This is a genomic window from Pseudomonas sp. NFACC42-2, assembly GCF_900116055.1.
GTDB classification, from domain to species: domain Bacteria; phylum Pseudomonadota; class Gammaproteobacteria; order Pseudomonadales; family Pseudomonadaceae; genus Aquipseudomonas; species Aquipseudomonas marginalis.
In genome coordinates, this window is sequence record NZ_FOZO01000004.1 from 56667 (window position 1) to 112843 (window position 56177).

Consider the following 56177-nt stretch of genomic DNA (forward strand, 5'->3'; position numbering starts at 1 on the left):
GTACATCGCCGCTTCGGCGGGGGAAATGCTCGGCACCGCCTGGGCGGTCATCGGCTTGTCAGTGGGGTTGTAGGCCACGAACAGCATCTCGGTGACGGCGCCGGGGTTGACCACCACCTCATCAGCCTTGGAATGAAACTCCCAGACCATGTCGATGGCATTGGTGGACAGGAACTGCACCCGTACCTGACGCGTGAGGTCGACGACCTGCTCGCCTTCGTACTGCCCGGCCGTCTTGCCGTTGATGCCGAATGCCCTGCACATCACGTCGTAGATCGGCACCAGGGCAAAGCCGAAGGCGAACATCGCCACCACCAGGATCAGCAGGCGGGTAACCAGGCGCTTGAGGGGCACGGAGTCAGCCATGACCACCTCCGCTCACCCTGTTCATTTGACCTCCGGTGGCGTGGTGAAGGTGTGGTACGGCGCGGGCGAGGGCACGCTCCACTCCAGGCCTTCGGCGCCATCCCATGGCTTGGCCGGCGCGGGCGGGCCGCCACGGATGCACTTGATCACGATAAACAGGAAGAAGATCTGCGTGGCGCCAAACATGAACGCGCCAATCGACGAGACCATATTGAAGTCGGCGAACTGCAGGTTGTAGTCCGGCACCCGACGCGGCATGCCGGCCAGCCCCACGAAGTGCATCGGGAAGAACGCCATGTTCATGCCCACGAAAGACAGCCAGAAATGCAGCTTGCCCAGGGTTTCGTCGTACATGTGGCCGGTCCATTTCGGCAGCCAGTAGTAGGCCGAGGCGAAGATGCCGAAGATCGCACCAGGCACCAGTACGTAATGGAAGTGCGCCACCACAAAATAGGTGTCGTGGTACTGGAAGTCCGCCGGGGCAATCGCCAGCATCAATCCGGAGAAGCCGCCGATGGTGAACAGGATCACGAAGGCCACGGCAAACAGCATCGGCGTCTCGAAGGTCAGCGAGCCTTGCCACATGGTACTGACCCAGTTGAACACCTTCACGCCGGTGGGCACCGCAATCAGCAACGTGGCGTACATGAAGAACAACTCGCCGACCAACGGAATGCCCACCACGAACATATGGTGCGCCCACACGATAAACGAGAGGAACGCGATGCTCGCCGTGGCGTAGACCATCGACGTATAGCCGAACAACGGCTTGCGCGAGAAGGTCGGGATAATCGAACTGACGGCGCCAAACGCCGGCAGGATCATGATGTACACCTCGGGGTGGCCGAAGAACCAGAACACATGCTGGAACAGCACCGGATCACCCCCACCGGCCGCGCTGAAGAAGCTGGTACCGAAGTGGATGTCCATCAACATCATGGTCACGCAGCCGGCCAGCACCGGCATCACCGCGATCAGCAGGAATGCGGTGATCAGCCAGGTCCAGACGAACAGCGGCATTTTCATCAAGGTCATGCCGGGCGCGCGCAGGTTGAGGATGGTGGCAACCACGTTGATCGCGCCCATGATCGAGCTGATGCCCATCAAGTGGATGGCGAAGATGAAGAACGTCACGCTTTCCGGCGCGTAGGTGGTGGAGAGCGGGGCGTAGAACGTCCAGCCGAAATTCGGCCCGCCACCGGGCGTGAACAGGGTCGAGACCAGCAGCAGGAACGCCGCCGGCAGCAGCCAGAAGCTGAAGTTGTTCATGCGCGGCAAGGCCATGTCCGGCGCGCCGATCATCAGCGGAATCATCCAGTTGGCCAGGCCGACAAACGCCGGCATTACCGCACCGAACACCATGATCAGGCCGTGCATGGTGGTCATCTGGTTGAAAAACGCCGGCTCGACGATCTGCAGGCCAGGCTGGAACAGCTCGGCTCGGATCACCATGGCGAACGAGCCGCCAAGCAGGAACATGGTGAACGCGAACCACAGGTACATCGTGCCGATGTCCTTATGGTTGGTGGTCAGCACCCAGCGCATCAAGCCTTTGGCGGGGCCGTGGGCATGGTCACCGGCGTGGCCATGGTCATCGATCACAGCGCTCATGGCCGTTCTCCTGCAAGCGAATGGGCGGGGCGGTTCGGGGTATACGCAATGAATGAAGTCATTTGCTTTCCGCCTGCTTGATGGCCAGCACGTCTTTAGGCGTGACCATGTCGCCTTTGTTGTTACCCCAGGCGTTGCGCTCGTAGGTCACCACGGCGGCGATATCCACTTCCGAGAGCTGCTTGCCGAATGCGGCCATCGCCGTACCGGGCTTGCCGTGGTAGACGAGGCTCAGGTGACCTTCCTTGGGCCCGGTGGCGATTTTCGAACCCTTGAGGGCCGGGAACATCGGTGGCAAGCCCTGGCCTTCGGCCTGGTGACAGGCCACGCAGGTGGTGTGATAGACCTTGTCACCACGGGCCACCAGCTCTTCAAGTGTCCACTCCTTGGAGGTCAGTTCCTTGAGCTTGGCGGCCTCTGCCTTACGCTCGCCGAGCCAGGTGTCGTAGTCGGCCTTGGACTTGACCTCGACCACGATGGGCATGAAACCGTGGTCCTTGCCGCACAGTTCGGCGCACTGGCCACGGTAGATGCCGGGCTTCTCGACGCGGGTCCAGGCTTCGTTGACGAACCCCGGGATGGCGTCACGCTTGACCGCAAAGGCCGGCACCCACCAGGAGTGGATCACGTCGGCGGCGGTCACCAGGAAGCGCACCTTGGCGCCCACCGGGAGCACCAGCGGCTGGTCGACTTCCAGCAGGTAATGTTCGCCCTTGGTGGCCTGGTTATGGATCTGCTCGGCGGGCGTGGCCAGGTTGCTGAAGAACTCCACGTCCTGGCCCAGGTATTTGTAGTGCCACTTCCACTGATAGCCGGTGACCTGGATATCGATATCCGACTCGGTGCTGTCGTAGATATTGATCAGGGTCTTGGTCGCCGGAATGGCCATCGCGACCAGGATCAGCAAGGGCACCACGGTCCAGAGGATTTCCACGGTGGTGCTTTCGTGGAATTTGGCCGCCACCTGGCCCGTAGAGCGGCGATGAAGGATCATCGACCAGAACATCGCGCCAAAAACGACAATGCCGATCACTACACAGATCCAGAAAATGGTCATGTGCAGGTCGAACACAGCGTGACTGACTTCAGTTGCCCCTGGTGCCATATTCGTTGTCCAGGCGGCGTGCGCCTGGCCGAATACCGACCACAACAGGAGGCCCATCCAAACATGTGGATGTCGCGTCATTGCGGGTTCCCCTTATCGTTCTTGTTATCCCGCCGGTTTGCACCTGCGTCGAAGGGAGCGGCTTCCATACTGCTTACAACCGCTTAGCCTTACCTGCTTATGCAGTCTGGCGTCATCAGCTAATCGCGTACAAACCCGAGTATAGACACGCTCTGCAACCCCGCAATGTGTAGGGGCAAATGAGCAAAAATGAGTGGCCAGGCCTAATAAAACCGGGGGGCGGAATCGTTTATCCGACCAACGATGGCAATTCGATATAACGCCTGTGCATAACCATGAAATAATTATGACAAATGCGTCTTAGGCGCTCGTATAAACGAGCTACCTTATGCTGTCCCTATTCCTACGCCTGCTTCACTGGAGCCTTCATGAACACCGCCGCATTGCGCGAGCAGATTTCCCGTGCCCATCAACACGAATCCAGCACTGGCCAGTTGGCCAAGCAGTTGGAAGAGCAATTGCCGCACCTGCATTCGGCCATTTCCCTGGCTGATGGCGATCGCAACATTGTCATGACCCGCTTCGTCACGGCCTACATCGATCTCGTGCCGGACCTGCTGGACGCCGCCAACGACGTGGCCCGCGAGGCCGGCATCGAAAGCCAGATCAAGCCAGTGCTGAAAATCGCCGAGCATTTCTTCCTGCAGCCCCCCGCCATCCTGGCCGGCCATGAAGGGCTCGACGGCCTGCTGGACGAGGCTTACCTGGCCCATCGCCTGGTGGAAGAGGTCAACGATTTGTATATCAAACACTTTGGCCAGCCACTGATTCCGGCAGATACCACCGTGGCCAACGTGATTGCCCATCAGTTGATCGGCGAAGCATTCGCCAACCAGCTGGATGAAGCCGTTCATCATGCGGTGGATGAAATGCTCAACGAAGACAGCTTTGCACTGGAGTCTGTCGAAGCATATCGCGAACAGCTGAAAAGCCCGGCAACGGAAGCCGCGTGGAAGCGCTGGCCGTGCCTGTCCCGCCAGCTGGGGGTTGAATTGGCGCTGGACCAGCCGGCTTAAATCCTGAATTAGACAGAGAAACGAATGTGGGTGGGGACTTGCCCCCTCCCACATGTTGATCCGGTTCCGTCAGCCGACTGAGGGCGCCGAGCCGATCCCTGTCGTCGTCCTGACCCGGCCTTCGAGCCTGCGCTTCAACCCACGCGCTTCGATCACCAGCTTCGAGCCCTTGGCCGCATTCGCCCGGCCCCATTCTTCCAGCAACTCCAGGCAGGAATGGTCGATATAACTCAGGTTACTCAGCGGTACGTGCACCGTCGTGCCCGGCGGCACCGTCGCCAGCACCTGGGTCAACGCCGGCACTTTCAGGAAAGTCGCCGCACCGGTCAAACGCAGCTCCATTTCCCCCTCCGGGGGCAGGTCGATCAGACTGACTTTCAGGCGCGAGGCCTTGAGCGCCAGCTTGACCAGTGTGAGCCCGAAGCCCACCAGCACACCGGTCAGCAGGTCGGTGAAAATGATCGCCAACGCCGTGGCCGCATAGGTAAACATCGGCATGCGCCCATAACGACCGAGGGCCTTGAAGGCCTTGATGTCCACCAGCTTGATCCCGGTGTACACCAACACACCCGCCAGACTCGCCACAGGAATGCTTTGGAGCACGCTCGACAGCAACAGTACGAACCCCAACAGCCATACGCCATGGAACATCGCTGACAACCGCGTGGTGGCACCGGCCTGCACGTTGGCCGAGCTGCGCACGATCACACCGGTCATCGGCAGGGCACCGACCAGGCCGCACAACATGTTGCCCACGCCTTGGGCGGACAATTCCTTATCGAAATCGGAACGCTGGCCGCTGTGCATGCGGTCGACCGCTGCCGCAGAGAGCAGGGTTTCGGCACTGGCGATAAACGCCACCGCAAACGCGGCGATCAGCAACTGAGGGTCGGCCAGGTTCAGCAGGTCGCTGGGACGCAGCCAATCGATGGCGTCGGCGAGGTTCTCCGGGACTTCCACACGCTTGACCTGCAACGCCAGCACCAGGCTGGCCACCGTTGCCAGGCCCACGCCCAACAGGGCTCCGGGCACGAAACGCAGGGTTTGCGGACGGAATTTATCCCACAGGTACATCACCAGCATCGTCGACAAACCGAGCAAGCCGGCCTGCCAACCCAGGCCGCCGCCCAAGGTAGGAATCGCCTCCGCCAGCGCGGCGGGGAAGCCCGTCAGGTTATCCAGCCCTGAGGGCTTGGGCGCACCGTCGAGCATCACATGGATCTGCGATAGCACAATCAATACGCCGATCCCCGCCAGCATCCCGTACACCACCGCCGGCGCCGTGACGCGGAACCAGCAACCCAGGCGCAGGCGCCCGGCCACCAGCTGCAGGAAGCCGGCCAGCAGCAGGATCGGCCCGAGCATCAGCATCCCATGCTGGCGCACCAGCTCGAACACCAAGACCGCCAGACCCGCTGCCGGGCCGCTGACCTGCAGCGGCGAGCCCGCCAACCAGCCCACCACCAGGCCACCGATAATCCCGGTGATCAGGCCCTTGGCCGGCGGCATGCCGGACGCGATGGCGATCCCCATGCACAGGGGCAGGGCGACCAGAAACACAACCACGGAGGCGAGCAGCTCCCGTGGCAATACAGCTTTCAATTGAGCAGCACGCATGATGGCTCTCCCGAGGTATTCGCCGGGCGCGGCAAAGCCTGGCTGCATCCATGGCAGCCACCGCTTTACCCGGCAGGGAAGTGTTTAGAAGCGCGCTTTAGGCGTCGCGGAAGGAATTGGCCCTTCGCCGCTTAACGGTCGGAATGCCGACTGATCAGCATCGTAGGCTCGAATTTCACTGGTCTCGATGTTGTAGATCCAGCCGTGAATAAACAGCTGACCGTTGGCCATGCGCGACGCCACCGAAGGATGGGTACGCAAATGCTGCAGTTGGGCGATGACGTTTTCTTCGGTGAGCACTTTCATGCTCTCGCCTTCGTTGGCACAGTCGCAATTGTCCTCGACCATGGACTTGGCGACTTCGGCGTGCCGCAGCCAGGCCCTCACCGTTGGCATCTTCTCCAGGCTGGCGGGGTTGAGGACCGCGCGCATGGCGCCACAATCGGAGTGCCCGCACACGATGATGTGCTGCACGCCCAAGGCCAGTACCGCGTATTCGATGGCAGTGGAGACACCGCCGTTCATCTGCCCATAAGGCGGCACGACGTTACCGACGTTGCGGGTCACGAACAGGTCGCCGGGAGAGCTTTGGGTAATCAGCTCAGGCACGATGCGCGAGTCGGCGCAGGTAATGAACATCGCCCGCGGGCTCTGGGCCGTGGCGAGTTTCTTGAAGAGTTCTTCCTGCTGAGGGAAGACGTCGTGATGGAAATGCAAAAAGCCGTCAACGATATGTTTTAGCGCTGCATCGGCAGACTCTGCCACCTGAGGGGCTGAAGCCGACGCAGCCAACGGCTGTTTATCCTTGTCACTCATGATTCATCCTCTTGATTAATGCAGGGGAGTTTTCAGGTCAGTTCGACGCCAGGCCAGTGAAATAGTTGTAAAAGCCACAAACCAGGCTGCCGACTCATCAGTCACTCGCTGAACAAGGTAACCACCGAAACTTAACTCAAACTGAATGAACCGCTCTAGATCGCGGGTTTCAGTGATGTCAAAACGCGACTATTCCTACAGGAATGGTGCATTCTGCCTTTTCAGTCTACAACAATGCCATCTGTCTGCCCGGTGGGCAGAACGCCGTGCAATCCAGATTGAAGCCTTCTCTGCGATCGAGCCCCAGGCGTTTGATCGCCTTGCTGAAGCGCTGGGCCAGCAGGTCGGCAAACGGCCCCTCGCCCCGCATGCGGACGCCGAACCGACTGTCGTAGACCTCACCACCGCGCACCTGGCGCACCAGGCTCATGACATGGGCCGCACGCTGCGGGTAATGCGCCGCCAGCCACTCCTCGAACAGCGGCGCCACCTCCAGCGGCAGGCGCAACATCATGTACGCCGCACTCTGCGCACCGGCAGCATGGGCTTCGGTGAGCAGGCTTTCCAACTCGCTGTCGTTGATCATCGGGATCATCGGCGAGCACAGCACGCCCACCGGGATGCCCGCCTCGCGCATCACCCGTATGGCCCGCAACCGTGCCTTGGGCGCGGCGGTGCGCGGCTCCAGGATGCGCTTGAGCTCATCATCCAGGCTGGTGAGGCTGATCATCACCGCCACAAGGCGTTGCCTGGCCAGCTCAGCCAGCAGGTCCAGGTCGCGCAGGATCAACGAGCCCTTGGTAATGATGGTGACCGGGTGCCGATAACGCAGCAGCACCTCGAGGGTTTGCCGGGTGATCCTGTACTCGCGCTCGATAGGCTGGTACGGGTCGGTGTTGGAACCCAGGTTGATCGGCGCACACACATAGCCCGGCTTCGACAGCTGCTGCTCCAGCACGTCGGCCGCGTTGCTCTTGGCGATCAGCCTGGTTTCGAAATCCAGCCCCGGCGACATGTCCCAATAGGCGTGGCTGGGCCGTGCATAGCAGTAAATGCAGCCATGTTCGCAGCCACGATAGGGATTGATGGAGCGGTCGAACGGCAGGTCAGGCGAGTTGTTGCGGGTGATGATGGTCTTGGCCGTTTCGATGCGCACTTCGGTGCCCTGGGTCGGCGGCACTTCCTGGTACCAGCCGTCGTCCTCGGCCACGCTGACGGTGGGCGCAAAGCGGTTGTGCAGGTTGGTGGCCGTGCCCCGACCACGGGGCGGCAGCGGAGTAGACATGAAAGCGCCTCGATACTGTTTTTATATACAGTATCGAGGCGCGAGGTTCCTGACCAGTGCCGTCTGGCGGTCAGTGCTTTTGTGTGACCTGCCCCAGGTCATCGCCCGAGGTGGTGCGCATGTCGTTCTTGCGCAGGTCGGCCACATCACTGGCTTTCACCGCGGCCCCCTGGTTACCCCAACTGCCACGGATGAAGCTGACCACATCCGCCACTTCCTGGTCCGACAGGCGCCAGGCGAACGCCGGCATGGTAAAGGTCGACGGTGCCGTGTGAGTGGCCGGCAATGTGCCGCCGTTCAACACGATGTTGATCAACGACGTGGCGTCCGCAGTCTGCACCACCGGGTTGCCCGCCAACGCCGGGAACACCCGTGTGTAACCATGGCCATCGGTACGGTGGCAGGCCGCACAGTTGTCGATGTACACCGAGGCGCCGGGCTTGCTGTCATCGCCCTTCCACAGCGCCTCGGCCACCTGCTTGTCATACTGGTGCGGCTGGTCCTGCGGGTCCACCGCCGGCAGGCTCTTGAGGTAACGGGCGATAGCGGTCAGGTCGTCCTGGGACATGTACTGCATGCTATGCACGACCACGTCGCTCATACCGCCAAACACCGCACTGCGATCACTGCGACCGGTCTTGAGGAATTGCACCAGCTGCGCCTCGCTCCAACTGCCGAGGCCGTCCTTGTGGTCACCGCGCAGGCTCTTGGCGATCCAGCCTTCCAGTGGCGCGCTGCCGGACAGGAAGGCCTTGCCGTCAGTCGCGCTCAGGGCTTTTTCCTGCATGGTCAGGGCGCGTGGTGTATGGCACGCGCCACAGTGGCCAAGGCCTTCCACCAGATAGGCGCCACGGCTGATCACCGGGTCTGCGTCGGCCACGACAGGCTTATCCACCACCTCAGGGGCAAACATCCAGCGCCACGCCGCCAGCGGCCAACGCATGCTCAACGGCCACGGAATGTCGCTGTCCTTGTTCACCTGGGCGACCGGTTCCACGCCCTTCATGAAGTACGCATACAACGCCTGCATATCGCTTTCGCTGACACGTGCATAGGACGGGTAGGGCATCGCCGGGTAAAGCGTACTACCACTCTTGGCGACACCGTGACGCACGGCCTTGTCGAAGTCCTCGAAGCTGTAGTCGCCCAGGCCGGTCTTGTCCGGGGTGATGTTGGTGGAATAGATCACACCGATGGGGGTTTCCATCGGCAGGCCACCAGCGAACGGTTTGCCGCCCTTGGCGGTGTGGCAGGCCACGCAGTCACCGGCGCGGGCCAGGTATTCGCCCTGCTTGATCAGGTCGGTTTCGGCGGCACTGATCGAGCAGCTGCTGAGCAGGGCAAACGTCGCGATAACAAATGCTTTCATGGTCATCGCTCCTTATGCCTGAACCAGCGGGCCGGGGTTTTTCAGGTACTGCTCGCGGATCGCCCGGGCCGACCAGTAGGTCAATGCCGCCACCAGGCCGGTAGGGTTGTAGCCCAAGCCCTGTGGGAAAGCGGATGCGCCGGGGACAAACACGTTGTGCACATCCCAGCACTGCAAGTAGCGGTTCAGCGCACTGGTCTTCGGGTCGGTCCCCATGATCGCGCCACCGTTGAGGTGGGTGGTCTGGTAGGACGCGGTGTTGAAGTGCTCACCGACTTTTTTGCCCAGCACGGCTATCGCCTTGGGGTTCATCGCTTCGGCGACCTTGCCCATTTTCTCGACCATGAAGCGGTTCATCTTGATGTCGTTTTCCTGCCAGTCGAACGTCATGCGCAGCAACGGCAGGCCGTAGGCATCACGGTAGACAGGGTCCAGATCCAGGTAGTTACCCCGGTAGGATTGATGGGCACCGTGTGCATCCATCGACACCTGGTGGGTGTAGTAATCGGCGGTGGCGCGCTTCCAGGCACTGCCCCAGGCCGGAGTGCCGGGCGGGTTGGACGTACCGGCAATCGGCCGGCTGCCGGCCTGGTTGACCCACATCGGCGAACCGCCCACAAAGCCATGGGGCCCGTGATCGAAGTTGTCGGCGTTGAAGTCATCGATGGCCACGCCATTGCCGCCGGCACCGATAAAGTTGTTGGTATGGGTGTCCTTGTCGAAGAACGCCTTGATGGTGGCCATGTTCTGGTAGGCAAAGTTCCTGCCCACCACACCCTCATTGGTTATCGGGTCGTAAGGCTTGCCGATGCCCGACAGCAGCATCAGCCGCACGTTGTGGAACTGGAATGCGCCGAGGATCACCAGGTCTGCCGGTTGTTCGCACTCTCGACCCTGGGCGTCGATGTAGGTCACGCCGGTGGCCTTGCTCTTGGTGCTGTCCAGATTGACCTTGAGCACGTGGGAGTTGGGCCGCAGCTCGAAATTCGGCACTTGGCGCAGCGCCGGCAGGATGTTCACGTTCGGCGAGGCCTTGGAGTACATGTAGCACACGTAGCCGCTGCAAAAACCGCAGAAGTTGCACGGGCCCATCTGCGCGCCGTAGGGGTTGGTGTAAGGCCCCGAGGTATTGGCTGAGGGCAGGTTGTAGGGCTTGTACCCGACGCTGGCGGCGGCTTTCTGAAACAGCTGTGCGGAGACTGTGTTCTTTTGCGCTTCCAACGGAAACGGGTTGGAACGGTCCGGCGCATAGGGGTTGCCGCCACGACCTTCGCCCACCACCTGGCCTTTCACGGTCCAGGCCTGGCCTGAGGTGCCGAAGACTTTTTCCGCATAGTCGAAAAACGGCTCCAGCTCTTCGTAGCTCACGCCGAAGTCCTGGATGGTCATGTCCTTGGGAATGAAATGCTTGCCGTAGCGCTCTTCGTAATGGCTGCGCATGCGCAGTTCAATCGGATCGACACGGAAATGCACGCCCGACCAGTGCAAGCCCGCACCGCCCACGCCGTTACCCGGCAAAAACGCGCCGAGCTGACGGTTAGGCAAGGCAACGTCATTCACGCTATGGCGAATCGTCACCGTCTCCTTGGAGATGTCCTGGAAGAGTTTTTTACGCACGCTGTAGGTCAGTTCGTCGATGACCTGGGGATAGTTGCCGTCCGGGTAAGTGTCCTGCATCGGGCCGCGCTCCAGCGCTACCACGTTCAGTCCGGCTTCCGTCAGCTCCTTGGCCATGATCGCGCCGGTCCAGCCGAAGCCGACAATCACCGCATCCACTTTCTTCATGATGGTCGCCACGTTTATGCCCTCTCGCCGCGGATGGATACTGCCGGGAAGGGGTACTGCTCGTTGCGTTCCACCCAGTCCATGAAATCGGCGCGGGCGCCGGGGAAGCCAATCATGGTCCAGCCAACCATGCCTTTGTTGCCACCATGGATCGGGTCGCAGAAGAAGCCTTCCTTGGTGTTTTGCAGCAGCAGGTTGAAGAACATCTTCGGCGGCACCGCGTCAAAATGTGCCGTAACCTCACTGCCGCCCGCCTCCAGGCGCCGCAACATATCGTCTCGGGTAGCGCTGTCTTGCGCAGCAAAAACTTTGCCGTTGAACGCCTTCGACCAGGCATCCGTCGCGGCAATACCCAGGCGATAGATGTCCTTGGGCACCAATTTGCTCTGCCAACCCATCTCCGGCGGCGCATCGGCATTAAACGGGCCTTGCATGAACCACAGGGCACCGCTGGCGTAAGGCGTGTTCATCTGCCGGTCGATGTACTCCGGCGCGCCAGCTTCCAGGGCGCCGGGGCCTTGGGCATCGGCCGGGATCAGACGCTCGACGGCAGCGTTGATAAACGCCCATTCCTCCGCAGTGAAATAGCTTGGCTCGTAGGCTTTTTCGCTGACCACAGGCTTGGCTGGCGCAGCCTCGACCGGCGCAGGCGTCGCCATCAGCATCGAACCGCCAAGGCCGGTGCTGGCAACCGTGACCACCGGGATCAAGGTCAAGGATTTGCGTAGAAAGTCACGCCGGGGGTTGTCTTGATCTTGATCAGACATGGTGGCACCTCATCATGTGGTCACGGGGTTATCAGCCGCTTCTAGGGAGTGGCTTGGCGTTGTCGGGCGGCGAACTGGATCCAGGTGATCCAGGGAGATAGAGCGCAGCGCGCAAACAATAGTTACAAATGATAGCAGCCTAAGCATCGAGAGAATCGCTTCAGCGACTAAAGATTGAGGATTCACGATTCTTTGACGCACACCTCACACCTCCTTGATCCGCCGTGACCGACTCTGGGCGCCATCAACCACTCCCTGTACGGTGACGTCGCCCATGTACAAGCATCATTGGTTGCCGGCCCTGGGCCTGGCGTTCATGGCACTGTTCACCACAGCTTTTGCGCGGGCCGATGACGCTACGTCCCTTCGTTCTCCAGAATGGGCCCAGCCAGTGGGCGACCGCTACAACCTGCATCAAATGACGCCCACGCTCTATCGCAGCGCATTGCCGGATAGCAAGGCAGCGCCGTTGCTGGAACAGCTCAAGATCGGCACCGTGATCAACTTCCTGCCCGAGTCCGATAGCAACTGGCTGAAGGCGCCAGGCATCCGTCAGGTTCAGTTGAGTTATCGCACCAACCATGTGGATGACTCTGACGTGCTGGCGGCACTCAGGGCGATCAAGGAAGCGGAAGCTGACGGCCCGGTGCTGATGCACTGCAAGCACGGCTCTGACCGCACCGGCCTGATGGCGGCGATGTATCGCGTGGTGATCCAGGGATGGAGCAAGGAGGATGCGCTGAACGAGATGACCCTGGGCGGTTTCGGCACCAGTAACGGCTTCAAGGACGGCGTTCGCTACATGATGAGGGCCGATATCGACAAGTTGCGCACAGCCTTGGCGAATGGCGACTGCAGCACCAGCGCGTTTGCCTTGTGCTCAATGAACAGCTGGCTGAACCCGGCGAGCAAGGATCACGACCCCGCCGAGGAAAAAACCGCACTGCTGGTTACCCCCTGAGACGCACTCCCAGGGGGTAGACGAGTCAGTCTTTCTTCAGCTTCGGGTTAGGGAAAAACTGCACCGCCTGCACCTTCGGGTCCGGCGCTTTCAACGCCGATGTATTGACCCGCGTGCCCAATTCCTTGGGCACCGACAGACCTTGATCATTCAGCGTATCGGTATACCCGCAGGCCACGCACTCGCGATGCGGCACGCTGTCCTCGGTCCACATCTTCAACTTGTCCGGTTCGCTGCACGCCGGGCAGACCGCCCCGGCGATAAATTGCTTTTTGGTAATCACAGGCCCTTCACTCATGCTGCTGCGTCCTCACTCAGGCCGCTGTGGCGCAAGAGTGCGTCAATCGACGGGGCACGTCCGCGGAAGTCGACGAACAGCACCATCGGCGCCTGGGAACCGCCGCGCGCGAGGATCGCCTCGCGGAAGGCACGGCCGGTCTCGGCATTGAGCACGCCGTCTTCTTCGAATTTGGAGAAGGCATCCGCCGACAGCACTTCGGCCCATTTGTAGCTGTAGTAGCCCGCGGCATAACCGCCGGCGAAGATGTGCGCAAAGCTGTTGGGGAAGCGGTTGTAGGCTGGCGGACGCATCACCGACACCTCATCGCGCACACCTTCGAGCACCTGCGCCACGCTGCGGCCATCGCCATGGGTGGCATGCAACTCGAAGTCGAACAGCGAGAACTCCAACTGGCGCACCATCATCAGGCCGGACTGGAAGTTCTTCGCCGCGAGCATTTTTTCCAGCAGGTCCTGGGGCAGTGGCTCGCCGCTTTCATAGTGGCCGGAGATCAGCGCCAGGCCTTCCGGCTCCCAGCACCAGTTCTCCATGAACTGGCTTGGCAATTCCACCGCATCCCACGCCACGCCATTGATACCGGACACGCCGGCATGCTCGACGCGGGTCAGCAGGTGATGCAGGCCATGGCCGAATTCGTGGAACAGGGTGGTCACTTCATCGTGGGTCAGCAGGGCAGGTTTGCCGCTGTCGGCCGGGGTGAAGTTGCACACCAGGTTCGCCACCGGGCTTTGCAGCACACCGTCGATGGTACGACGACGGTCGCGCGCGCCGTCCATCCAGGCACCGCCACGCTTGTTGGCGCGGGCGTACAGGTCGAAGAAGAAGCGCCCGACGTGCTGGCCGTTTTCCTTGATTTCAAACAGGCGAACATCCGGGTGCCAGGTGTCGAAGCCTTTTTGCTCGGCAATCTCGATGCCGTACAAACGCTGCACAATGGCGAACAGGCCGCCCAGCACCTTGTCGATCGGGAAGTAGGCGCGCAGGGCTTCCTGGGACACGCTGTAGCGCTGCTCACGCAGCTTTTCGCCGTAGAAACCGCTGTCCCAGCTTTGCAGGTCGGCGCAGCCTTGTTCGGCGGCGTAGGCCTTGAGCTGTTGCAGGTCCTGGGCAGCGAACGGCTTGCTGCGCTTGGCCAGGTCCCGCAGGAAGCTCAGCACCTGGTCGCTGGACTCGGCCATCTTGGTGGCCAGGCTCAGCTCGGAGAACGAGGCGTAACCCAAAAGCTTGGCCAGTTCCTGACGCAGGTCGAGGATCTGTTCCATCACCGGGCCGTTATCGTTCTGACCGGCATTCGGGCCCTGGTCTGACGCACGGGTGCAGTAGGCCGCGTAGATTTCTTCGCGCAGGGCGCGGTCCTGGGCGTAGGTCATGACCGCGTAGTAGCTTGGAAACTCCAGGGTGATCAGCCAACCGTCGAGGCCTTTGGCCTGCGCGGCAGCAGCCATCTGCGCCTTGGCCGAATCGGTCAGGCCGGCGAGGGTGGCTTCCTCGGTGACGTGCTTGGTCCACGCCTGGGTGGCGTCCAGCAGCTGGTTGGAGAATTTGCTGCCCAGCTCGGAAAGCTTGCTCTGCACTTCGGCGTAACGTTTTTGCTGCTCAGGCGGCAAGTCGATACCCGAGAGGCGGAAGTCGCGCAGGGAGTGTTCAAGAATAGTTTTTTGCGCCACGTCGAAACCGGCGGCTTCCGGGCTGTTGGCCAGGGCTTCGAAGGCTTGGAACAGCGCGCGGTTCTGGCCCATCTCGGTGGAGTAGGCACTCAACGCCGGCAGGCACGCCTCGTAGGCTTCGCGCAGCTCGGCGCTGTTGCACACGGCGTTGAGGTGGCTGACCGGGCTCCAGGCGGCGCCCAGGCGATCATTCAATTCGTCCATGGCCAGCACCAGGCCGGCCCACGTCGGATTTTTACCCTGGCTTTGCAGGATGCCTTCGATGGCAACACGGTTGTCGGCGAGGATCTGTTCGATGGCCGGTTGCACGTGCTCGGCACGGATCGCCGAGAACGGCGGCAGGTCGTAGGACTGCAGAAGAGGGTTGTTCGCGCTCACGGTTGGCACCTTGGCTGAAGAAACATGTAAGAACAAAGATGGGGCCATCTTAATTACAATCAACGCCCACCGCAGCTATCAGCACATAAGAGAGAGGCTATCGTGACCCTTCGCACCTATCAGAATCACACGCCAACCCTGGGCGCCGGGGCTTTTGTCGATATTTCGGCGGTGGTGATCGGCGATGTCGAAATCGGCACCGACAGCTCGGTCTGGCCGCTGACCGTGATTCGCGGCGACATGCACCGCATCCGTATCGGCGCGCGCACCAGCGTGCAGGACGGCTGCGTGCTGCACATTACCCATGCCGGACCGTTCAATCCTGACGGTTTCCCGCTGCTGATCGGCGATGACGTGACCATCGCCCACAAGGTCATGCTGCATGGCTGCACGGTGGGCAACCGGATTTTGATCGGCATGGGCAGCATCGTGATGGACGGCGCCGTGGTGGAAGACGACGTCATCATCGGCGCCGGCAGCCTGGTGCCACCGGGCAAGAAACTCGACAGTGGTTTTTTGTATGTGGGCAGCCCGGTTAAACAAATCCGCCCGCTGACTGACAAGGAACGCGCCTTTTTCACCTACAGCGCCGCCAACTACGTGAAGCTCAAAGACCTGCACCTGGCTGAAGGATTCGACCAATGACCCTGCCTTACCAAACCGTCCTGTTCGACCTGGATGGCACCCTCACCGATCCACGCGAGGGCATCACCCGCTCGATCCAGTACGCCCTTGGCAAACTGGGCATCGACGAACCCGACCTGACCCAACTCGAACACTTCATCGGCCCGCCGTTGCTGCAAGCCTTCATGCAGTTCTACGACTTCGATGAGGCCAAGGCCTGGGAGGCGGTGAATTTCTACCGCGAGCGCTTCAAGGTCACCGGGCTGTATGAAAACCGCGTATTTGACGGCGTGATGCCGCTGCTCGAAGACCTGGGCAAACAGGGCCGCCAGTTGTACGTCGCCACGTCCAAGCCCTGGGTGTTTGCCCGCGAGATCGCGCGGCATTTCGATTTTGCCAGGCACTTCAAGGTGATCTACGGCAGTGAACTGGACGGGACACGCACCAACAAGGTCGAGTTGATTGCGCATTTGATCAGCGAAGAAGGCCTGGACCCGGCGACCACCTTGATGATCGGTGATCGTAAGCACGACCTGATCGGGGCGCGCAGCAATGGCGTGGATTCGGCGGCCGTCGGTTATGGGTTTGGTAGTTTCGAAGAGTTGAACGCCGAGGCGCCGACCTGGCACTTTGAGACATTGGCGCAGATGCATCAGGCGTTTTTGCAACGACCCTGAGGCCGCCATCGGGGGCAAGCCTCCTCCCACATTGGGAGCGGCTTGCCCCCGATGAGGCTCTACCGATCAGTACCTTCCAACCGCCTCAACGCAGCCTTGCGCTGCGCCACCGGCAACTCGCCCATCTTCTCCACTGCGGCGTAAAACTTGCGCCAATCCCCGCCTTCCTGCCTGAACAACGCCGCAAACGCCGGCACCCACCGGTCATACAGCCCGAACGGCAACAACCGCGCATTGTTCATCGGCAGGTTCATCCAGGCGTCATAACGCTTGTCCCCACCCCATTGGCTATCGCGCATCTGCCGGTACTCACGGCGCAACGCCTCGAATTCGGCCGCCTTGGCCTGGCGCATCGCCTCGACGGACAGCGGTTGCACGTAGAGTTTTTCCAGGCGCCTACGTGTATCGAGAATCAGCTGGGTAAATTGGTCCCGCTGCTGCCGCGTCGAGCTGCCAAGCGGGGCCAGGCCCTGGGCCGCGCGCCACTGGCGGGTGCCTTCCTGCTCGACGAAGCTGGCAAACGACTCGTTGAATTCGGTGTCATCCTTCACGTAGAACCGCTGGTGCGCCAGCTCATGGAAGATCAGCGTGGCCAGGCGTTCGTCGCCCCAGTTCATCATCGAATTCATGATCGGGTCGTTGAACCAACCCAGGGTGGAATAGGCTTCGACGCCACCTATCGATACGTCCATGCCTTGCTGGCGCAACAACGCCGCCTCACCTCGCGCCGCGCCCTGGCGGTAATAGCCGCGATAGGCCACGCAACCGGCAATGGGGAAGCAATGGGTTTGAGGCGCCAGGGAAAATTCCTGCGTGGCGAAGACATTCCAGACCACATAGGGTCGACCAATATCCGCATACAACCGGTAACTTTGGTTGTCCGGCAGATGCAGGTGTTCGCTGGCGAAGGTCCGGGCTTTCTGTGCTTGTGCAAGGTGATCACGCAGCCCCTGCGGCCGCGACGGATCGGCGATGACCTCGGCAACCGGTTCCCGGGCTCGCAACAGCTGCCACTGACCACCTGCCAATTGGCTGTAGTAACTGACGCTGGAACAGCCACTGAGCAGCACGACTATCAACCCTGGAAGAAAACGCCTGACCATGCCCCGACCACTCCTGGGTGATGTGTTCGCCAGACTATCGCGCCTGAAGGGGATTTTTCCACGGCGTGGCGTGTTTATACTCAAACCTCTCCTTGCGTTGAGTACCTGCCATGCGCCAGCTCCTGCTTCCCGTCGTCGCCCTGTTGCTCAGCGCCTGCGCTTCGCCCCCCCTGCCGCCGGTCGACCCGCATCAGGCCTGGGTCGATTTCGCTACGCCGACGCCGGGAGCCAAGCTGGTGATGGCGCAACGCCTGGATGGTAAGAACCTGCCGGACGGACGCTACTTCCAGGTGCCACCGGGCAGTCACGAGTTGATGGTGCGCTTCGATTTCGAGGTGCCGACCGGTGGCAGCCTCAATGGCTTTGGGCAAACGGCCGACCGCACCTGTTTCATCACCTTGCAGTACGACCATTTCGAGGCAGGCCAACGCTATCGCCTGGAAGGACGCTCATTGGCCTTCACGCCGAATATCCGGCTGTATAACGCCGCTCGCCAATTGCTGGCGGAAGAGCGCAGCGTCAACTGTCTCTGATCAATCGTTGTTCTTCTGATAGATGATGGCTTTGGTACCGTTCTCACAGCTGCCGACGACCATGGCGACGTCGTGCTTGTCAGCCTCTTCCTTGCTGACAATTTCCAAGGTGTAGGACGGAACCGCGTTCGCCTGGATCTTGACCTCAATCTCTTTCCTGAGCTCTTCGCAGTCTTTTGGTGCGGCCACAGCCGATGTGGCCAACACACCGCAAATGATCGCCAAAGCAAAACGTTTCATGTGTGAAGCTCCCTGAATGCATGCGCACGGGTGTGCGCCTAAGGCTGCATAGGCTATAGGACCACATTCGGGAAACACGAGTTCTGATTTAACGCAGAACAAAATGTGGGAGGGGGCTGGCCCCCTCCCACAGTGGACCGGCAATGTCAGCTGACCAGCGTGGCATCCAGGCTGATCTTCGCATTCAGCACCTTGGACACCGGGCACCCTTCCTTGGCCTTCTTGCTCAATTCATCGAACTGCGCCTGGCTGGCACCCGGGATCTTGGCCTTGAGCACCAAGTGCACGGCGGTGATCGCGAAGCCGCCATCGACCTGGTCCAGGGTCACTTCGGCCTGGGTGTCGATGCTGTCAGCCTTGAGCCCGGCGTCGCCGAGAATCATGGAAAAAGCCATGGAGAAACAACCGGCGTGGGCCGCGCCAATCAGTTCTTCGGGGTTGGTACCCTTGCCGCCTTCGAAACGGGCCTTGAAGCCGTAGGGCGCTTCGCGCAGCACGCCGGTTTCGGTGGAAATGGAGCCCAGGCCAGTCTTCAGATCACCTTCCCAATGCGCGGATGCCTTTTTAACGATACTCATAGCTTTCTCCTCGAACGGTGGTTTTGCGTCGGTAAGGTTCTGAGGATAGACGCGCCGGCAAAGTTCAGTTGTAAGAGAAACCTAGCGATTAAGTAGGAAATTTAACCTTCCCTATTGAATCTCGGGTATATGCCCTCATTGCATAGGACATGCACATTGAAGCGGCAGGTTCTGGTTCGTCTAAGAAGCCTGCGCCCCCATTGGAGAAGCAGGCTTATGAAATCGCTGTCCGACGTAAAGTTCTCGACCCTCGACCTGGTGCCGGTGCGCGCCAACGGCAGCCCGGCGCAGTCGCTGCGCAATTCCCTGGATTTGGCCCAGCATGTGGAAAAGTTCGGCTACAACCGTTTCTGGGTGGCGGAACACCACAATATGGATGGCATCGCCAGCTCGGCCACCTCGGTATTGCTGGGCTACCTGGCCGGCGGTACCTCGACGATTCGCGTCGGCTCCGGCGGCGTGATGCTACCCAACCATGCACCGCTGGTGATCGCCGAGCAGTTCGGCACCCTGGAAAGCCTCTACCCCGGGCGTATCGACCTGGGCCTGGGCCGCGCACCCGGCTCCGACCAGATGACCGCCCGCGCCCTGCGCCGTGAACGCTCCGGCAGCGCGGATGACTTCCCGGAAGATGTGGCCGAACTGATGGCCTACCTCGGCCCACGCACGCCGGACCAACGGGTGATTGCGGTGCCCGGCACCGGCACCAACGTACCGGTATGGTTGCTGGGTTCCAGCCTGTTCAGCGCGCAACTGGCGGGCGAACGCGGTTTGCCCTACGCCTTCGCCTCCCATTTCGCACCGCGTTTGATGCACGAGGCGATTCGCGTGTACCGCAACCACTTCAAGCCCTCGGCCGTGCTGGACAAGCCTTACGTGATGCTTGGCATTCCCTTGGTTGCCGCCGACACCGATGAGCAGGCCGACTACCTGGCCACCTCGGTATACCAGCGCATCCTTGCCTTGATGCGTGGGCAAAGCCTGGTCCAGCGCCCTCCCGTGAAAACCATGGACGGCCTGTGGCTGCCCCATGAAAAAGACGCCGTCGGCAGTTTCCTCGGACTGGCAATGGTGGGCAGCCCGGCTAAGATCCGCGCCAAGCTGGAAGTGCTGATCGAACAGACCGGCGCCGACGAATTGATCTTCACCTGCGACCTGTACGAGCACGCCGATCGGATTCATTCCTACGAGCTGCTGGCGCAGTTGATGAAGGGCTAAACCCCCAGGCGAAAAAAAACCGACGCACCTGTGGCGAGGGAGCTTGCCCCCTCGCCACAGGTGCGTCGGCTTCAAGCCCGCCACACGGAATTAACCGCGCTTGTAGACGATTTCCTTGGTACCACCTTCACAGGTGCCAACCACTTTAGCGTCGGTCGAGGCGCCTTTATCCACGACTTCCAGCGAATAACCCGAAGCGCCCTTGGCGTCGATTTTCGCTGCAATTTCACTTTTCAGCTCTTCACAAGGCTTGCCCGCCGCCAGGGCCGTGCCCGCAATGCTCAACAAACCTACCGCTAACAGGAACTTCTTCATCCGTCACTTTCCTTGCGCTGATTGAAACGAGCGTGCCGACGCTGCAGGCATCGGCACCCATTGTTTGTAGCGCAGGTTATGGCAATCGGCCAGCCGGCAAGTTCAACCGGTGCGATCAACTACTGGCAATTCGAAACCCCACCTTGAGCGTGACCTGGTAGTGGGCGACCTTGCCGTCCTTGATATGACCACGGGTCTCCGTCACCTCAAACCACTCCAAGTGCTTGATGCTCTTGTTGGCTTCGGCCAGGGCATTGTTGATTGCGTCTTCGATGCTGGTGGTGGACGAACCTACCAATTCGACTTTCTTGTAGGTGTGATGATCAGACATGGTGTTTCTCCTGAGGGTCGTCAATAAAGCCTAGCAGTCATTGTTCATACTGCTTCTGGCGACGGTTCCTACCCGAAAGTTCAGATTTACTGCACTTTCTGAAACCGCTGGAGTCGGTATCTACACACGCCACTCAATCACTTCAGGAGAATTCACATGGCCAACACTTCTTTACGCAAAGCGTCGCTGGAAAGCATGGAAGCCGAGATTTCGAGCCTGCTCAAGTCCCTTGAGAGCCTCAAGGACGATGCGTCGGATGAGTCGCGCAAAACCCTGAAGGCCCTGAAAAGCAATGCCGAGAATGCCCTCAAGCATTCCCGTCACCTGATCAGCGATGCCTACGAAGAAAGCAAAGTCAAAATCCGCGAAACCGGTGTTGCTACCCGGGATTATGCACAAGAGCACCCATGGACCACCGCCGGCGTCGCCGTTGGCGCACTGGGCCTGCTGGCAGCTTACCTGCTGTGCAAGCGTGGTGACTGATTGACCGGCTACACCGGCGGGCGCGCCAGCTCAGCCTTGAGCCAGTGCGCCAACCGACCCGCGCGCCCGTCTGCGGCGCGCTTGGGTAGCCACAACGCCAGGTGCGCCGGGGTTTCACTGAAACCCCACGGCGCCACCAGGCGACCCGCACGCAGGTCCTCTGCTACCAGCGGTTCTGGCGCAATCGCCACACCCAACCCTGCCACCGCCGCCTCCAGCAAATAATACAAATGCTCAAAACCCTGGCCGTGTTTCAACGCGCCGGGCTCGATGCCGTGCCGTTGCGCCCAACTGGGCCAGGCTTGCGGACGGGACGTGGTGTGCAATAAAGCTTCGCCACACAAGGCATGCGGCGGCGCCTGGCGTAGGCGCTCGTAACCGGCAAAACGCGGGCTCATCACCGGGCCGATACGCTCGCTCGCCAGCTCATACACCTGCATATCCGCCGGCCACGGCGGTTCGGCGAAGACCAGCAGGGCATCGAGACCGGGGCGTCGAGGGTCGAGGTCGCCGTCGCCCGCCGACAGGTGCAGGCGCAGGTCCGGCAGGTCGGCATTCAAGCGCCCCAGGCGCGGGATCAACCAACGCGCCAGCAGACTGCCTGAGCAGCCGAGCACGAAAGGTGCGTCGGCGCTGGCCTGGGTGAGTTCGGCGCACACGTCCCGCAAGCGCTCGAACGCCTCGGCGCTGGCATCTCGCAAGCGCACACCTGCATCTGTGAGTTTAAGGCCGCGCCCGTCCTTGATGAACAGGCTGACACCCAAATGCTCCTCCAGCACTTTCAACTGGCGGCTGACCGCACCGTGGGTCACGTGCAATTGCTCAGCAGCCTGGCTGACGCTGTTGAAGCGGGCAGTGGCTTCAAATGCGCGCAGGGCATTGAGGGGCGGGAGGTCTCGGCTCATCTGTGAGTTTTCCTGACAGGTTGCAGCGATCTTATCGGTTTTCAGCGCCGGATGTGAGGGGTAGAGTGGCCGTCATTGCTTCCCATACAGAATTCCTACCTGGAGCGTCCCATGACTCAGTCCCAGACCGATCTGCGCAACGGCCCTGACGCCAACGGCCTGTTTGGCGCGTTTGGCGGCCGCTACGTCGCCGAAACCCTGATGCCGTTGATCCTCGACCTGGCCCGCGAATACGAAGCGGCCAAGATCGATCCGGCGTTCAACGAAGAATTGGCCTACTTCCAGCGCGACTACGTCGGCCGCCCCAGCCCGCTGTATTTCGCCGAGCGCCTGACCGAGTTCTGCGGCGGCGCCAAGATCTACCTCAAGCGCGAAGAGCTGAACCACACCGGCGCGCACAAGATCAACAACTGCATCGGCCAGATCCTGCTGGCGCGGCGCATGGGCAAGAAACGCATCATCGCCGAGACCGGCGCCGGTATGCACGGCGTAGCCACGGCCACCGTGGCCGCGCGTTTCGGCCTGCAGTGCGTGATCTACATGGGCACCACCGACATCGAGCGCCAACAGGCCAACGTGTTCCGCATGAAGCTTTTGGGCGCTGAAGTGATCCCGGTGGTCGCCGGCACCGGCACCCTCAAGGACGCCATGAACGAAGCCCTGCGCGACTGGGTGACCAACGTCGACGACACCTTCTACCTGATCGGCACCGTGGCCGGTCCGCACCCGTACCCGGCGATGGTGCGCGACTTCCAGGCCGTGATCGGCAAGGAAACCCGCACCCAGCTGCAAGCCCAGGAAGGCCGCCTGCCGGACAGCCTGGTGGCATGCATCGGCGGTGGCTCCAACGCCATGGGCCTGTTCCACCCATTCCTGGACGACACCAGCGTCGAGATCATCGGCGTTGAAGCCGCCGGCCACGGCATCGAGACCGGCAAGCACGCCGCCAGCCTCAACGGTGGCGTACCGGGTGTGCTGCACGGCAACCGTACCTTCCTGCTGCAGGACGACGACGGCCAGATCATCGACGCCCACTCGATTTCCGCCGGCCTCGACTACCCAGGCATCGGCCCGGAACACGCCTGGTTGCACGATATCGGCCGCGTCCAGTACACCTCGGTGACCGACGATGAAGCCTTGGACGCGTTCCACAAATGCTGCCGCCTGGAAGGGATCATTCCTGCCCTGGAAAGCGCCCACGCCCTGGCCGAAGTGTTCAAGCGCGCGCCGACCCTGCCGAAGGATCACCTGATGGTGGTCAACCTGTCCGGCCGTGGCGACAAAGACATGCAGACCGTGATGCACCACATGGAACAGTCTCAGCAGGAGAAACACTAAATGAGCCGCCTGCAAACCCGCTTTGCGCAACTCAAGGAACAAAACCGCGCCGCCCTGGTGACCTTCGTCACGGCCGGCGACCCGGGTTATGACACCTCGCTGGCGATCCTCAAGGGCTTGCCCGCTGCGGGCGCCGATGTGATCGAGTTGGGCATGCCCTTCACCGACCCGATGGCCGACGGCCCGGCCATCCAACTGGCCAACATCCGCGCACTGGAAGCCAAGCAGAACCTGCTGAAAACCCTGCAGATGGTGCGTGAGTTCCGCAAGGACAACAACGACACCCCGCTGGTGTTGATGGGCTACTTCAACCCGATCCACAAATACGGTGTGCCTAAGTTCATCGCTGACGCCAAAGAGGCCGGCGTCGACGGCCTGATCGTGGTCGACATGCCGCCAGAACATAACGGCGAGCTGTGCGACCCGGCCCAGGCCGCAGGTATCGACTTTATCCGCCTGACCACGCCGACCACCGATGACGTGCGCCTGCCGACCGTGCTCAACGGCAGTTCCGGGTTCGTGTACTACGTATCCGTGGCCGGTGTGACCGGCGCTGGCGCCGCGACCCTGGAACACGTCGAGGAAGCCGTGACCCGCCTGCGTCGGCATACCGACCTGCCGATCAGCATCGGTTTTGGTATCCGCACACCGGAACAGGCGGCCGCCATCGCGCGCCTGGCCGATGGCGTGGTGGTGGGCTCGGCCCTGATCGATCACATCGCCAATGCCAGCAATGATCAACAAGCAATCGATGGCGTATTGAGCCTGTGCGCGGCGCTGTCGGAAGGTGTGCGCAACGCCCGTAAGTAAGCACCATGTAGCGAGAGGTAAAGTTCCTGATACAGAGGAATCAACGCGCGCAATGACGGCCTAAACAGCAAGACCAAGGGATTTCGAACCGCGTTCGAGATCCCTTTTTTGTATGTGTGCCCTGAGGAATACCCGATGAAAATGCCCAAATCCGTGATTGCAGGCCTTGGTGTGCTGGTGCTTGGCGCCAGCGCCCTGGTGCAAGCCGCGCCGCCTGACCAGCGGGGTGACGACCGTGGCGGCCCGCAGGGCCAGCACGAGCAACGTGGCGACGACCATCGCGGCCCGCAGGACAACCGTCGCGGCGGCCCGCCCCAGGACTTCGGCCCGGTACGCCAGATCATTCACGACAACCACGGCCAGTTCTCCCGTGGCGCACCGCCGCCGCCGAATGTGCGCCTGGTGCGCGGCCAACCCCTGCCTCGCGGCTACTACGGCGAGCGCCTGGACAACCGTGCGCTGGCGCGCCTGCCGGTGTACCCGGGTTATGAGTGGCGCCGTTCGGGGCCGGATGTGGTGTTGATCGCGGTGGGTACCGGTATCGTCTATGAAATTCTGGACGGCGTGCTGAACTGATCCGGGCTTTTTCCATATAGGCTAGGCTTGAGGGGGGACACACGCCCCCTCAACGCACTTCGTGCCTATTGCCGTCTAACCACCTCTGCAAGTCACGCCTTCTTGCGTTGCCGGTCGTTAAGTTAGCTGCATCAGAAGTCATTATCGTCTCCCAGGAGTCCATCATGGCATTTGATCTCATCACCCCCTCGGACCGTCGTCATTCCACGTTGCAAAAGGGTTTCAACCTGCGCTGGCCATTGGGCAACGTCCAGGGCGAGTCTTCACCCAACGGCGCCAGCCAGATCTACCTCTGCCACAACCCCCAAGACATCCTCGACGCAGCCGCCCAGGCCCTGGCTGTGCCCAACGGCCGCATCACCGTGCGCAGCGGCGGGCATTGCTATGAAGGATTGGTCTCTAACAAGATGCCGGATGCGCCAGGCGAGGTGTTGTCGATCCTGGACATCGGCCAGATGAACCAATTGGCCTATGACCCCAACGGGCAAATCGGCTCCGTGCTGGTGCCCGACTCGCACCATCGCTACGCATTCCGCCTGGAGCCCGGCTGCCAGAACTGGGACACCAGCGTCGCGCTGTACAAATTGGCAGGTAAGGCGCTGCCCAGCGGATCCTGCTATTCGGTGGGACTGGGCGGGCATATCTGCGGCGGCGGCTATGGGTTGTTGTCGCGTAAATACGGGCTGGTCTGCGACTGGCTGGACGGCGTCGACCTGCTGGTCGCCAATGGACCCGGCCCGGGCCTTGAACCTGTCCATGTGTCCCGTAACAGCCTCGACACCGATGAGCTGGACCTGTTCGCCGCCTGTTGCGGCGCCGGTGGCGGGCAGTTCGGCATCATCACCAGTTACTATTTCAAGACGCTGCCGCCAGCCCCGGAGGAAGTGCTCTGGCTGCCATTGGAATGGGACTGGTCAGACCTCACACGCGCCGCCCTCGAACGTCTGCTGCATGCCTATCAAAACTGGTTCGTGGACCATCAGGCCGACCCGAAAACCTGGGGCCTGGCCACCAAACTGGAGATGCGCCACCTCAATACCGGCAACGTGACCCTGGGCATTCATTACGTCGACAAGGACGGGAAGCTCGATGACCTGGCGCCTTTCGACGACTTTGTCAGCAGCATGCAGGCCGCGGTGGGCGTCAGTGCGACAGAGTCGCTCCTGCCGTTCCACGTCGTGCATCAGCCACGTGGCGGGCAAAAGGGCCGCCGGATCGATTCCCTGCAGAGTGCCCATGAGGCCGCCAGGCGTTTGGACTGGTTGTACGCCACCCAATCGCTCAACGGTTCCGGCGACAATCAGCGCGGGCGGTATAAATCGGCGTATCAGAAAGGCGGGTTTACACAGCGCGTGCTGGACGCGATCTGGACGACGCTGACCTTGCCGGACCCCGGGCAATACCTGACCCAGAGCCTGATCCAGATCCAGTCGTTCGGCGGACGCATCAACCAGATGGACGGCCCGATCCTGGCCCAGACGTCAGCCGCGCAACGCTCCTCGTACCTCAAATGGCAACCGCAGTGTTACTGGCACGCCGACGATGACGCCATCGACCGCGCCCATGCCGACTGGATCCGCGGGCTCTATTACGCTGCATTCACCAACGGTGTTCCCAATGACCCGGAGTTCGAGGGCTGCTACATCAACTACCCCGACCTGGACATGACCCACCTCGGTGGCAATCCCGCGAACCCCAGGAACCCTCTGTGGTATGGAATTTTCTTCCCCAACACGATCATCGAGAACCGCCTGCGCCGAACCAAGCAACGCTGGGATCCGTTGAATGTGTTCCGTAACGAAATGTCGGTGCCCTGAGCCCGGCCAACGGGCGGCACGCAGGCCGCCCACGGCTTACAGCTCGATCCGCTCGACCTTGCCCACCAGCAGCACATAGGAGAGTGCGCCCAACAGCGCCAGCACGGCGATGTAAGTGATCGCCGGGGCAAACGAATCGCCGCTGGCCAGGAAACCGATGACGATCGGCGTGGCAATCGCCGCCAGGTTGCCGATGAAGTTGAACACCCCGCCGGTCAGTCCCAGCAGACGTGCCGGGGCAAGGGTCGAGACCAGGGACCAGGTGATCGAGGCCAGGCCATTACCGAAGAACGCCAGGGCCAGGAAGGCGATGACCAACGGTGTCGATTCGACGAAGTTGGCGCCAATGATCGCCGTCGAGATCAACAGGCCGCTGATGATCGGCAACTTGCGGGCAAACCCCACCGAGGCGCCACGGCGGATCAGCCAGTCGGAAAACAACCCCGAACACAGCACGCCGACGAAAGCCGCGAGGAAGGGCAGTGACGCGAGCATGCCGGACTTGATGAAGTCCATGCCGCGGTATTTCACCAGGTAGGTCGGGAACCAGGTCAGGAAGAACCACAACGTGGAGTTCAGGCAGAACTGCCCCAGGTAGATACCCCACAACTTGCGCTTGCTCAGGACGATGCCCAGGTCGACCCAACTGAAGGGCGCCTTGCTCTTGCCCGCTTGTGCGCTCAAGTCCACCAGCCCGCCACCTTCGCGGATCAATTCGATTTCAGCGGCGTTGACGCCTTTGAAGTCTCGGGGCTCGCGATACACGGCATACCAGATCGCCGCCCACAGAATGCCCACTCCGCCGGTGACGACAAACACCATGTGCCAGCCGTAATGATGCTGCAACCAGGCCAGGACCGGCGTCAGGAACGCCAGCCCGACAAACTGCCCGGAGGTGTAGAAGCCAATGGCCGTGGCGCGCTCGCGCTCGGGGAACCAACTGGTGACCACGCGACTGTTGATGGGGTAAGCCGGTGCTTCCAGGGCACCCACCGCCATGCGCAGTACAAACAGCGCAATGAAGCTGGCGGCAAAACCGAGCATCACGGTGGCGATGGACCACAGCAACAGGGCGGCGGTGTAGAGGATACGCGGCGGCACCCGGTCCACCAGCCAGCCGCCGGGGATCTGCATGGCGGCGTACGTCCAGCCGAACGCGGAGAAAATCAGCCCGACATGTACCGGGTCGATGCCCAGCTCACTGGTCAGCGCCGGGGCGGCAATCGACAGGTTGCTGCGGTCGAGGTAGTTGATCACCACGGTGATAAACAGCAGCACCATGATGAAGTAGCGCTTTCGGGTAGGCGTGACTAAAGAAGCCTGCCCGCTCAAGGATTCAGGTTGCATGGTAGGTGCCTCTTCTTATATTTGTTGAGGAAGGGACTTCTGCAGAAACCGGATCAACATGTGGGAGGGGGCAAGCCCTCTCCTACATGTTTGACCGTGTTCTTTCAGGCAGACATCACCACTCGGCAAAGCTGCCGTCGGCGTGGCGCCAGATCGGGTTGCGCCAGCGATGGCCGATGGCTGCGCGTTCGATCACGTATTCCTCATTGATCTCGATGCCCAGGCCCGGCCCGTTGGGGATCTTCACAAAGCCCTGGTCATAGTCGAACACGCCCGGGTCGCGCACGTAGTCGAGCAGGTCGTTGCTCTCGTTGTAGTGAATGCCCAGGCTTTGCTCCTGGATAAACGCGTTGTAGCAAACCGCATCCAGTTGCAGGCACGCCGCCAAGGCAATCGGGCCCAGCGGGCAGTGCAGGGCCAGGGCCACGTCGTAGGCTTCGGCCATGTTGGCGATCTTGCGGGTTTCGGTGATACCGCCCGCGTGGGAAGCGTCCGGCTGGATGATGTCGACGTAGCCTTCGCTGAGCACGCGCTTGAAGTCCCAGCGCGAGAACAGGCGCTCGCCCAGGGCAATCGGGGTGCTGGTCAGGGGCGCCAGTTCCTTGAGGGCTTCGTAGTTTTCGCTGAGCACCGGCTCTTCGATAAACATCAGTTTGTACGGGTCCAGTTCTTTCATCAGCACCTTGGCCATGGGCTTGTGCACACGGCCATGGAAGTCGACGCCGATGCCGACGTTAGGGCCGACCGCATCGCGCACGGCCGCGACGTTGGCCAGGGCCAGGTCGACTTTTTCGAAGCTGTCGACGAACTGCAACTCTTCGGTGCCGTTCATTTTCACCGCAGTAAAGCCACGGGCCACGGCCTCTTTGGCGGCGCGGGCGGTGTCGGCCGGGCGGTCGCCACCGATCCACGAGTACACGCGAATCTTGTCACGTACCTGGCCACCCAACAGGTCGCTGACCGAGACGCCCAGGGCCTTGCCCTTGATGTCCCACAGCGCCTGGTCGATGCCGGCGAGGGCGCTCATGTGCACGGCACCGCCACGGTAGAAGCCGCCGCGGTAGAGCACGGTCCAGATATCTTCGATATTGCGTGGGTCCTTGCCGATCAGGTAGTCGGACAGTTCCTCGACCGCCGCGGCCACGGTGTGAGCGCGGCCTTCGACTACGGGCTCACCCCAGCCGGTCACGCCCTGGTCGGTCTCGACCTTGAGGAAGCACCAGCGCGGCGGGACGATAAAGGTCGTCAGTTTGGTGATTTTCATCTGTTATCTCTCTTATAGATGCAGCGCCAGGGGCGCGGAACTTGATCTCAGCTCAGGGCTTTCCAGGCGGCGACATAAGCCTGGGCGCGGCTCGCTACCTGATCCACTGTCATACCCGGTTTGAACAACCCGGAACCCAGCCCGAACCCCTTGGCGCCGGCGTCGATAAACACCTGCATGTTGTCCGGGGTAATGCCGCCCACCGGCAGCAGCAACGTGCCTGCCGGCAATACCGCCAGCCACGCCTTGATCACAGAAGGGCCCATTTGCTCGGCCGGGAACAGCTTCAACACGTGGGCGCCTTCGTCCAGCGCGGCGAACGCTTCGGTGGGCGTGGCCACCCCCGGCGACAGGTACAGGCCAGCGGCTTTAGCGGCGCGCAGGACCTTGGCATCGCTGTGGGGCATGACGATCACTTGGCCACCAGCGGCTTTCACTTGCTCGACCTGCGCAGGCGTCAACACCGTACCGGCGCCGATCAGGCAATCGGCGGGCAGGCTGTCGCGCAGGGTGCGGATGCTGGTGTAAGGATCGGGCGAGTTGAGCGGGACTTCGATCACGCGAAAACCGGCGTCGTACAGCACCTGGCCGACCGCCTGGGCTTCGTCCGGGCGCACACCGCGCAGGATTGCGATCAAACCGTTTTGTGCCAGTGCTTGCTTGAGCATGTCAGGCCTCCGTTGCAGGTTGAGTGAGCCCGGCGGCCACTGCCAGTTGCCACAGGCCGCGCTCGGTCGCTTCCTGCGCCAGGCTGACGTGGGCGAAACCGCAGAGGGCGAGGGCGCGTTGGTAGCGCACGCAAAGCGGGCCGGCGCCCACCAGGATGATGGGGACGAGCCGTGCACTGGCTGGCAAACCGGCCAGTTCATGGCCGATCAGCAGACCGGACAGGTAATCGGGCTGCTGCTCAGGGGTAAGTTCGGCAGTCAGCCCAAGGGTGCGCGCACTGAACAAGGTCGACAGCACGCCCCGCTGGCCATCGTTCGACAGCGCCACTTGAACGCCGCGGTCAAAAGCCTCGGCCTGGAACTGTTCGGATACCTTTTGCGTACGTCCCAGCAGGCTGTGCTTGCTCAACACCGCGAACAGTTCACCGGTCATGAAGGTGTCGAAGTGGGTGATGCAACCTTTCACCACCTCGACCCATTTGGAATGGCTGCCGGGCAGGCCGATCAACAATTCACCACTGGCCGACAGGCTTTGCAGCACACCCAGCACCTGGGTTTCTTCACCGCGCATCACATTGGGCAAACCGACCTGCTCGATCACGCCGGGCACGATATGCACATCGACGCCGCGCAAGCTGCGCACCGTGTGCAACGCCTGGCCCAGGCTGGCGACGTCGACCGGCGTATTGCGATATGCCGCCTCGCTCCAGCCCTGGGCGCTGCCGACCATGCCGCAGGCGATCACTGGAAGATGGGGTTGGGCCTCGAGCCAGTCGCCGCATGCCGCATCGAACGCCAACTCGAAGCCATCGCTGCAGTGCACACCGCCGATGTCCCGGGGCTCACGGGGCAAATGCATGATGCCCGACGCCAGCGAGCGCTGTTCCAGCACGACGCCTGCGGGCCCGAGTTTATAAGCACGAAGGGAGCTGGTCCCCCAATCGAGCGCGATCAATTGCGCCTGCATCGCTTCACCTGAAATGAGTGGGTGCTGAAAAAAGCAGATGGGCGAATATAAACCTATGGCAGGCAATATCTCAATATATAAATAACAGTCCCATATATTGAGACAAGACAAGATAAATCCTACAACTTCCTCGCCTTTTACTGCGGGAAGAAGCGGGTTTTATCTGATAAAGAGAGGTTAAAAAACCGACAGGTCCAGCTCGCGCATCGCACCCATCCAGATCGCGTGATCGGTGTGATCCTTCAGCTCGTCGCCGGTTTCGGGGTGCAGGAACACCACCAGCCCATTGCGATGCAGGGCCAGCCACGGCAGCACCACGCCAATGTATTCGGCATCGAACGCCAGCTGGCAGCTCCAGTCCGGGTGCGGGCCTACGGGCCGTTCATGCACACGGCCCATGCGCAGCGGGAACAGTTTCGCGCCGTCTTCACATAGGGTGCGCGCCTGGTCGATGGTGCTGGCGTCAAAGTAGATATGGGCATGGTAGCCCTTGATACGTTGCATGACGGACTCCGGATCCAATGTGCGGCAAATCCTAGACCGCAATCGACGGCAGGGCCAGTCCGGTCAGGGACTGCGCGCTGCTGGCCTGTTCTGCCTGCAACCAGTCGACGAAACGTTCGACCAACTGCCCACGCCGCTTGCGCTGGGGCTGCACCACGTAATAGCCAAAGCGCGAAACCACCGTGTTGCCGATCGGTCGGCACAACCAATTCTGTTCCAGCAGGTTATCCACCAAATGGCGCCAGCCGATCGCCACCCCTTGGCCGGCAATCGCTGCCTGGATCAATAAGGTGTAGTTGTCGAATCGCAGCTGGCCGGGCGTGGGCGCGGCGGTGATGCCCAGCTCGCGGAATACGCCACTCCAGTCGAACCACTGACTGTTGTTTTCCTGGCGCAGGTGCAGCAACGGGTACTCGGGCAAGGTGTGCACAGTCAAAGGCATGGCCTGCTCCTTGAGCCATTGCGGGCTGCACACCGGAAACACTTCCTCGTTGAACAGCCACAGGCTGTCGCCCTGCTTGAAACGGCCATCGCCAAACAGCACCGCCACGTCGATGTCGCTGCGCAGTGTCGCGTGGTTGCGCTCGCTGGTTACCAGGCTCACGTCCACCTGCGGGTTGGCGGCGTGGAAGCGATGCAGGCGCGGCATCAGCCAATAGGCGGCGAACGCAAAGTCTGTGGCCACTTGCAGCACTTCATGCTGGTCCTGCTGGGTAATCACACTGAGGCCCTGGTTGATGCTCTGCAAACCGCCTTGCACATGCTCGAACAGCAGGGCGCCGGCGTCGGTCAGTTCGATGCCCCGATAGATGCGGTCAAACAGGCGGATCGTCAGTTGTTCTTCAAGGCGCTTGATCTGCTGGCTGATCGCCGGCTGAGTGGTGCCCAGCTCCATCGCAGCGGCGGTAAAGCTGCGATGGCGCGCGGCCGCCTCGAATGCGCGTAGCAGGTCGAGGGACAGGTCTCCAAGGGCTTCATACATAAGCTGTGCTTATCCTAGGCATTGCTCGTTATGGGCTTTACCCCATTTTCCATGGGCTGCATGCTCATTCGCATAAACACCGCCTATGGAATGCCGAAGACCCATGAAGCGCAAGAACATTCTTTTCATCATGGCCGATCAAATGGCCGCGCCGCTGCTGCCGTTCTACGGACCTTCTCCGATCAAGTTGCCGAATTTGAGCCGCCTCGCCGCACAGGGCGTGGTGTTCGACGCGGCCTATTGCAACAGCCCGCTGTGTGCCCCCTCACGCTTCACCCTGGTCAGCGGCCAATTGCCGAGCAAGATCGGCGCCTACGACAACGCGGCGGATTTTCCCGCCGATGTGCCGACCTATGCCCACTACCTGCGGCGCCTCGGTTATCGCACCGCGCTGTCGGGCAAGATGCACTTCTGCGGCCCCGACCAACTGCACGGCTATGAACAACGCCTGACCAGCGACATCTACCCCGCCGACTATGGCTGGGCAGTGAACTGGGATGAACCGGACGTACGCCCCTCCTGGTACCACAACATGTCCTCGGTGCTGCAAGCCGGCCCGTGCGTGCGTACCAACCAGCTGGATTTCGACGAAGAGGTGGTGTTCAAGGCCCAGCAATACCTGTTCGACCACATCCGCGAAGACGGCGACCAGCCGTTCTGCCTGACCGTGTCGATGACCCATCCCCACGACCCGTACACCATTCCCAAGCCGTTCTGGGATCTGTACGACGACAACCACATCCCTTTGCCCGCAACGCCGAACCAGGCAGACCTCGACCCGCATTCCCAGCGCCTGCTCAAAGTCTATGACCTGTGGGACAAGCCGCTGCCTGTGGATAAGATTCGCGACGCCCGCCGCGCCTACTTCGGCGCGTGCAGCTACATCGACAGCAATGTCGGCAAGCTGCTGCAGACCCTGGAAGACACCGGCCTGGCTGACGACACCATCATCATTTTCTCCGGCGACCACGGCGACATGCTCGGTGAGCGCGGCCTCTGGTACAAAATGCACTGGTTTGAAATGGCCGCCCGCGTGCCGCTGCTGGTCAGTGCGCCGGGGCAATTTGCGCCGGGCCGGGTGACCCAGGCCGTGTCCACCGCCGACCTGCTGCCCACCCTGGTGGAACTGGCCGGCGGCGAGCTGAACCCGCGCCTGCCACTGGACGGTCGCTCGCTGGTCCCGCACTTGCAGGGGCAGGGCGGGCATGACGAAGTCTTTGGCGAATACATGGCCGAAGGCACCATCAGCCCATTGATGATGATTCGCCGTGGCGCCTACAAATTCATCTACAGCGAAGACGACCCTTGTCTACTGTTCGATGTGCACAACGACCCGCACGAGCGGGAAGACCTCAGCCAGTCACCGGAACACCGGCCACTGTTCGAGGCGTTTTTGAATGAAGCGCGGGCCAAATGGGACATCCCGGCGATCCACCAGCAGGTGCTCGCCAGCCAACGCCGTCGTCGCCTGGTGTTCGAGGCGCTGACCCAGGGCAAGCTGAAGAGCTGGGATCACCAGCCACTGGTGGACGCCAGTCAGCAATACATGCGCAACCATATCGACCTCGACGACCTGGAGCGCAAGGCACGTTATCCACAACCCTGCCAAAACCAATAAGTACAGAGGGAAGGCCATGCAAAAGTTAACTGCAGTAGTGGGCATGTTGGTGCTAAGTAGCGCCAATGCGTATGCGGACACCCGCTGTGAGACCGTGAAGATGGCCGATCCAGGCTGGAGCGACATTGCCGCCACCAACGCCATTACCGGTTTCCTGCTGAACGGCATGGGCTACAAGGCCAAGGTCGACACCCTGGCGGTGCCGATCACCTTCGGCGGGCTCAAGGACGGCCAGGTGGATGTATTCCTGGGCAACTGGATGCCGGCGCAGCAGGGCTTCTACGACAAGTTCGTGGCCAACGGCGATGTGGTGCAGTTGGCGAAGAACCTCGACGGCACCGAGTTCACCCTCGCCGTGCCGGATTATGTGTGGGATGCCGGGGTGCATGACTTTGCCGACTTGAACACATTCGCCGACAAGTTCGACAAGAAGATCTACGGCATCGGCTCGGGCGCGCCGGCGAATATCTCGCTGCAGGAGATCATCAAGAAGAATGACTTCGACCTTGGCCAGTGGAAGCTGATCGAGTCCAGCGAACAGGCGATGCTCGCCGAGGTCTCACGGGCGGTGAAGAAACAGCGTTTCGTCACCTTCCTCGGCTGGACGCCACACCCGATGAACGTGCAACTGAAAATGCACTATCTCAAAGGCGGCGAGAAATACTTCGGTGACACCGGCAGCGTGTATACCTTGACCCGCAAAGGGTATGCGCAGGCCTGCCCTAACGTTGGCAAACTGTTGACCAACCTGAGTTTCACCCAGGAGATGGAGAACAGCATCATGGCTGAGGTGGCCAACAACAAGGTCAGCAATGCCGACGCGGCGAAGGCGTGGATCAAGGCGAACCCGGCTGTATTGGACAAATGGCTCGACGGCGTGAAAACGGTGGATGGCCAGGATGCGTTGCCGGCAGTAAAGGCCAAACTCTAGGGCCTTGCGCTATTCCAATGTGGGAGGGGGCTTGCTCCCGATAGCGGAGTGCCAGTCAGAGAGATTTAGACGGGTCCACCTATATCGGGAGCAAGCCCCTTCCCACAAGGACCAGTGTGTACTGATACCCTGAGTCAAACCTTTTCAGCCGAGTTATAAATGCCCCGGCCCAACCGCCATACACTCTTCCCCTTCCTCAGCTGGCTCCCACGTCAAACCCGAGCCACTGTGGGCCGGGACGCGCTGGTCGGCCTCAGCGGCGCCGTGCTCGCGCTGCCCCAGTCGATTGCCTACGCGCTGATCGCCGGTCTCCCACCGGAGTACGGTCTGTATGCCGCCATCATCCCGGTGCTGATCGCCTGCCTGTGGGGTTCATCCTGGCACCTGATCTGTGGCCCCACGGCAGCGATTTCCATCGTGCTGTACGCCAGCGTCAGCCCGTTGGCCGTGCCGGGGTCTCAGGACTACATCACCCTGATCCTGTTGCTGACATTCCTCGCCGGGGTATTCCAGTGGCTGCTGGGCATGCTGCGCTTTGGCGCGCTGGTGAACTTTGTCTCGCATTCGGTGGTGCTGGGTTTCACCCTCGGTGCTGCCGTGGTGATTGCCCTCGGGCAGCTGCCCAACCTGCTGGGCCTGGATTTACCGAGCCAGGCCACAGCGATCAATAGCCTGCTGGCGCTGATCGACCACGCTGGCGAGTGGGACCATGCATCCCTTGCCCTTGGGCTCGGTACTTTGCTGGTGGGCGCGTTGCTCAAATACCTTGTGCCTCGCTGGCCAACGCTACTGATCGCACTGACCCTGGGTAGCCTGGCAACGTGGCTATGGCCGACGATGTTCGGGCATGTGGCGCTGGTCAGTTCGTTTATCGGCAAGCTGCCACCGTTCAGCCCATTGCCGCTGGATCCGGACATGATCCTGCGCCTGCTGCCCAGCGCCGTTGCGGTGGGCATGCTGGGGCTGGTGACCAGCCTGTCGATTGCCCGTTCGCTGTCGGCCCGTTCGCAACAATTGCTCGATGCCAACCAGGAAGTTCGTGCGCAGGGTTTATCCAATATCGTTGGCGGATTTTTCTCCGGGTATCTGTCGGCAGGGTCGTTCACCCGCTCCGGCCTCAGCTATGAGGCGGGTGCCTGTTCGCCGTTGGCCGGGGTGTTTTCCGCAGTATGGGTGGCCTTGTTTGCGCTGTTTGGCGCGGCATTGATCGCACATATTCCGATCCCGAGCATGGCCGCCAGCATCTTGCTGATTTCCTGGGGCCTGGTGGATCGTCGGGGTATTCGTGCGTTGTTCCGCGTGAGCCGCGCAGAGTTCGTAGTGATGAGCCTGACCTGTGTCGCCACCTTGTTGCTGGAGTTGCAAACGGCGATTTATGCGGGGGTGTTGGCGTCGTTGTTTTTCTACCTCAAGCGCACGTCGCAACCACGGGTACAGCAATGGCGTGATGGGGAAGAGGATGTGTTGCGCGTCGGTGGGTCGATCTTCTTTGGCGCCAGCCATTACCTGCAAGTACGCCTGCAAAGCTTGCAGGGTGAACGGGTGGTGATCGAGGCGCAGCAGATCAACTTTATCGACTATTCCGGGGTGGAGATGCTGCACCAGGAGGCGCGTCGTTTAAGCGGGCTGGGCCGTAGCCTGACATTGCGCCGCGCCAGGCCGCAGGTGGTGGAGGAGTTGAAAAAACTGGAGGGGGCCGATAAATGCCCCATCCAGTTTGAAGATTGATTACTGCGCTAACTGCCGGCGCAGTTCAGCCAACACCGGCGCCGAATCCGGGCGCACACCGCGCCACAGGAAGAACGCTTCAGCCGCCTGCTCCACCAGCATGCCCAGGCCGTCCATCGCCACGGCTGCGCCTTGCTCACTGGCCCAACGGCAGAACGCAGTCGGTTCCTTGGCGTACATCATGTCGTAGCAAAACGTCTTGCCCGGTTCGATCAGGCTGCCGGCAATCGGCGGTACATCGCCTGACAGGCTGGCGGACGTGGCATTGATGATCACGTCCACCGGCTCACGCAGCCAGTCGAAACCACTGGCGGACACCGGGCCCAGGTCGTCGAACAGCTCGGCGAGCAATTCGGCTTTTTCCACGGTGCGGTTGGCGATGATCAACGAAGCGGGCCGTTCAGCCAGCAACGGCTCCAACGCGCCCCTTACCGCGCCACCCGCGCCCAGCAACAGGATGCGTTTGCCTTGCAGATTCAAGCCGGCGTTTACCGTCAGGTCACGCACCAGGCCGGCGCCGTCGGTGTTGTCGCCGAGCAACGTACCGTCGGCCAGTTTGCTCAAGGTGTTCACCGCCCCGGCGCGCTGGCCCCGTTCGGTGAGGCTGTTGGCCAGGCGGTAGGCGTCTTCCTTGAACGGCACGGTGACGTTGGCACCTCGGCCCTGTTGGAAAAACTCACGGGCACAGCCGGTGAAATCCTCAAGGGGCGCGAGCAAGGTGCTGTAGTCCAGTTGCTCGCCGGTCTGCTCGGCGAACATACGGTGAATCAGCGGCGACTTGCTGTGGCCGATGGGGTTGCCGAACACCACATAACGATCCATCAGACAGCCGCCTTGGGCGCGGCGATGCCCAGCCAATCGCGGTCTTGCAGGAAGTAGTCGGTGAGGCGTGCTTCTTCGCTGCCGGCCTCGGCTTTCCAGTCGTAGCTCCAGCGCACCTGGGGCGGCAGCGACATCAGGATCGACTCGGTACGCCCGCCCGACTGCAGGCCGAACAGGGTGCCACGGTCATACACCAGGTTGAATTCAACGTAGCGGCCGCGACGGAATTCCTGGAACTGGCGTTGCTGTTCGGTATACGCGGCGGCTTTGCGGCGCTGCACAATCGGCAGGTAGGCGTCGATGTAGGCATCGCCGATGGCGCGGATAAACGCGAAGCAGGTGTCGAAGTCCCACTCGTTCAAGTCATCGAAGAACAGGCCGCCGATACCACGGGGCTCGTTGCGGTGCTTGATGTGGAAGTAGGTATCGCACCAGGCCTTGTAGCGCGAGTAAACGTCCGGGCCAAACGGCGCGCAGGCCTGCTCGGCCACGCGGTGCCAGTGAATGCAGTCTTCTTCGTTGCCATAGTAGGGCGTGAGGTCGAAGCCGCCACCGAACCACCACACCGGCTCTTCGCCTTCTTTTTCGGCGATGAAAAAACGCACGTTGGCGTGGGACGTCGGCACGTGTGGGTTGTGCGGATGAATCACCAGCGACACGCCCAGGGCTTCAAACCCGCGACCGGCCAGCTCGGGGCGATGCGCACTGGCTGACGGTGGGAGGCCGCTGCCGAACACGTGGGAAAAGTTAACGCCGCCCTTTTCGATGACCGAGCCGTTCTCGATCACACGGGTGCGACCGCCGCCGCCGGCAGGCCGGGTCCAGGCGTCTTCGATAAAGCGAGTGTCCGTCTCGAAGGTTTCCAGGGCGCTGCAAATGCGGTCTTGCAGGTCGAGCAGGTAGGCTTTGACAGCCTCGGTGCGAGTAGTCATGACATCACCTTGAATCGGGCAAAGCTACGCGAAGCCGTGGGGCGTCGGCGGCAAATGGGCGCACAGGATACCACTGCACTTGGACAGCACTGCACTTAGGAGCGCCGCAGTTGACGAAGATCAAGCTTAGGAGTCCGATAGGGGGCTACGCGAATTCGACCTCAGGAGAAGTGCAGATGGCCAAACGTATCCAGTTCAGCGCCCATGGCGGCCCCGACGTACTTGAATATGTGGACTACACACCGGCAGAGCCCGGCCCGCAGCAGGTTCGAGTGCGTAACGAGGCGATTGGCCTGAATTTCATCGATACCTATTTCCGCAGTGGCCTTTACGCGCCGCCGGCCCTGCCATCGGGGCTGGGCGCAGAAGGCGCCGGTGTGGTTGATGCGGTGGGCAGCGAAGTCACGCAATTTAAAGTCGGCGACCGCGTGGCCTACGGCAGCGGCCCACTTGGGGCCTACAGCGAGTTGCACGTGCTGCCCGCCGCCAACCTGGTGCACCTGCCGGACGACATCAGCTTCGAACAAGCCGCCGGCGCCATGCTCAAGGGCCTGACCGTGCAATACCTGCTGCGCCAGACCTATGAGCTCAAAGGTGGCGAGACCATCCTGTTCCACGCCGCCGCCGGTGGCGTGGGTTCCCTGGCCTGCCAATGGGCCAAGGCACTGGGTGTGAAGCTGATCGGTACCGTGAGCTCGCCAGAAAAAGCCGCCCTGGCCAAATCCCTCGGCGCATGGGAAACCATCGACTACAGCAAGGAAAATGTCGCACAGCGCGTGCTGGAGTTGACTGACGGCAAAAAGGTGCCCGTGGTCTACGACGGTGTCGGCAAGGACACCTGGCTGACCTCATTGGACAGCGTGGCGCCACGTGGCCTGGTGGTGAGCTTTGGCAATGCGTCGGGCGCGGTGGATGGGGTGAACCTGGGGATACTCGCGGCCAAAGGCTCGCTGTACGTGACACGGCCGACCCTGGCGACCTACGCCAACAATCCGGCAAACCTGCAGGTGATGGCGGATGATCTGTTTTCGATGATCAAGAGCGGCAAGGTGCGTATTGATATCAACCAGCGGTATTCGCTGGCGGACGCGGCGAAGGCACAGACGGAGTTGTCGGGACGGCGTACCACTGGGTCGACCATTCTGTTGCCTTGAGGGCCTCTTCGGGGGCAAGCCCCCTCCCACATTTGACCGTGTTGTCATGACGGACACGGTTCAAATGTGAGAGGGCACTTGCCCGCAATGGGTGCGACGCGGTCTCAGGAAGGCCGCACCACCTCACCCGTTGCCAAATCGCGAATCAGGCTCGGGTTCTTGCGCCCACCCAGGGCACCACCCAGAACCAGATCCACCTGCCCGCGAAAGTACTGCTCCACACGAATCCGCGTGCGCGCCGCCGGGCGGCCCTGGGGGTTGGCTGAGGTGGAGATCAACGGCCCCACCAGCGCGCACAAGTCCCGTACCAGCGGATGATCGCTCACCCGCAGCGCCACCGTGTCGTGCACACCGGTGACCCACTCCGGCAACAAATCCTGATGCGGCACCAGCCACGTATTCGGTCCGGGCCAGGTGCTGGCCATGCGTTCGATCCAGGTATCCGGGAAGTCTTCGAACAGAAAGTCGAACTGGCGAATATTGTCTGCCACCAGGATCAGGCCCTTGTCCACCGAACGGTTCTTGATCGCCAGCAGCCGATCCACCGCTTCTTCGTTCCAGGGATCGCAACCCAGGCCCCAGACCGCTTCGGTTGGATAGGCAATCACCGCGCCTGCGCGAATTTCTCGTGCGGCTTCCAGCACACGCCACCTGTTGACCATTGTTTACTCTCCGGACTAAAGCTCTGGGCAGTTTACCGATCTTCTTTACAAAACCTAGTTCCAAAAAACTGGCCGCTACAAAAGCTGGCCACGCGCAAGCCAGCGCCCGCTTTCGCAAATCACCAGGCCTTCAAGCTCCAACTCCGTGAGGGTCGCCAACACCTGGGCCAACGGCCGCCCACTGGCAAGCGCCAGGGCTTCGCTGGTATGGGGCGCCGCGTGCAACAGCGCCACCAACGGATGTATCACAGGCATCGGCGCCGGGCGCGACAATGCCTGCCAGCCACGCAAACCTTCGAGGATGTGTTCAATGGTTTCCACCAGCATCGCCCCATCACGGATCAACTGGTGACACCCCTTGGCCCCCGGATGATGGATGGAGCCCGGGATTGCATACACCTCGCGCCCTTGCTCGGCCGCGAGCTTGGCGGTGATCAGCGAGCCGCTGGCCATGCTGGCCTCCACCACCAGCACGCCCAGGGACAGGCCGCTGATGATGCGGTTGCGCCGGGGGAAGTTACCGGCCTGGGGCGCGGCGTCCAGCGGAAACTCCGAAACCACGGCGCTGCCTTGGGCAATCATCGCCGCCGCAAGCCGTCGATGGCGCTGTGGATAAAGATTTTCCAGGCCCGTGCCGAGCACGCCGATTGTATGACCCCCCACATCCAAAGCGGCTTGATGGGCCGCACCGTCGATACCCAGCGCAAGGCCACTGGTGATGACAAAACCGGCGCTCGCCAGACTGCGGGAAAATGCAGCGGCCGTGTCCATGCCGGGGCGGGATGCACGGCGGCTGCCGACTATCGCCAGTTGCGGTTTTTCCAGGATCCCGGGGTCGCCGGCGACGAATAAAAGCGGCGGGGCGTCATCTATCTGGGCGAGCAGTGCCGGGTACTCAGGTTGGTCCCACATCAGCAAATGCTGGTCCGGACGTTCCAACCAGGCCAACGCCTCACTGGCGCCGTCGCGGATCTCATGGCTACGGCGGGCATCGGCGCTGATGGGTGACAACCCCAAGGAGCGCCACGCGCTGGCCGGGGCACCGATGGCCTTTGAAGCGCTGCCGAACGCTTCGATCAACAACCGAAAACGCTTCGGGCCTACCTCCGGCAGCCTGTGCAGGCGTAGGCGGGCTTCCAGTTCTGAAGGAGAAATTTCATTGCAGTTTTTCGAAAGCATCTGACCATCCTTGACCGGAACAAGCTGTGGATAACTCTGTTGGTAACTTATTTAGCAGGCTATTTATTGCGGTCGAGGGGCAGTCTCGAAACGGGGGGATAAGTAGCGATTTCCTCATGGGGCGAATCTCCTTTATTATGTGCGTTCGCGTGAAATGCACAGCCTTCGCGGCTTTCGGGCGTTTCACACCGGCCGTATGGGTCCATTCCCACTGCCGATTTGCCTTTACCTCACATGTGCAGCAATTACGCTTATGGCTATTTTGAACATCCTCGAATTCCCCGACTCGCGCCTGCGCACAATCGCCAAGCCGGTGGCCGTAGTGGACGACAAGGTTCGTCAGCTGGTCGATGACATGTTTGAAACAATGTATGAAGCGCCTGGTATCGGCCTCGCCGCCACCCAGGTCAATGTGCATCTGCGCGTCGTGGTCATGGACCTGTCGGAAGATCGCAGCGAACCGCGGGTGTACATCAACCCCGAGTTCGAACCGCTGACCGACGAGATGGGCGAATACCAGGAAGGCTGCCTCTCGGTACCGGAGTTCTACGAGAACGTCGAGCGCCCGCTGCGCGTGAAGATCAAGGCCCTCGACCGCGATGGCAAGCCGTTCGAACTGATTGCCGAAGGCCTGCTGGCCGTGTGCATCCAGCACGAATGCGACCACCTCAACGGCAAGCTGTTTGTCGATTACCTGTCCACGCTCAAACGCGACCGGATCAAGAAGAAGCTGGAAAAAAAGCATCGCCAGCAAGCTTGATGCCCGCCTTCCAAAGGCTTGCTGCGGCAAGCCTTTTTCTTTTGTGACTGCTTTTAACCGAGACCTCCCATGACCGAGCCATTGCGCATTGTTTTTGCCGGCACGCCTGAATTTGCCGCCGAACACCTCAAGGCCCTGCTTGCCAGCCCTTATGACATCGTCGCGGTGTACACCCAGCCGGATCGCCCGGCCGGTCGCGGGCAAAAACTGATGCCGAGCCCGGTCAAGCAGTTGGCGCTTGAGCACGACATTCCCGTGCTGCAACCGCCGACCCTGCGCAACGCCGAGGCCCAGGCTGAACTGGCGGCGCTGCAACCGGACTTGCTGGTGGTGGTGGCCTACGGTTTGATCCTGCCCCAGGTCGTGCTGGATATTCCACGCCTGGGCTGTATCAACAGCCACGCCTCACTGCTGCCACGCTGGCGCGGTGCGGCACCGATCCAGCGTGCCGTGGAGGCAGGCGACAGCGAAAGCGGCGTGACCGTGATGCGCATGGAGGCGGGTTTGGACACCGGCCCGATGCTGCTCAAGGTCACTACCCCGATCACGGCCCAAGACACCGGTGGCAGCCTGCACGACCGCCTCGCCGAGATGGGCCCGCCCGCCGTGATCCAGGCTATTGCCGGTCTCGCTGCCGGAACCCTGCAAGGTGAGGTGCAGGACGACAGCCTGGCCACCTACGCCCACAAGCTGAACAAGGACGAAGCCCGCATCGACTGGAGCCGCCCGGCTGTGGAGCTGGAACGCCTGGTGCGTGCCTTCAACCCGTGGCCGATCTGCCACAGCACCCTCAATGGCGAAGCCTTGAAAGTGTTGGCCGCGACCTTGGCCGACGGCAAAGGCACACCCGGTGAAATCATCGGTGCCAGCAAGGAGGGGCTGCTGGTCGCTTGCGGCGAACAGGCGCTGTGCCTGGCCCGTCTGCAATTGCCCGGTGGCAAGGCGCTTAATTTCAGCGATTTGTACAACAGTCGCCGTGAGAAATTTTCCCTGGGCACGATCCTCGGGGTGGCAGCCCAATGAACCCGCGTCTGGCCGCCGCCAAGGCCCTGGCCGCCGTACTCAACGGCAAGGCTTCGCTGAACAGTTCGCTGCCCACGCAGTTGGACAAGGTTGAAGACCGCGATCGTGGTTTCACCCAGGACCTGGCCTTCGGCACCGCCCGCTGGCAGCCACGGTTGTCGGCGCTGGCAGCCAAGCTGCTGCAAAAACCGTTCAAGGCGGCCGATGCTGATGTCGAGGCGCTGCTGCTGGTCGGTCTCTATCAGCTGCTCTACACCCGCGTGCCGGCCCACGCCGCCATCGGTGAAACCGTCGGTTGCGCCGACAAGCTGAAAAAGCCCTGGGCCAAGGCCCTGCTCAACGCGGTACTGCGCCGCGCCCAGCGCGAAAGCGAAGGACTGCTGGCCGAGTTGGAACATGACCCGGTGGTGCGCACCGCTCACCCGCGCTGGCTGCAAAAATCCCTGAAGGCCTTCTGGCCCGAGCAATGGGAAGCCATTTGCGCGGCCAACAACGCGCACCCGCCGATGATCCTGCGGGTCAACCGCCGCCATCACAGCCGTGATGCGTATCTGCACTTGCTGACGAGCGCAGGTATTAACGCTACGCCGTGCGTGTACAGCAGCGACGGCATCGTGCTGGAAGCGGCCACCGACGTGCGCAGCCTGCCGGGCTTCGCCGAAGGCTGGATCAGTGTGCAGGACGAGGCCGCGCAACTGGCCGCCGACCTGCTCGACCTGGCTCCCGGTCAGCGTGTACTGGACGCCTGCTGTGCTCCGGGCGGTAAGACCTGTCACATCCTCGAAGTTGAAAAGGACCTGGCCGGTGTAGTGGCGGTCGATCTGGAAGCCAAGCGCCTGGTGCGTGTACGGGAGAACCTCGCACGCCTGGGCCTCAGCGCCGAGCTGATCGCTGCCGACGGCCGCGACACCGCCACCTGGTGGGACGGCAAACCGTTCCAACGCATCCTGCTCGACGCGCCGTGTTCCGCCACCGGTGTGATCCGCCGTCACCCGGACATCAAGCTCACCCGCCAACCCGATGACATCGCCGCCCTGGCGGTGCTGCAAGGCGAACTGCTCGACGCACTGTGGCCGACCCTCGAAGTCGGCGGCATCCTGCTTTACGCCACCTGCTCCACCTTGCCCACCGAAAACACCGAGGTGATCGAAGCCTTTCTCGCCCGCACCAGCGGCGCACGGGAACTGGACCTCGCCACGGCCGCCGGTATCAAGCAGCCCCATGGCCGCCAGTTACTCGCGCAGGAAGGCGGGCATGATGGTTTCTACTACGCCAAACTGATCAAGATCGCCGCCGCGCGCGGCTGAACGGGTTTAAGGGAGTGACCGGATGAAAATCATCATCCTTGGAGCAGGGCAGGTTGGCGGCACACTGGCCGAACATTTGGCCAGTGAAGCCAATGACATCACCGTGGTCGACACCGATGCCGAGCGCCTGCGCAACCTCGGCGACCGCCTGGATATCCGCACCGTACAAGGCCGGGCGTCGTTTCCCACCGTGCTGCGTCAGGCGGGTGCCGACGACGCCGACATGCTCGTCGCGGTCACCAACAGCGACGAGACCAATATGGTCGCCTGCCAGGTCGCCCACACCCTGTTCCACACCCCGACCAAGATCGCCCGGGTGCGTGAAGCCGCCTACCTGACCCGCGCCGGTCTGTTCGATAACGACGCTATCCCCGTGGACGTGCTGATCAGCCCGGAACAGGTAGTCACCCACTACATCAAGCGCCTGATCGAAATCCCGGGCGCCTTGCAGGTGATCGACTTCGCCGGCGGCAAGGCGCAATTGGTGGCGGTGAAGGCCTACTACGGTGGGCCGCTGGTGGGTCAGCAATTGCGTCAACTGCGTGAACACATGCCGAATGTGGAAACCCGCGTAGCCGCGATTTTCCGACGTGACCGGCCGATCCTGCCCCAGGGCGATACGGTGATCGAGGCCGATGACGAAGTATTCTTCATCGCTGCCAAAGCGAATATTCGTGCCGTCATGAGTGAAATGCGTCGGCTCGATGAGAGCTACAAACGCATCGTCATCGCCGGCGGCGGGCAGATTGGCGAGCGCCTGGCCGAAGCGATCGAGAGTCGCTACCAGGTGAAGATCATCGAGATGAGCCCGGCACGCTGCCGGCATTTGTCCGACACCCTGGACAGCACGGTCGTACTGCAAGGCAGTGCCTCGGACCGCGACCTGCTGATGGAAGAAAACATCGCCGACGCGGATATCTTCCTGGCCCTGACCAACGATGACGAAGCCAACATCATGTCGTCGCTGCTGGCCAAGCGGCTGGGGGCCAAGAAGGTCATGACCATCATCAACAACCCGGCCTATGTCGACCTGATCCAGGGCGGCGATATCGACATCGCCATCAGCCCGCAACTGGCCACCATCGGCACCTTGCTTGCCCACGTGCGCCGTGGCGATATCGTCAGCGTGCACTCCCTGCGCCGGGGTGCGGCGGAAGCCATCGAAGCGATTGCCCACGGTGATTCGAAGTCGAGCAAAGTGATCGGCAAGGCCATCCGCGATATAGGCCTGCCGCCGGGCACCACCATTGGCGCAATCATTCGTGATGAGGAAGTGATCATCGCCCACGACGACACGGTGATCGCCACGGGTGACCACGTGATCCTGTTCCTGGTGGATAAAAAACATATCCGCGATGTGGAGAAGCTGTTCCACGTGGGATTGAGCTTTTTCTGATCAACCGGAGTGACCGACATGCTCGAATCCCTGGAAAAAATGCTCGCCAAGGGTGTGGATAATTCCCTGCTGCGCTTTGGGCTGGGCAAGGGTTATCTGGATCTGAAGGACAATGCCAAGGCGGCGGAGCATTTGCACAAATGCGTCGAGTTCGATCCGAAGTATTCGGCGGCGTGGAAATTGTTGGGCAAGGCGCAGCTGGGGCAGGGTGATAACGCCGCGGCGCGACAAGCGTGGGAGAAGGGCATCGAAGCGGCCCAGGCCCATGGCGACAAGCAGGCCGAGAAAGAGATGACGGTGTTCCTGAAGAAACTCGAGCGCCAGGCCTGAGCAGATCAAAAATGTGGGAGGGGCAAGCCCCCTCCCACATTTGGTCAGCAGTGGGTCAGTACCACCGTTCTTCACCCGGCGGGCGTTTCTTGAAGCGCTTCATGCTCCACATGTACTGGCTCGGGTAGGCGCCGACATAACGCTCCACCACTTTGCTCATGGCCGCGCAGGAGGTGGCGGTATCGGTGCTGTACATGTCTTCCGGCGCCGCTTCCAGGATCACTTTGTAGCCCGAACCGTCCGGCAGCCGCAGTGCATGCAGGAACACCCCTACGGCCTTGTGGCCGGCGAGCATGTTCGGCACGAACTTGCTGGTGAGCGCCTGGGTGGCGAAGAACGGCACGAAGATCCCTGCGGACTCGGCCGGCTCCGGGTCGGCCGGAATACCCACCTGGCCGCCCTTGCGCACTTCCTTGATCACACTGAGGATGCCTTCCTTGGTGGACGCCGCCACGCGGTTACCCAGTTGTACGCGCTGCTTGCGCAGCAACTCGTCCACCGCCTTGAGCTTGGGCGGGCGGTAAAAAATGATCGGTTTGCACTGGCTGCAATAGAAGTGGTTCAACACCTCCCAGTTGCCCAGGTGGCTGGTGATGCCTACCACGCCTTTGCCCGAGGCCAGGGCGTCGTGCAGCACCTCGAGGCCTTCGACTTCACGCACCAGGTCGATGGAGCGCTGGGCCGGCCAGATCCAGGCGCAGGCGCTTTCGGTCAGGGACTTGCCGATGTCCTTCAGGCTCTGGCCAACCAGGCGCTCGCGCGCGGCGGGGTCCATGTCCGGGAAGCATTTAGAGAGGTTGATACGCACCGTGTCACGGGAGCGGTTAGGGGTTTTCCACATGATCCAGCCGATGGCCGTGCCGACCGCTTGAACCGCGCGCCAGGGCAATAGGGCAAACAACCGAAGAGCGCCTACCAGCAAGGCGCCTTTAAACTTTTCCACAGGTCACTCCTGATCGTGTGTGGTGCGCAAAGCCGCCATTCTAACCGGCGTTGACCAAGTCCGCGTAACGGTCGCAGTCCTGGGTGTGGTCCATGACCATGCCCGAGGCCTGCATGAACGCGTAACAGATGGTCGGGCCGACAAAGGTGAAGCCGGCTTTCTTGAGCGCTTTGCTCATGGCTTCAGCCTCCGGCGTAATCGCCGGCACTTCGCTGCGGTCCTTGAAATGGTTGACCTTGGGCACGCCGCCGACAAACGACCAGAGCCACCCCACCGGATCTTCAAGCGCCAGCCAGGCTGCGGCGTTGCGCCGGGTGGCGTTGAGCTTGAGGCGGTTCCGCACAATGCCAGGGTCAAGCATCAGCGCTTCGATCTCGGCATCGGTCAGCTGTGCCAGACGCCGGGCATCAAAACCAAACAAGACCTTTCGATAATGCTCGCGTTTGCGTAAAACGGTGATCCAGGACAGGCCCGCCTGGAACCCTTCGAGCAAAAGCAACTCGAACAAACCCTGCGCATCGCGCAGCGGCGTTCCCCACTCCTGATCGTGATAAGCCATGTACAGCGGATCTTCAGAACACCAAAAGCAGCGTGGCATAAGGCTCCAGGGGATGGTGGCGCGGCCGAATCGGGTATACTCCCGCTCTTTAAATCGCAGCCCAAGTAACAGGTGAATTTCGTGAGCCAGCCTACGCCAGCCGTGCGTACCTTCCAAGACTTGATCCTCGCCCTCCAGCAATACTGGGCCGAGCAAGGTTGTGTGGTACTTCAGCCCTACGATATGGAAGTAGGCGCCGGCACTTTCCACACCGCTACATTCCTGCGGGCCATCGGCCCGGAAACCTGGAACGCCGCTTATGTGCAGCCCAGTCGTCGCCCGACTGACGGCCGCTACGGCGAAAACCCGAACCGTCTGCAGCACTACTATCAGTTCCAGGTAGTCCTGAAGCCGAACCCGGACAACTTCCAGGAACTGTACCTGGGCTCGCTCAAGCACGTGGGCCTCGACCCGCTGGTGCACGACATCCGTTTCGTCGAAGACAACTGGGAATCCCCAACCCTGGGCGCCTGGGGCCTGGGCTGGGAAGTCTGGCTCAATGGCATGGAAGTCACGCAGTTCACCTACTTCCAGCAGGCCGGTGGCATCGAATGCTACCCGGTGACCGGCGAGATCACCTACGGCCTCGAGCGCCTGGCCATGTACCTGCAGGGCGTGGATTCGGTCTACGACCTGGTGTGGGCTGACGGCCCGTTCGGCAAAGTGACCTATGGCGATGTGTTCCACCAGAACGAAGTGGAGCAATCGACCTACAACTTCGAACACGCCAATGTCGACAAGCTGTTCGAACTGTTCGACTTCTATGAAAGCGAAGCCAAGCGCCTGATCGAACTCGACCAGCCGCTGCCGTTGCCGAGCTATGAAATGGTGTTGAAGGCCTCCCATACCTTCAACCTGCTGGACGCCCGTCGTGCCATCTCGGTGACCGCGCGCCAGCAATATATCCTGCGTGTACGCACCCTGGCGCGTTCCGTCGCTCAAGCCTACCTGCTGGCTCGCGCCAAGCTGGGCTTCCCGATGGCCACCCCGGACCTGCGTGATGAAGTGTTGGCTAAGCTGGAGGCTGCACAATGAGTGCTCAAGATTTCCTGGTTGAACTGGGCACCGAAGAGCTGCCACCCAAGGCACTCAATACCTTGGCCGATGCGTTCCTGGCCGGTATCGAAAAAGGCCTGCAGAGCGCCGGCCTGAAGTTTGAAGCGAAGAAAGTCTACGCCGCACCGCGCCGCCTGGCCGTGTTGCTGACCGCGCTGGAAACCCAGCAGCCGGACCGCAGCATCAACCTCGACGGCCCGCCACGCCAGGCGGCTTTCGACGCCGAAGGCAACCCGACCCAAGCCGCACTGGGCTTCGCCAAGAAGTGTGGCGTCGAGCTGAGCGAGATTGACCAGAGCGGCCCGAAACTGCGTTTCAGCCAGGTCATCACAGGCAAGCCGACCGCCAGCCTGTTGCCGACCATCGTCGAAGACTCCCTGAACGACCTGCCGATTCCCAAGCGCATGCGCTGGGGCGCGCGCAAGGAAGAGTTCGTACGCCCGACCCAGTGGCTGGTGATGCTGCTCGGTGACCAGGTCATCGATTGCACCATCCTCGCCCAGAAAGCTGGCCGTGATTCCCGTGGCCATCGCTTCCACCATCCACAAGCGGTGCGCGTCACTTCGCCGGCTAACTATGCCGCCGATCTGCGTGCTGCCTACGTGCTGGCCGATGCCGACGAGCGTCGCGAGCTGATCAGCAAGCGCACCGAAGAACTCGCCCGCCTGCAGGAAGGCACCGCCATCGTGCCGCCAAGCCTGCTCGACGAAGTGACCGCGCTGGTTGAATGGCCGGTGCCGCTGGTGTGCTCGTTCGAAGAACGTTTCCTCGATGTGCCGCAGGAAGCGCTGATCACCACCATGCAGGACAACCAGAAGTATTTCTGCCTGCTGGACGTGGACGGCAAGTTGCTGCCGCGCTTTATCACCGTGGCCAACATCGAAAGCAAGGACCCGCAGCAGATCATCGCCGGTAACGAGAAAGTCGTGCGTCCGCGCCTGACTGACGCCGAGTTCTTCTTCAAGCAAGACAAGAAGCAGAAGCTGGAAGACTTCAACCTGCGCCTGCAGAACGTGGTGTTCCAGGAAAAACTTGGCAGCGTCTACGACAAGGCCGTGCGCGTTTCCAAGCTGGCGGCCTACATTGCCCCACGCATCGGCGGTGATGCCGCCTGGGCTGCGCGTGCAGGCTTGCTGTCCAAGTGCGATCTGGCCACCGAGATGGTCGGCGAGTTCCCGGAGATGCAGGGCGTTGCCGGTTACTACTACGCCCTCAACGATGGCGAGGCGGACGATGTCGCGCTGGCGCTGAACGAGCAGTACATGCCGCGCGGTGCCGGCGCCGAGCTGCCGACCACCCTGACCGGTGCGGCCGTGGCCATCGCCGACAAGCTGGATACCCTCGTCGGTATCTTCGGTATCGGCATGCTGCCTACTGGTAGCAAAGACCCGTATGCCCTGCGTCGCGCGGCCCTCGGCGTGCTGCGTATCCTGATCGACAAGAAGCTCGACCTCGACCTGACCCAGGCCGTGGTGTTCGCGGTCGGCCAGTTCGGTGGCAAGGTCAAGCAAGCCGGCCTGGCCGAGCAAGTGCTGGAGTTCGTGTTCGACCGCCTGCGTGCGCGTTATGAAGACGAAGGCGTGGACGTTTCCGTCTACCTGTCGGTACGTGCCCTGCAACCGGGTTCGGCACTGGACTTCGATCAACGCGTACAAGCCGTACAGGCGTTCCGCAAGCTGCCCGAAGCCGATGCCCTGGCCGCCGTGAACAAGCGTGTGTCGAACCTGCTGAGCAAGGCCGAAGGCCTGGGCAACGCCGATGTCGACCCAGGCCTGTTCGCCGACGCCAAGGAGTTCTCGCTGAATTCTGCCATTGCTAAGGCAGAGAACGCGGTGAAGCCGCTGATCGCCGAACGCAATTACGCCGAAGCCCTGGCGCGCCTGGCGACCTTGCGTGAGCCGGTGGATGCGTTCTTCGAAGCGGTGATGATCAATGCCGAAGATGCCGGCGTGCGGAAAAACCGCTACGCCATGCTGGCGCGTCTGCGTGGCTTGTTCGTCAACATCGCTGACATTTCGACGCTGAGCTGACCATGTTGAAACTGCTGATTCTCGATCGGGACGGGGTGATCAATTACGACTCCGACGCTTACATCAAGTCGGTGGCGGAATGGATTCCGCTGCCCGGTTCGATCGAGGCCATCGCGCAGTTGAGCAAAGCCGGCTGGACGGTGGCCATCGCCACCAACCAGTCCGGCATCGCCCGCGGCTATTACGACATCGCCACCCTGGACGCCATGCACGCGCGCTTGCGCACGCTGGTGGCGGAGCAGGGCGGTGAGGTGGGGCTGGTGGTGTATTGCCCTCACGGGCCGGATGAGGGATGCGATTGCCGCAAACCCAAGCCTGGCATGTTGAAAATCATTGCAGAACATTACAAGGTGCCCTTGGCTGGGATATGGTTCGTCGGGGACAGCCTCGGTGACCTGGAGGCGGCCAAAGCCGTCGACTCTCAGCCAGTTTTGGTAAAGACCGGGAAAGGCGAAAAGACCCAGGTGAAAAACCTGCCGGTAGGCACCTTGATTTTTGACGATCTGGCGGCGGTTGCCGCAGAACTTATCAACAACTAGCCGCCCTCGACTTCCTGGCCAAGGACTGTTCGGGAGTGCGCTTTTAACAGGCGGGCCATGTCCCGCAACGGTAAATGCCGCCATGTCGATTTTGCAGGCCATCAGAACCTTTTTCTTTTACCTGCTGCTGGGCACCAGTTCGTTTCTCTGGTGCACCCTGAGCTTTTTTATTGCGCCGTTCCTGCCGTTCAAGGCGCGCTATCGCTTTATCAACGTCTATTGGTGCCGCTGCGCGTTGTGGCTGACCAAGGTGTTCCTGAACATTCGCTTCGAGATCAAGGGCGCTGAAAACGTACCGGACCAGCCGTGTGTGATTCTGTCGAACCACCAGAGCACCTGGGAGACCTTCTTCCTCTCGGCTTACTTCTCGCCGTTGAGCCAGGTGCTCAAGCGCGAGCTGTTGTACGTGCCGTTCTTCGGCTGGGCCATGGCCATGTTGCGCCCGATCGCCATCGACCGTGACAACCCCAAGGCGGCGCTCAAGCACGTCGCCAAGAAGGGCGATGAACTGCTCAAGGATGGCGTGTGGGTGCTGATCTTCCCGGAAGGTACGCGGGTACCCTTTGGGACAGTCGGCAAGTTCTCTCGCGGCGGTACCGCATTGGCAGTTAACGCCAACCTGCCGGTGTTGCCGATTGCGCATAACGCCGGCAAGTTCTGGCCGAAGGCGGGTTGGGCAAAACGCGCGGGCACCATCACTGTGGTGATAGGCGAGCCAATGTACGCAGAAGGGGAAGGCCCACGCGCCATTGCCGCGCTGAATGACCGTGCCCAGGCATGGAATGAAGCGCAGCAGCGGGCCATGGGTTCCCTGCCGCCGGAGCCGATTGTGGTGGAGACGCCGGTGGTATGAGCATCTGTGGATAACCTGTGTACGCTTTGTTGGCGAATTGGCTTTTTTTGATCCTAATAACTTGATTTACTTAGATATTTCCAAATCCAATAAAATCGAAAAAAACGTGCATAAGTTTTTTCCGCATTAAAAAACCGGTCCTTGAGACCGGTTTTTTATGCACAGCGCAAAGGTACGTTTTAGCCGTCGTCCAGCAAGGGCAGCTGCAGGCTGAAAGTGGTGCCTTTGCCCACGGTGCTTTCACACTCGATACGGCCCCCATGACGCTCCACCACCGCCTTGACCATGCTCAGTCCCAACCCCAGCCCTTCGCTGCCTTGGGCCGAGTCAAAGCGTTTGTACTGGCTGAACAGTTCAGGCAAATCCTCGGCGGCTATCCCTGGGCCCTGGTCACTGATGCGGCATTCCAGCCAGCCTTGCGCGCTGCTGTGTCGCAGCCGGACAGTGGTACCGGACGGGGAATATTTGATCGCGTTCTCCAGCACATTGAACAATGCGCGGGTGAGCAGCGATTGATCGGCTGACACCATCCCTTCGTCGGCCTCATCCAGATCGTGGACCAGGTGAATCCCCTTGAGCTGGGCGATTACGGCCACTTGATCAAAGGCATCCATTACCAACATGGCAAACAGCGTAGGCTCGAACTGGTAGCCATCGGCCTCAGCCCTCGCCAGTTGCACAAATGATTCAGTCAGGCTCAAGGCACGGCGTACTTGTTGCTCTATCTGGGCAAATATCGGTGACTCACTGCCGTGCACATCCAACAGGGCGAGGATCGCCGAATGGGGGGCGCGCAAGTCGTGGGAGAGGAAGCGCAGCATGGTTTCCCGATGCTGCTGGGCCTCGCGTTCCTTGCTCAGATCGGTAAGGCTCAACAGCCAGCCAAGCGCGACATCCCCTTCGGCCGGCAGCAAGGGGGCAAGTTCCATGCGCAGGCTGCGTTGGTGGATATCCCGAAACTCAACGAGTTCCAGTGTCGAGAGGGTAGGGCGTACGCCATTGTGCAGCGGCGGATAACCGAGGTCTGCCAGCTGCTCCAAAAGGTTATGGTTGATCAAGTCATTGCCGAACACTTCCCGGGCGATGCGGTTGGCCAACAGGACATTACCCTGGGTGTCTGTGATCAGTGTCGCCACCGGCAGGCATTCCAATCCATCGGCCATAAACCGTCGGGTGTCCCGCGTACGACTGACGGCTTGCTCCAAGGCAAAGATACGGCCCTGCAATACGTCCCCCTTATTGGCGGGTGCACGGCGGCGCTCGGGCAAGACTTTGGGTTCGTTATCCAGGCGCGCCAATTCCCAGCCGAAGTAGGCCAGGATCACGCTGAGACGCCGCCAGTTCCAGATCAGGTAGCTGAGCAGCAAACCGATCCAACAGGCCGCGGGCGACCACCAGTAGCCCAGGCGCAACAAGGCCGCTGAACCGAGCAAGGCCATGCACATGCACCCCAGGGTCATCCACAGCGCATAGCGTGGACGGTAGAGCAGCAGGCCCAGCAGCATCGCCACCAGGGACGTTGCCATCAATGCGGCCAGCCAACCGGGCATGTCGACGATACTTCGACCTTGCAGCAAGCCATTGAGCACATTGGCCTGGATCTCCACACCCGCTGTGGTGCCGGCCATAGGAGAGAGCGGTGTGACAAAGCGATCGCCCATGCCCGACGCTGTCGCCCCGACCAGAATCAGACGGCCCCGTAACCGCTCAGGAGGGACCTCACCGTGTAATACGCTGGCATAAGACACACTCGGGAAATGGGTGTCGGCAGCAATAAACGGGATACGGACCGCATGCTCCCGGTGCCAATCCTGGGTGATCGATGGCAGAGGTTCCCCGGGCATCTCGGCCGATTGCCCGCTCATCGCGAAAGCCAGCCACGCTAACTGAAGCGCCGTGGCACCGGCTGGCCCCTCGCGCATATACAGCCTGCGGACCACGCCATCGCTATCCGCCTCCACATTGATATGCCCGACACCCTTGGCACATTTGAGCAGCGACAGCATTTGTGCCCCAGACTGGCTGTAGCTGGCCGAATCGTCACGAGCCAAGGGCAACAATACGTTGCCGGCGTTGCACACCGCGTCGGCCAGGCGCTTGTCATTGACCGGGTTACCGGGCTCGCTGAAGACCACATCAAACAGGATACCGGCCGGTTGCGCCGCGCTCAGACGATCGATCAGGTCGGCGTGCACACTACGCGGCCAGGGCCACTGGCCGAGTTTTTTCAGGCTAGGGTCATCGATGGTCACCAGCAGGATACGCGGGTCCACCGGCAACGGTGCCAGACGACGAAGGCTGTCGTATAGCGGGTTGTTCAAGGCCAGGCCAGGACTCATCGAGAGGTAGGCAGTGATTGGCAACAGCAGCAAACCGATCCATAACCACTCACGTACCAGACCGTGGAACAGGCGCTGGGCATGGGTGGGTTGGCGCTTTTCGGCCTTTCCCCAGAGCATCATGGATCAACGCGCCTGAGTTGTTGGCGTGCGATAGAAGATGGCATAGACCCCCGATTCCTCCTCAGGCGTTGCATGGCGTAAGCCGACACACGTACGTGATAGAGCGACGCGTTGAGCCCAGTGAAGCTCATTTTCGACGCGGTGGAAAAAATTTCCTGCTGGATGTTCATAACGGCGGGGATTCCAAAGGGCATCCACTATCGGGGCACAGGAGTTTACGACAGCGCACGCGTCGGCTGATCCTTTTCCTTAACGCCTGGAGCCGGTATCTTTCCCACATCGGTATGGAAGACTTTCAATGGCGTATTCGCTTATTGATCCCAGCGTACCGAGAGATCCAAGGGGTCGACGAACCTGAGCACAATTCTTCAGATTCATTGACCGGCATCTGCGCAGTACGTGCCCCTCAATACGACTGCCGTACTCTTCAAGAAGAAAGGACCCACCCATGCGTGTCGCAATATTGGATGACGAACCCGCTGAATTGCGACGGGTGGAACAGACACTGCGACAAATCCCCAGCACCGCCGAACAACCCTGGTCCCTGCATTGCTTCGAACGGGGCGAAGACCTGCTGCGTCAGTTGCGCCGGGAGACCTTCGACCTGCTGATACTCGATTGGCAACTGCCCGACATCACCGGTATTGCCTTGCTGCGCTGGACCCGTGAACACATGGAGTCGCCACCTGCAGTCATCATGCTCACCAGCCGTGATGCCGAAAGCGATATCGTCAGCGCATTGAACAGCGGGGCCGACGACTACGTCAGCAAACCCTTTCGGCCTAACGAACTGAAGGCACGAGTGACAGCCGTTCTACGTCGGCATGGCCTGCAGAGATCGGCAACCCCTGAAGTGCAGAGTTTCAACGACCTGACCTTCGACGATGCAGAGTTGACCGTCACACGCGCAGGCAAACCGATCAACCTTACCGAGCGCGAATACCGCCTGGCGAGCTGCTTGTTCGCCAACCTGGCTCGGCCGCTGTCGCGCGAGTACCTTTATGAGCGGTTCTGGACCCATGAAGAAATGGTGTCCTCCCGGCCACTGGATACGCATATCTATCGGCTACGCAACAAGCTCGGGCTTACCGCTGACAGGGGTTGGCAATTGTTGACGATCTATGGGTATGGGTATCGATTGGAGAGTGTGGCGGCGGCTTCTTCTCATGGATAAAAAACGATGTTCCACGTGGAGCATTTTGCAGAAGATGATTTCCACGCAATAAAAAAGGCCAACGCTATGCGTTGGCCTTTTTATTTTGGGCGTAGTGCCTGTATCAGAAATCCAGGTTAGAAACTGCCAGGGCATTGCTCTCGATGAAGTCACGACGAGGTTCGACCGCATCACCCATCAGGGTGTTGAAGATCTGGTCTGCGCCAATGGCGTCTTCGATGGTAACGCGCAGCATACGGCGCTGGGCTGGGTCCATGGTGGTTTCCCACAGCTGA

56 protein-coding genes (2 of these 56 cut by a window edge) are annotated in these 56177 nt (G+C 61.3%); 25 read left to right on the forward strand and 31 right to left on the reverse strand.

The window, feature by feature from the left end; all coding sequences use genetic code 11:
- The 3 genes in view from BM416_RS11080 to coxB are tightly spaced (at most 58 nt apart) and all read right to left on the reverse strand, a layout consistent with a single transcriptional unit that may run on beyond the window.
- Positions 1-366 carry the 5' portion of a cytochrome c oxidase assembly protein gene (locus tag BM416_RS11080; RefSeq protein ID WP_092488106.1) on the reverse strand. The gene continues 186 nt to the left of window position 1, outside the view, so only the first 366 of its 552 coding nucleotides appear in the window; it begins with the start codon at positions 364-366; its stop codon lies off the left edge, out of view.
- Between the two features lie 21 nt (positions 367-387).
- The gene (ctaD, locus tag BM416_RS11085) at positions 388-1977 is read right to left on the reverse strand and encodes a cytochrome c oxidase subunit I (RefSeq protein WP_024072609.1); all 1590 of its coding nucleotides are present in this window, start codon (positions 1975-1977) and stop codon (positions 388-390) included.
- 58 nt (positions 1978-2035) lie between these two features.
- Positions 2036-3163: a cytochrome c oxidase subunit II gene (gene coxB, locus BM416_RS11090; RefSeq protein WP_065926843.1), complete on the reverse strand. Its 1128-nt coding sequence runs from the start codon at positions 3161-3163 to the stop codon at positions 2036-2038.
- A gap of 368 nt (positions 3164-3531) precedes the next feature.
- Between coxB and BM416_RS11095 the strand changes: the two genes are divergently transcribed.
- The gene (locus BM416_RS11095) at positions 3532-4179 is read left to right on the forward strand and encodes a hypothetical protein (protein ID WP_027608050.1); all 648 of its coding nucleotides are present in this window, start codon (positions 3532-3534) and stop codon (positions 4177-4179) included.
- Between the two features lie 69 nt (positions 4180-4248).
- Here BM416_RS11095 and BM416_RS11100 read toward each other — a convergent pair whose 3' ends face one another.
- The 6 genes from BM416_RS11100 to BM416_RS11125 form a co-directional block, all read right to left on the reverse strand.
- Positions 4249-5796 (reverse strand): SulP family inorganic anion transporter, encoded by a 1548-nt coding sequence (locus BM416_RS11100; RefSeq protein ID WP_092488107.1) that lies wholly within the window; start codon positions 5794-5796, stop codon positions 4249-4251.
- 84 nt (positions 5797-5880) lie between these two features.
- Positions 5881-6612: a carbonic anhydrase gene (locus tag BM416_RS11105; RefSeq protein WP_027608119.1), complete on the reverse strand. Its 732-nt coding sequence runs from the start codon at positions 6610-6612 to the stop codon at positions 5881-5883.
- Positions 6613-6838: 226 nt separating this feature from the next.
- On the reverse strand, positions 6839-7897 hold the full coding sequence (locus tag BM416_RS11110) for a PA0069 family radical SAM protein (RefSeq protein ID WP_065926840.1): 1059 nt from the start codon (positions 7895-7897) through the stop codon (positions 6839-6841).
- A 70-nt stretch (positions 7898-7967) separates the two neighbouring features.
- Positions 7968-9266: a cytochrome c gene (locus tag BM416_RS11115; protein ID WP_027608121.1), complete on the reverse strand. Its 1299-nt coding sequence runs from the start codon at positions 9264-9266 to the stop codon at positions 7968-7970.
- 12 nt (positions 9267-9278) lie between these two features.
- Positions 9279-11063, reverse strand: coding sequence for a GMC family oxidoreductase (locus BM416_RS11120; RefSeq protein WP_092488108.1), 1785 nt, complete (start codon positions 11061-11063; stop codon positions 9279-9281).
- Between the two features lie 2 nt (positions 11064-11065).
- Positions 11066-11818: a gluconate 2-dehydrogenase subunit 3 family protein gene (locus tag BM416_RS11125; protein ID WP_092488109.1), complete on the reverse strand. Its 753-nt coding sequence runs from the start codon at positions 11816-11818 to the stop codon at positions 11066-11068.
- Between the two features lie 274 nt (positions 11819-12092).
- Here BM416_RS11125 and BM416_RS11130 point away from each other — a divergent pair, with 274 nt between their 5' ends.
- A complete protein-coding gene (locus tag BM416_RS11130) occupies positions 12093-12779 on the forward strand; it encodes a phosphatase domain-containing protein (RefSeq protein WP_092488110.1) in 687 nt (228 codons plus the stop codon).
- Between the two features lie 25 nt (positions 12780-12804).
- On the opposite strand, the gene BM416_RS11135 is transcribed toward BM416_RS11130, so the two are convergent.
- Together BM416_RS11135 and prlC are read right to left on the reverse strand one after the other, a co-directional pair.
- Positions 12805-13077, reverse strand: a complete 273-nt coding sequence (locus BM416_RS11135) for a YheV family putative zinc ribbon protein (protein WP_027608125.1) — start codon at positions 13075-13077, stop codon at positions 12805-12807.
- Complete coding sequence (gene prlC, locus BM416_RS11140; protein WP_065926837.1) at positions 13074-15125, reverse strand: oligopeptidase A; 2052 nt, start codon at positions 15123-15125, stop codon at positions 13074-13076. Before prlC ends, BM416_RS11135 begins: the two co-directional genes overlap by 4 nt.
- Before the next feature lie 102 nt (positions 15126-15227).
- Between prlC and BM416_RS11145 the strand changes: the two genes are divergently transcribed.
- Together BM416_RS11145 and BM416_RS11150 are read left to right on the forward strand one after the other, a co-directional pair.
- Complete coding sequence (locus BM416_RS11145; protein ID WP_027608127.1) at positions 15228-15770, forward strand: gamma carbonic anhydrase family protein; 543 nt, start codon at positions 15228-15230, stop codon at positions 15768-15770.
- Positions 15767-16426, forward strand: coding sequence for an HAD family hydrolase (locus tag BM416_RS11150; protein ID WP_065937881.1), 660 nt, complete (start codon positions 15767-15769; stop codon positions 16424-16426). Before BM416_RS11145 ends, BM416_RS11150 begins: the two co-directional genes overlap by 4 nt.
- A gap of 59 nt (positions 16427-16485) precedes the next feature.
- Here BM416_RS11150 and BM416_RS11155 read toward each other — a convergent pair whose 3' ends face one another.
- On the reverse strand, positions 16486-17529 hold the full coding sequence (locus BM416_RS11155; RefSeq protein ID WP_092488111.1) for an aminopeptidase: 1044 nt from the start codon (positions 17527-17529) through the stop codon (positions 16486-16488).
- Positions 17530-17639: 110 nt separating this feature from the next.
- Here BM416_RS11155 and BM416_RS11160 point away from each other — a divergent pair, with 110 nt between their 5' ends.
- On the forward strand, positions 17640-18062 hold the full coding sequence (locus tag BM416_RS11160; RefSeq protein WP_092488112.1) for a PA0061/PA0062 family lipoprotein: 423 nt from the start codon (positions 17640-17642) through the stop codon (positions 18060-18062).
- On the opposite strand, the gene BM416_RS11165 is transcribed toward BM416_RS11160, so the two are convergent.
- Together BM416_RS11165 and BM416_RS11170 are read right to left on the reverse strand one after the other, a co-directional pair.
- Positions 18063-18302, reverse strand: coding sequence for a DUF1161 domain-containing protein (locus BM416_RS11165; protein ID WP_017734725.1), 240 nt, complete (start codon positions 18300-18302; stop codon positions 18063-18065).
- A gap of 146 nt (positions 18303-18448) precedes the next feature.
- The gene (locus tag BM416_RS11170; RefSeq protein WP_027608131.1) at positions 18449-18880 is read right to left on the reverse strand and encodes an OsmC family protein; all 432 of its coding nucleotides are present in this window, start codon (positions 18878-18880) and stop codon (positions 18449-18451) included.
- A gap of 216 nt (positions 18881-19096) precedes the next feature.
- Between BM416_RS11170 and BM416_RS11175 the strand changes: the two genes are divergently transcribed.
- On the forward strand, positions 19097-20098 hold the full coding sequence (locus tag BM416_RS11175) for an LLM class flavin-dependent oxidoreductase (RefSeq protein WP_021491416.1): 1002 nt from the start codon (positions 19097-19099) through the stop codon (positions 20096-20098).
- A 90-nt stretch (positions 20099-20188) separates the two neighbouring features.
- Here BM416_RS11175 and BM416_RS11180 read toward each other — a convergent pair whose 3' ends face one another.
- Both BM416_RS11180 and BM416_RS11185 read right to left on the reverse strand, forming a co-directional pair.
- Positions 20189-20413 (reverse strand): DUF1161 domain-containing protein, encoded by a 225-nt coding sequence (locus BM416_RS11180; protein ID WP_005783407.1) that lies wholly within the window; start codon positions 20411-20413, stop codon positions 20189-20191.
- Between the two features lie 115 nt (positions 20414-20528).
- Positions 20529-20744: a dodecin gene (locus tag BM416_RS11185; RefSeq protein ID WP_027608132.1), complete on the reverse strand. Its 216-nt coding sequence runs from the start codon at positions 20742-20744 to the stop codon at positions 20529-20531.
- A 156-nt stretch (positions 20745-20900) separates the two neighbouring features.
- Between BM416_RS11185 and BM416_RS11190 the strand changes: the two genes are divergently transcribed.
- Positions 20901-21227: an ElaB/YgaM/YqjD family protein gene (locus tag BM416_RS11190; RefSeq protein ID WP_003170746.1), complete on the forward strand. Its 327-nt coding sequence runs from the start codon at positions 20901-20903 to the stop codon at positions 21225-21227.
- An 8-nt stretch (positions 21228-21235) separates the two neighbouring features.
- Here BM416_RS11190 and BM416_RS11195 read toward each other — a convergent pair whose 3' ends face one another.
- Complete coding sequence (locus BM416_RS11195) at positions 21236-22132, reverse strand: LysR family transcriptional regulator (protein ID WP_092488113.1); 897 nt, start codon at positions 22130-22132, stop codon at positions 21236-21238.
- A gap of 111 nt (positions 22133-22243) precedes the next feature.
- Here BM416_RS11195 and trpB point away from each other — a divergent pair, with 111 nt between their 5' ends.
- The 4 genes from trpB to BM416_RS11215 all read left to right on the forward strand — a co-directional run bounded on the left by trpB (position 22244) and on the right by BM416_RS11215 (position 26673).
- A complete protein-coding gene (trpB, locus tag BM416_RS11200) occupies positions 22244-23470 on the forward strand; it encodes a tryptophan synthase subunit beta (protein WP_027608134.1) in 1227 nt (408 codons plus the stop codon).
- Positions 23471-24280 (forward strand): tryptophan synthase subunit alpha, encoded by an 810-nt coding sequence (gene trpA / locus BM416_RS11205; protein WP_065926830.1) that lies wholly within the window; start codon positions 23471-23473, stop codon positions 24278-24280. It begins immediately after the preceding gene.
- A gap of 135 nt (positions 24281-24415) precedes the next feature.
- Positions 24416-24856 carry an anti-virulence regulator CigR family protein gene (locus tag BM416_RS11210; RefSeq protein ID WP_027608136.1) on the forward strand — a complete coding sequence of 147 codons (441 nt, stop codon included), beginning with the start codon at positions 24416-24418 and terminating at the stop codon, positions 24854-24856.
- Positions 24857-25020: 164 nt separating this feature from the next.
- Entirely contained in the window at positions 25021-26673 is a 1653-nt protein-coding gene (locus BM416_RS11215; RefSeq protein ID WP_092488114.1) for an FAD-binding oxidoreductase, read from the forward strand.
- 36 nt (positions 26674-26709) lie between these two features.
- On the opposite strand, the gene BM416_RS11220 is transcribed toward BM416_RS11215, so the two are convergent.
- The 6 genes from BM416_RS11220 to BM416_RS11245 form a co-directional block, all read right to left on the reverse strand.
- Positions 26710-28020, reverse strand: coding sequence for an MFS transporter (locus BM416_RS11220; RefSeq protein ID WP_092488115.1), 1311 nt, complete (start codon positions 28018-28020; stop codon positions 26710-26712).
- Between the two features lie 115 nt (positions 28021-28135).
- The gene (dgoD, locus tag BM416_RS11225; RefSeq protein WP_003170741.1) at positions 28136-29284 is read right to left on the reverse strand and encodes a galactonate dehydratase; all 1149 of its coding nucleotides are present in this window, start codon (positions 29282-29284) and stop codon (positions 28136-28138) included.
- Between the two features lie 47 nt (positions 29285-29331).
- Positions 29332-29952, reverse strand: a complete 621-nt coding sequence (locus BM416_RS11230; RefSeq protein WP_092488116.1) for a 2-dehydro-3-deoxy-6-phosphogalactonate aldolase — start codon at positions 29950-29952, stop codon at positions 29332-29334.
- 1 nt (position 29953) lies between these two features.
- Positions 29954-30919, reverse strand: coding sequence for a 2-dehydro-3-deoxygalactonokinase (locus BM416_RS11235; protein ID WP_092488117.1), 966 nt, complete (start codon positions 30917-30919; stop codon positions 29954-29956).
- A 177-nt stretch (positions 30920-31096) separates the two neighbouring features.
- Positions 31097-31423, reverse strand: coding sequence for a DOPA 4,5-dioxygenase family protein (locus tag BM416_RS11240; protein WP_027608141.1), 327 nt, complete (start codon positions 31421-31423; stop codon positions 31097-31099).
- Positions 31424-31454: 31 nt separating this feature from the next.
- A complete protein-coding gene (locus BM416_RS11245; RefSeq protein ID WP_092488118.1) occupies positions 31455-32405 on the reverse strand; it encodes a choline sulfate utilization transcriptional regulator in 951 nt (316 codons plus the stop codon).
- 103 nt (positions 32406-32508) lie between these two features.
- Between BM416_RS11245 and betC the strand changes: the two genes are divergently transcribed.
- The 3 genes from betC to BM416_RS11260 all read left to right on the forward strand — a co-directional run bounded on the left by betC (position 32509) and on the right by BM416_RS11260 (position 36682).
- Positions 32509-34023: a choline-sulfatase gene (gene betC, locus BM416_RS11250; RefSeq protein ID WP_092488119.1), complete on the forward strand. Its 1515-nt coding sequence runs from the start codon at positions 32509-32511 to the stop codon at positions 34021-34023.
- Positions 34024-34039: 16 nt separating this feature from the next.
- Positions 34040-34954 (forward strand): choline ABC transporter substrate-binding protein, encoded by a 915-nt coding sequence (choX, locus tag BM416_RS11255; RefSeq protein ID WP_092488120.1) that lies wholly within the window; start codon positions 34040-34042, stop codon positions 34952-34954.
- 159 nt (positions 34955-35113) lie between these two features.
- Positions 35114-36682, forward strand: a complete 1569-nt coding sequence (locus tag BM416_RS11260; RefSeq protein WP_092488121.1) for a SulP family inorganic anion transporter — start codon at positions 35114-35116, stop codon at positions 36680-36682.
- Here the strand turns inward: BM416_RS11260 and aroE are convergent, their stop codons facing one another.
- Together aroE and hemF are read right to left on the reverse strand one after the other, a co-directional pair.
- Positions 36683-37504 carry a shikimate dehydrogenase gene (aroE, locus tag BM416_RS11265; RefSeq protein ID WP_092488122.1) on the reverse strand — a complete coding sequence of 274 codons (822 nt, stop codon included), beginning with the start codon at positions 37502-37504 and terminating at the stop codon, positions 36683-36685.
- Positions 37504-38436, reverse strand: a complete 933-nt coding sequence (gene hemF / locus BM416_RS11270; protein ID WP_027608147.1) for an oxygen-dependent coproporphyrinogen oxidase — start codon at positions 38434-38436, stop codon at positions 37504-37506. Before hemF ends, aroE begins: the two co-directional genes overlap by 1 nt.
- A 176-nt stretch (positions 38437-38612) precedes the next feature.
- Here hemF and BM416_RS11275 point away from each other — a divergent pair, with 176 nt between their 5' ends.
- Positions 38613-39590, forward strand: coding sequence for a quinone oxidoreductase family protein (locus BM416_RS11275; protein WP_065926821.1), 978 nt, complete (start codon positions 38613-38615; stop codon positions 39588-39590).
- A 104-nt stretch (positions 39591-39694) separates the two neighbouring features.
- Here BM416_RS11275 and BM416_RS11280 read toward each other — a convergent pair whose 3' ends face one another.
- Positions 39695-40252, reverse strand: a complete 558-nt coding sequence (locus tag BM416_RS11280; protein ID WP_027608149.1) for an L-threonylcarbamoyladenylate synthase type 1 TsaC — start codon at positions 40250-40252, stop codon at positions 39695-39697.
- Positions 40253-40327: 75 nt separating this feature from the next.
- Positions 40328-41431, reverse strand: a complete 1104-nt coding sequence (dprA, locus tag BM416_RS11285) for a DNA-processing protein DprA (protein ID WP_092488123.1) — start codon at positions 41429-41431, stop codon at positions 40328-40330.
- A gap of 253 nt (positions 41432-41684) precedes the next feature.
- Between dprA and def the strand changes: the two genes are divergently transcribed.
- The 5 genes from def (at position 41685) to BM416_RS11310 (ending at position 46247) form a co-directional block, all read left to right on the forward strand.
- Complete coding sequence (gene def, locus BM416_RS11290) at positions 41685-42191, forward strand: peptide deformylase (protein WP_005783383.1); 507 nt, start codon at positions 41685-41687, stop codon at positions 42189-42191.
- 69 nt (positions 42192-42260) lie between these two features.
- The gene (gene fmt, locus BM416_RS11295) at positions 42261-43214 is read left to right on the forward strand and encodes a methionyl-tRNA formyltransferase (protein WP_092488124.1); all 954 of its coding nucleotides are present in this window, start codon (positions 42261-42263) and stop codon (positions 43212-43214) included.
- Positions 43211-44521, forward strand: a complete 1311-nt coding sequence (gene rsmB, locus BM416_RS11300) for a 16S rRNA (cytosine(967)-C(5))-methyltransferase RsmB (RefSeq protein ID WP_092488125.1) — start codon at positions 43211-43213, stop codon at positions 44519-44521. Before fmt ends, rsmB begins: the two co-directional genes overlap by 4 nt.
- Before the next feature lie 22 nt (positions 44522-44543).
- Complete coding sequence (trkA, locus tag BM416_RS11305; RefSeq protein ID WP_027608153.1) at positions 44544-45917, forward strand: Trk system potassium transporter TrkA; 1374 nt, start codon at positions 44544-44546, stop codon at positions 45915-45917.
- Positions 45918-45935: 18 nt separating this feature from the next.
- Positions 45936-46247: a tetratricopeptide repeat protein gene (locus tag BM416_RS11310; protein WP_092488126.1), complete on the forward strand. Its 312-nt coding sequence runs from the start codon at positions 45936-45938 to the stop codon at positions 46245-46247.
- Between the two features lie 55 nt (positions 46248-46302).
- On the opposite strand, the gene BM416_RS11315 is transcribed toward BM416_RS11310, so the two are convergent.
- The gene (locus BM416_RS11315) at positions 46303-47190 is read right to left on the reverse strand and encodes a lysophospholipid acyltransferase (protein WP_092488127.1); all 888 of its coding nucleotides are present in this window, start codon (positions 47188-47190) and stop codon (positions 46303-46305) included.
- Between the two features lie 40 nt (positions 47191-47230).
- Positions 47231-47788, reverse strand: coding sequence for a DNA-3-methyladenine glycosylase I (locus BM416_RS11320; protein ID WP_092488128.1), 558 nt, complete (start codon positions 47786-47788; stop codon positions 47231-47233).
- A gap of 81 nt (positions 47789-47869) precedes the next feature.
- Between BM416_RS11320 and glyQ the strand changes: the two genes are divergently transcribed.
- The 4 genes from glyQ to BM416_RS11340 all read left to right on the forward strand — a co-directional run bounded on the left by glyQ (position 47870) and on the right by BM416_RS11340 (position 52266).
- Positions 47870-48823 (forward strand): glycine--tRNA ligase subunit alpha, encoded by a 954-nt coding sequence (gene glyQ, locus BM416_RS11325; RefSeq protein ID WP_003187265.1) that lies wholly within the window; start codon positions 47870-47872, stop codon positions 48821-48823.
- Positions 48820-50874 carry a glycine--tRNA ligase subunit beta gene (glyS, locus tag BM416_RS11330; RefSeq protein ID WP_092488129.1) on the forward strand — a complete coding sequence of 685 codons (2055 nt, stop codon included), beginning with the start codon at positions 48820-48822 and terminating at the stop codon, positions 50872-50874. Before glyQ ends, glyS begins: the two co-directional genes overlap by 4 nt.
- A gap of 2 nt (positions 50875-50876) precedes the next feature.
- Positions 50877-51413: a D-glycero-beta-D-manno-heptose 1,7-bisphosphate 7-phosphatase gene (gene gmhB / locus BM416_RS11335; RefSeq protein ID WP_168166790.1), complete on the forward strand. Its 537-nt coding sequence runs from the start codon at positions 50877-50879 to the stop codon at positions 51411-51413.
- 82 nt (positions 51414-51495) lie between these two features.
- Positions 51496-52266 (forward strand): lysophospholipid acyltransferase family protein, encoded by a 771-nt coding sequence (locus tag BM416_RS11340; RefSeq protein ID WP_065926814.1) that lies wholly within the window; start codon positions 51496-51498, stop codon positions 52264-52266.
- A 179-nt stretch (positions 52267-52445) separates the two neighbouring features.
- Here BM416_RS11340 and BM416_RS11345 read toward each other — a convergent pair whose 3' ends face one another.
- Complete coding sequence (locus BM416_RS11345) at positions 52446-54728, reverse strand: CHASE2 domain-containing protein (RefSeq protein ID WP_092488130.1); 2283 nt, start codon at positions 54726-54728, stop codon at positions 52446-52448.
- A gap of 448 nt (positions 54729-55176) precedes the next feature.
- Here BM416_RS11345 and BM416_RS11350 point away from each other — a divergent pair, with 448 nt between their 5' ends.
- Positions 55177-55902 (forward strand): response regulator transcription factor, encoded by a 726-nt coding sequence (locus BM416_RS11350; RefSeq protein WP_065937906.1) that lies wholly within the window; start codon positions 55177-55179, stop codon positions 55900-55902.
- Positions 55903-56005: 103 nt separating this feature from the next.
- Here the strand turns inward: BM416_RS11350 and gyrB are convergent, their stop codons facing one another.
- Positions 56006-56177, reverse strand: the 3' portion of a protein-coding gene (gyrB, locus tag BM416_RS11355) for a DNA topoisomerase (ATP-hydrolyzing) subunit B (protein ID WP_065937907.1). 2246 nt of this gene lie beyond the right edge of the window; only the last 172 of its 2418 coding nucleotides appear in the window; its start codon lies off the right edge, out of view; the stop codon is at positions 56006-56008.

Excerpts from the sequence above, each read along its gene's own strand:
- BM416_RS11350 (WP_065937906.1), top strand. The coding sequence starts at position 55,177 with ATGCGTGTCGCAATATTGGATGACGAACCCGCTGAATTGCGACGGGTG.
- BM416_RS11320 (WP_092488128.1), bottom strand. The coding sequence starts at position 47,788 with ATGCCACGCTGCTTTTGGTGTTCTGAAGATCCGCTGTACATGGCTTAT.
- BM416_RS11260 (WP_092488121.1), top strand. The coding sequence starts at position 35,114 with ATGCCCCGGCCCAACCGCCATACACTCTTCCCCTTCCTCAGCTGGCTC.
- ctaD (WP_024072609.1), bottom strand. The coding sequence starts at position 1,977 with ATGAGCGCTGTGATCGATGACCATGGCCACGCCGGTGACCATGCCCAC.
- trpA (WP_065926830.1), top strand. The coding sequence starts at position 23,471 with ATGAGCCGCCTGCAAACCCGCTTTGCGCAACTCAAGGAACAAAACCGC.
- rsmB (WP_092488125.1), top strand. The coding sequence starts at position 43,211 with ATGAACCCGCGTCTGGCCGCCGCCAAGGCCCTGGCCGCCGTACTCAAC.
- gmhB (WP_168166790.1), top strand. The coding sequence starts at position 50,877 with ATGTTGAAACTGCTGATTCTCGATCGGGACGGGGTGATCAATTACGAC.
- BM416_RS11345 (WP_092488130.1), bottom strand. The coding sequence starts at position 54,728 with ATGATGCTCTGGGGAAAGGCCGAAAAGCGCCAACCCACCCATGCCCAG.
- hemF (WP_027608147.1), bottom strand. The coding sequence starts at position 38,436 with ATGACTACTCGCACCGAGGCTGTCAAAGCCTACCTGCTCGACCTGCAA.
- BM416_RS11160 (WP_092488112.1), top strand. The coding sequence starts at position 17,640 with ATGCGCCAGCTCCTGCTTCCCGTCGTCGCCCTGTTGCTCAGCGCCTGC.
- BM416_RS11105 (WP_027608119.1), bottom strand. The coding sequence starts at position 6,612 with ATGAGTGACAAGGATAAACAGCCGTTGGCTGCGTCGGCTTCAGCCCCT.
- BM416_RS11135 (WP_027608125.1), bottom strand. The coding sequence starts at position 13,077 with ATGAGTGAAGGGCCTGTGATTACCAAAAAGCAATTTATCGCCGGGGCG.
- BM416_RS11170 (WP_027608131.1), bottom strand. The coding sequence starts at position 18,880 with ATGAGTATCGTTAAAAAGGCATCCGCGCATTGGGAAGGTGATCTGAAG.
- dgoD (WP_003170741.1), bottom strand. The coding sequence starts at position 29,284 with ATGAAAATCACCAAACTGACGACCTTTATCGTCCCGCCGCGCTGGTGC.
- fmt (WP_092488124.1), top strand. The coding sequence starts at position 42,261 with ATGACCGAGCCATTGCGCATTGTTTTTGCCGGCACGCCTGAATTTGCC.
- coxB (WP_065926843.1), bottom strand. The coding sequence starts at position 3,163 with ATGACGCGACATCCACATGTTTGGATGGGCCTCCTGTTGTGGTCGGTA.
- BM416_RS11310 (WP_092488126.1), top strand. The coding sequence starts at position 45,936 with ATGCTCGAATCCCTGGAAAAAATGCTCGCCAAGGGTGTGGATAATTCC.
- BM416_RS11185 (WP_027608132.1), bottom strand. The coding sequence starts at position 20,744 with ATGTCTGATCATCACACCTACAAGAAAGTCGAATTGGTAGGTTCGTCC.
- aroE (WP_092488122.1), bottom strand. The coding sequence starts at position 37,504 with ATGGATCGTTATGTGGTGTTCGGCAACCCCATCGGCCACAGCAAGTCG.
- BM416_RS11100 (WP_092488107.1), bottom strand. The coding sequence starts at position 5,796 with ATGCGTGCTGCTCAATTGAAAGCTGTATTGCCACGGGAGCTGCTCGCC.
- choX (WP_092488120.1), top strand. The coding sequence starts at position 34,040 with ATGCAAAAGTTAACTGCAGTAGTGGGCATGTTGGTGCTAAGTAGCGCC.
- BM416_RS11155 (WP_092488111.1), bottom strand. The coding sequence starts at position 17,529 with ATGGTCAGGCGTTTTCTTCCAGGGTTGATAGTCGTGCTGCTCAGTGGC.
- BM416_RS11245 (WP_092488118.1), bottom strand. The coding sequence starts at position 32,405 with ATGTATGAAGCCCTTGGAGACCTGTCCCTCGACCTGCTACGCGCATTC.
- trpB (WP_027608134.1), top strand. The coding sequence starts at position 22,244 with ATGACTCAGTCCCAGACCGATCTGCGCAACGGCCCTGACGCCAACGGC.
- BM416_RS11340 (WP_065926814.1), top strand. The coding sequence starts at position 51,496 with ATGTCGATTTTGCAGGCCATCAGAACCTTTTTCTTTTACCTGCTGCTG.
- BM416_RS11220 (WP_092488115.1), bottom strand. The coding sequence starts at position 28,020 with ATGCAACCTGAATCCTTGAGCGGGCAGGCTTCTTTAGTCACGCCTACC.
- BM416_RS11130 (WP_092488110.1), top strand. The coding sequence starts at position 12,093 with ATGTACAAGCATCATTGGTTGCCGGCCCTGGGCCTGGCGTTCATGGCA.
- BM416_RS11240 (WP_027608141.1), bottom strand. The coding sequence starts at position 31,423 with ATGCAACGTATCAAGGGCTACCATGCCCATATCTACTTTGACGCCAGC.
- BM416_RS11210 (WP_027608136.1), top strand. The coding sequence starts at position 24,416 with ATGAAAATGCCCAAATCCGTGATTGCAGGCCTTGGTGTGCTGGTGCTT.
- BM416_RS11175 (WP_021491416.1), top strand. The coding sequence starts at position 19,097 with ATGAAATCGCTGTCCGACGTAAAGTTCTCGACCCTCGACCTGGTGCCG.
- BM416_RS11230 (WP_092488116.1), bottom strand. The coding sequence starts at position 29,952 with ATGCTCAAGCAAGCACTGGCACAAAACGGTTTGATCGCAATCCTGCGC.
- betC (WP_092488119.1), top strand. The coding sequence starts at position 32,509 with ATGAAGCGCAAGAACATTCTTTTCATCATGGCCGATCAAATGGCCGCG.
- BM416_RS11235 (WP_092488117.1), bottom strand. The coding sequence starts at position 30,919 with ATGCAGGCGCAATTGATCGCGCTCGATTGGGGGACCAGCTCCCTTCGT.
- BM416_RS11275 (WP_065926821.1), top strand. The coding sequence starts at position 38,613 with ATGGCCAAACGTATCCAGTTCAGCGCCCATGGCGGCCCCGACGTACTT.
- BM416_RS11125 (WP_092488109.1), bottom strand. The coding sequence starts at position 11,818 with ATGTCTGATCAAGATCAAGACAACCCCCGGCGTGACTTTCTACGCAAA.
- BM416_RS11095 (WP_027608050.1), top strand. The coding sequence starts at position 3,532 with ATGAACACCGCCGCATTGCGCGAGCAGATTTCCCGTGCCCATCAACAC.
- BM416_RS11180 (WP_005783407.1), bottom strand. The coding sequence starts at position 20,413 with ATGAAGAAGTTCCTGTTAGCGGTAGGTTTGTTGAGCATTGCGGGCACG.
- BM416_RS11115 (WP_027608121.1), bottom strand. The coding sequence starts at position 9,266 with ATGAAAGCATTTGTTATCGCGACGTTTGCCCTGCTCAGCAGCTGCTCG.
- BM416_RS11215 (WP_092488114.1), top strand. The coding sequence starts at position 25,021 with ATGGCATTTGATCTCATCACCCCCTCGGACCGTCGTCATTCCACGTTG.
- BM416_RS11165 (WP_017734725.1), bottom strand. The coding sequence starts at position 18,302 with ATGAAACGTTTTGCTTTGGCGATCATTTGCGGTGTGTTGGCCACATCG.
- dprA (WP_092488123.1), bottom strand. The coding sequence starts at position 41,431 with ATGCTTTCGAAAAACTGCAATGAAATTTCTCCTTCAGAACTGGAAGCC.
- BM416_RS11280 (WP_027608149.1), bottom strand. The coding sequence starts at position 40,252 with ATGGTCAACAGGTGGCGTGTGCTGGAAGCCGCACGAGAAATTCGCGCA.
- def (WP_005783383.1), top strand. The coding sequence starts at position 41,685 with ATGGCTATTTTGAACATCCTCGAATTCCCCGACTCGCGCCTGCGCACA.
- BM416_RS11150 (WP_065937881.1), top strand. The coding sequence starts at position 15,767 with ATGACCCTGCCTTACCAAACCGTCCTGTTCGACCTGGATGGCACCCTC.
- glyS (WP_092488129.1), top strand. The coding sequence starts at position 48,820 with ATGAGTGCTCAAGATTTCCTGGTTGAACTGGGCACCGAAGAGCTGCCA.
- trkA (WP_027608153.1), top strand. The coding sequence starts at position 44,544 with ATGAAAATCATCATCCTTGGAGCAGGGCAGGTTGGCGGCACACTGGCC.
- BM416_RS11110 (WP_065926840.1), bottom strand. The coding sequence starts at position 7,897 with ATGTCTACTCCGCTGCCGCCCCGTGGTCGGGGCACGGCCACCAACCTG.
- BM416_RS11190 (WP_003170746.1), top strand. The coding sequence starts at position 20,901 with ATGGCCAACACTTCTTTACGCAAAGCGTCGCTGGAAAGCATGGAAGCC.
- BM416_RS11195 (WP_092488113.1), bottom strand. The coding sequence starts at position 22,132 with ATGAGCCGAGACCTCCCGCCCCTCAATGCCCTGCGCGCATTTGAAGCC.